The organism is Streptomyces sp. NPDC127098 (genome assembly GCF_042722465.1).
Lineage (GTDB): Bacteria > Actinomycetota > Actinomycetes > Streptomycetales > Streptomycetaceae > Streptomyces > Streptomyces millisiae.
The window spans coordinates 83,689-133,114 of sequence record NZ_JBHXFJ010000014.1 but is presented as its reverse complement, the minus strand read 5'-3'; the positions used below and the strand labels follow the sequence as shown (position 1 = coordinate 133,114).

Annotated in this window: 45 protein-coding genes and 2 pseudogenes; 10 read left to right on the top strand and 37 right to left on the bottom strand. The window is 68.9% G+C overall.

Annotated elements, in window-relative coordinates; genetic code table 11:
• The coding region (locus ACFWI8_RS12305; RefSeq protein WP_387089189.1) for a transposase at positions 1-348 on the top strand (348 nt) is incomplete at its 5' end.
• A gap of 325 nt (positions 349-673) precedes the next feature.
• Here the strand turns inward: ACFWI8_RS12305 and ACFWI8_RS12300 are convergent.
• The 22 genes from ACFWI8_RS12300 to ACFWI8_RS12195 all read right to left on the bottom strand — a co-directional run bounded on the left by ACFWI8_RS12300 (position 674) and on the right by ACFWI8_RS12195 (position 21,979).
• Positions 674-1,048 carry a hypothetical protein gene (locus ACFWI8_RS12300; RefSeq protein WP_387089186.1) on the bottom strand — a complete coding sequence of 125 codons (375 nt, stop codon included), beginning with the start codon at positions 1,046-1,048 and terminating at the stop codon, positions 674-676.
• Positions 1,045-1,569, bottom strand: a complete 525-nt coding sequence (locus ACFWI8_RS12295) for a hypothetical protein (RefSeq protein WP_387089183.1) — start codon at positions 1,567-1,569, stop codon at positions 1,045-1,047. Before ACFWI8_RS12295 ends, ACFWI8_RS12300 begins: the two co-directional genes overlap by 4 nt.
• A gap of 141 nt (positions 1,570-1,710) precedes the next feature.
• Positions 1,711-1,884: a hypothetical protein gene (locus ACFWI8_RS12290; protein ID WP_387089181.1), complete on the bottom strand. Its 174-nt coding sequence runs from the start codon at positions 1,882-1,884 to the stop codon at positions 1,711-1,713.
• Positions 1,885-1,958: 74 nt separating this feature from the next.
• A complete protein-coding gene (locus ACFWI8_RS12285; protein ID WP_311597247.1) occupies positions 1,959-2,183 on the bottom strand; it encodes a hypothetical protein in 225 nt (74 codons plus the stop codon).
• 226 nt (positions 2,184-2,409) lie between these two features.
• Complete coding sequence (locus ACFWI8_RS12280; protein WP_311597246.1) at positions 2,410-3,000, bottom strand: hypothetical protein; 591 nt, start codon at positions 2,998-3,000, stop codon at positions 2,410-2,412.
• A gap of 349 nt (positions 3,001-3,349) precedes the next feature.
• Complete coding sequence (locus ACFWI8_RS12275) at positions 3,350-4,084, bottom strand: hypothetical protein (protein ID WP_387089177.1); 735 nt, start codon at positions 4,082-4,084, stop codon at positions 3,350-3,352.
• Between the two features lie 736 nt (positions 4,085-4,820).
• On the bottom strand, positions 4,821-7,727 hold the full coding sequence (locus ACFWI8_RS12270; RefSeq protein ID WP_387089175.1) for a hypothetical protein: 2,907 nt from the start codon (positions 7,725-7,727) through the stop codon (positions 4,821-4,823).
• A gap of 15 nt (positions 7,728-7,742) precedes the next feature.
• Complete coding sequence (locus ACFWI8_RS12265; RefSeq protein WP_387089172.1) at positions 7,743-8,186, bottom strand: hypothetical protein; 444 nt, start codon at positions 8,184-8,186, stop codon at positions 7,743-7,745.
• Positions 8,183-8,659: a TadE/TadG family type IV pilus assembly protein gene (locus tag ACFWI8_RS12260; protein WP_387089169.1), complete on the bottom strand. Its 477-nt coding sequence runs from the start codon at positions 8,657-8,659 to the stop codon at positions 8,183-8,185. Before ACFWI8_RS12260 ends, ACFWI8_RS12265 begins: the two co-directional genes overlap by 4 nt.
• 23 nt (positions 8,660-8,682) lie before the next feature.
• On the bottom strand, positions 8,683-9,084 hold the full coding sequence (locus tag ACFWI8_RS12255; protein ID WP_387089166.1) for a pilus assembly protein: 402 nt from the start codon (positions 9,082-9,084) through the stop codon (positions 8,683-8,685).
• Between the two features lie 22 nt (positions 9,085-9,106).
• Positions 9,107-9,304 (bottom strand): hypothetical protein, encoded by a 198-nt coding sequence (locus ACFWI8_RS12250; RefSeq protein WP_387089163.1) that lies wholly within the window; start codon positions 9,302-9,304, stop codon positions 9,107-9,109.
• Between the two features lie 32 nt (positions 9,305-9,336).
• Positions 9,337-10,251 carry a type II secretion system F family protein gene (locus ACFWI8_RS12245; protein WP_387089160.1) on the bottom strand — a complete coding sequence of 305 codons (915 nt, stop codon included), beginning with the start codon at positions 10,249-10,251 and terminating at the stop codon, positions 9,337-9,339.
• On the bottom strand, positions 10,251-11,132 hold the full coding sequence (locus ACFWI8_RS12240; RefSeq protein ID WP_387089157.1) for a type II secretion system F family protein: 882 nt from the start codon (positions 11,130-11,132) through the stop codon (positions 10,251-10,253). Before ACFWI8_RS12240 ends, ACFWI8_RS12245 begins: the two co-directional genes overlap by 1 nt.
• Positions 11,129-12,244: a CpaF family protein gene (locus ACFWI8_RS12235; RefSeq protein ID WP_387089154.1), complete on the bottom strand. Its 1,116-nt coding sequence runs from the start codon at positions 12,242-12,244 to the stop codon at positions 11,129-11,131. Before ACFWI8_RS12235 ends, ACFWI8_RS12240 begins: the two co-directional genes overlap by 4 nt.
• A 350-nt stretch (positions 12,245-12,594) precedes the next feature.
• Entirely contained in the window at positions 12,595-13,452 is an 858-nt protein-coding gene (locus tag ACFWI8_RS12230; protein WP_387089151.1) for a MinD/ParA family protein, read from the bottom strand.
• A gap of 2 nt (positions 13,453-13,454) precedes the next feature.
• Entirely contained in the window at positions 13,455-14,117 is a 663-nt protein-coding gene (locus tag ACFWI8_RS12225) for a hypothetical protein (protein WP_387089148.1), read from the bottom strand.
• Positions 14,118-14,142: 25 nt separating this feature from the next.
• Complete coding sequence (locus tag ACFWI8_RS12220; protein ID WP_387089145.1) at positions 14,143-15,150, bottom strand: hypothetical protein; 1,008 nt, start codon at positions 15,148-15,150, stop codon at positions 14,143-14,145.
• Positions 15,144-15,584 (bottom strand): hypothetical protein, encoded by a 441-nt coding sequence (locus ACFWI8_RS12215; RefSeq protein ID WP_387089142.1) that lies wholly within the window; start codon positions 15,582-15,584, stop codon positions 15,144-15,146. Before ACFWI8_RS12215 ends, ACFWI8_RS12220 begins: the two co-directional genes overlap by 7 nt.
• A 1,080-nt stretch (positions 15,585-16,664) precedes the next feature.
• Complete coding sequence (locus ACFWI8_RS12210) at positions 16,665-17,966, bottom strand: competence protein CoiA family protein (protein WP_387089139.1); 1,302 nt, start codon at positions 17,964-17,966, stop codon at positions 16,665-16,667.
• Between the two features lie 80 nt (positions 17,967-18,046).
• Entirely contained in the window at positions 18,047-19,495 is a 1,449-nt protein-coding gene (locus ACFWI8_RS12205; protein WP_387089136.1) for a hypothetical protein, read from the bottom strand.
• Positions 19,496-19,686: 191 nt separating this feature from the next.
• Entirely contained in the window at positions 19,687-20,517 is an 831-nt protein-coding gene (locus ACFWI8_RS12200; RefSeq protein ID WP_387089133.1) for an endonuclease domain-containing protein, read from the bottom strand.
• 64 nt (positions 20,518-20,581) lie between these two features.
• Positions 20,582-21,979 (bottom strand): hypothetical protein, encoded by a 1,398-nt coding sequence (locus ACFWI8_RS12195; protein WP_387089131.1) that lies wholly within the window; start codon positions 21,977-21,979, stop codon positions 20,582-20,584.
• Positions 21,980-22,171: 192 nt separating this feature from the next.
• Between ACFWI8_RS12195 and ACFWI8_RS12190 the strand changes: the two genes are divergently transcribed.
• A complete protein-coding gene (locus ACFWI8_RS12190) occupies positions 22,172-23,368 on the top strand; it encodes a hypothetical protein (RefSeq protein ID WP_387089128.1) in 1,197 nt (398 codons plus the stop codon).
• Between the two features lie 174 nt (positions 23,369-23,542).
• On the opposite strand, the gene ACFWI8_RS12185 is transcribed toward ACFWI8_RS12190, so the two are convergent.
• From ACFWI8_RS12185 to ACFWI8_RS12170, 4 genes are all read right to left on the bottom strand, one after another.
• Positions 23,543-25,459, bottom strand: coding sequence for a tetratricopeptide repeat protein (locus ACFWI8_RS12185; RefSeq protein ID WP_387089126.1), 1,917 nt, complete (start codon positions 25,457-25,459; stop codon positions 23,543-23,545).
• A gap of 329 nt (positions 25,460-25,788) precedes the next feature.
• The gene (locus ACFWI8_RS12180) at positions 25,789-26,250 is read right to left on the bottom strand and encodes a hypothetical protein (RefSeq protein ID WP_387089123.1); all 462 of its coding nucleotides are present in this window, start codon (positions 26,248-26,250) and stop codon (positions 25,789-25,791) included.
• A gap of 213 nt (positions 26,251-26,463) precedes the next feature.
• The gene (locus ACFWI8_RS12175) at positions 26,464-26,847 is read right to left on the bottom strand and encodes a hypothetical protein (protein ID WP_387089121.1); all 384 of its coding nucleotides are present in this window, start codon (positions 26,845-26,847) and stop codon (positions 26,464-26,466) included.
• Between the two features lie 745 nt (positions 26,848-27,592).
• On the bottom strand, positions 27,593-28,171 hold the full coding sequence (locus ACFWI8_RS12170) for a hypothetical protein (RefSeq protein WP_387089118.1): 579 nt from the start codon (positions 28,169-28,171) through the stop codon (positions 27,593-27,595).
• 362 nt (positions 28,172-28,533) lie between these two features.
• Between ACFWI8_RS12170 and ACFWI8_RS12165 the strand changes: the two genes are divergently transcribed.
• Both ACFWI8_RS12165 and ACFWI8_RS12160 read left to right on the top strand, forming a co-directional pair.
• Entirely contained in the window at positions 28,534-29,202 is a 669-nt protein-coding gene (locus tag ACFWI8_RS12165) for an HNH endonuclease family protein (protein ID WP_387089115.1), read from the top strand.
• 56 nt (positions 29,203-29,258) lie between these two features.
• Positions 29,259-29,681: a hypothetical protein gene (locus ACFWI8_RS12160; protein WP_387089112.1), complete on the top strand. Its 423-nt coding sequence runs from the start codon at positions 29,259-29,261 to the stop codon at positions 29,679-29,681.
• 168 nt (positions 29,682-29,849) lie between these two features.
• On the opposite strand, the gene ACFWI8_RS12155 is transcribed toward ACFWI8_RS12160, so the two are convergent.
• On the bottom strand, positions 29,850-31,721 hold the full coding sequence (locus ACFWI8_RS12155) for a SpoIIE family protein phosphatase (RefSeq protein ID WP_387089203.1): 1,872 nt from the start codon (positions 31,719-31,721) through the stop codon (positions 29,850-29,852).
• Positions 31,722-32,754: 1,033 nt separating this feature from the next.
• Between ACFWI8_RS12155 and ACFWI8_RS12150 the strand changes: the two genes are divergently transcribed.
• On the top strand, positions 32,755-32,955 hold the full coding sequence (locus ACFWI8_RS12150; protein WP_387089109.1) for a hypothetical protein: 201 nt from the start codon (positions 32,755-32,757) through the stop codon (positions 32,953-32,955).
• Between the two features lie 132 nt (positions 32,956-33,087).
• Here ACFWI8_RS12150 and ACFWI8_RS12145 read toward each other — a convergent pair whose 3' ends face one another.
• A complete protein-coding gene (locus ACFWI8_RS12145; protein WP_387089106.1) occupies positions 33,088-33,657 on the bottom strand; it encodes a hypothetical protein in 570 nt (189 codons plus the stop codon).
• On the bottom strand, positions 33,569-33,991 hold the full coding sequence (locus ACFWI8_RS12140; RefSeq protein ID WP_387089200.1) for a thioesterase domain-containing protein: 423 nt from the start codon (positions 33,989-33,991) through the stop codon (positions 33,569-33,571). The genes ACFWI8_RS12145 and ACFWI8_RS12140 overlap by 89 nt, the downstream gene beginning before the upstream one ends.
• A gap of 1,478 nt (positions 33,992-35,469) precedes the next feature.
• On the opposite strand from ACFWI8_RS12140, the gene ACFWI8_RS12135 reads away from it, so the two are divergent.
• Both ACFWI8_RS12135 and ACFWI8_RS12130 read left to right on the top strand, forming a co-directional pair.
• On the top strand, positions 35,470-35,649 hold the full coding sequence (locus ACFWI8_RS12135) for a hypothetical protein (RefSeq protein ID WP_387089103.1): 180 nt from the start codon (positions 35,470-35,472) through the stop codon (positions 35,647-35,649).
• A gap of 154 nt (positions 35,650-35,803) precedes the next feature.
• The gene (locus ACFWI8_RS12130) at positions 35,804-35,992 is read left to right on the top strand and encodes a hypothetical protein (RefSeq protein ID WP_387089100.1); all 189 of its coding nucleotides are present in this window, start codon (positions 35,804-35,806) and stop codon (positions 35,990-35,992) included.
• 70 nt (positions 35,993-36,062) lie between these two features.
• On the opposite strand, the gene ACFWI8_RS12125 is transcribed toward ACFWI8_RS12130, so the two are convergent.
• From ACFWI8_RS12125 to ACFWI8_RS12115, 3 genes and pseudogenes are all read right to left on the bottom strand, one after another.
• Positions 36,063-36,503: a peptidoglycan-binding protein gene (locus ACFWI8_RS12125; protein ID WP_387089197.1), complete on the bottom strand. Its 441-nt coding sequence runs from the start codon at positions 36,501-36,503 to the stop codon at positions 36,063-36,065.
• A 908-nt stretch (positions 36,504-37,411) separates the two neighbouring features.
• Positions 37,412-37,525, bottom strand: a pseudogene (locus ACFWI8_RS12120) (superoxide dismutase); the annotation flags it as partial.
• A 780-nt stretch (positions 37,526-38,305) separates the two neighbouring features.
• The gene (locus ACFWI8_RS12115; protein WP_387089097.1) at positions 38,306-39,637 is read right to left on the bottom strand and encodes a helix-turn-helix domain-containing protein; all 1,332 of its coding nucleotides are present in this window, start codon (positions 39,635-39,637) and stop codon (positions 38,306-38,308) included.
• Between the two features lie 349 nt (positions 39,638-39,986).
• On the opposite strand from ACFWI8_RS12115, the gene ACFWI8_RS12110 reads away from it, so the two are divergent.
• A complete protein-coding gene (locus tag ACFWI8_RS12110) occupies positions 39,987-40,967 on the top strand; it encodes a hypothetical protein (protein ID WP_387089095.1) in 981 nt (326 codons plus the stop codon).
• A 4-nt stretch (positions 40,968-40,971) separates the two neighbouring features.
• On the opposite strand, the gene ACFWI8_RS12105 is transcribed toward ACFWI8_RS12110, so the two are convergent.
• Together ACFWI8_RS12105 and ACFWI8_RS12100 are read right to left on the bottom strand one after the other, a co-directional pair.
• The gene (locus tag ACFWI8_RS12105) at positions 40,972-41,475 is read right to left on the bottom strand and encodes a hypothetical protein (protein WP_387089206.1); all 504 of its coding nucleotides are present in this window, start codon (positions 41,473-41,475) and stop codon (positions 40,972-40,974) included.
• A gap of 114 nt (positions 41,476-41,589) precedes the next feature.
• Positions 41,590-41,811, bottom strand: a pseudogene (locus ACFWI8_RS12100) (helix-turn-helix domain-containing protein); the annotation flags it as partial.
• 435 nt (positions 41,812-42,246) lie between these two features.
• Here ACFWI8_RS12100 and ACFWI8_RS12095 point away from each other — a divergent pair.
• Both ACFWI8_RS12095 and ACFWI8_RS12090 read left to right on the top strand, forming a co-directional pair.
• Positions 42,247-43,113 (top strand): DUF5753 domain-containing protein, encoded by an 867-nt coding sequence (locus ACFWI8_RS12095; RefSeq protein WP_387089092.1) that lies wholly within the window; start codon positions 42,247-42,249, stop codon positions 43,111-43,113.
• A complete protein-coding gene (locus tag ACFWI8_RS12090) occupies positions 43,110-43,904 on the top strand; it encodes an SAM-dependent methyltransferase (RefSeq protein WP_387089090.1) in 795 nt (264 codons plus the stop codon). Before ACFWI8_RS12095 ends, ACFWI8_RS12090 begins: the two co-directional genes overlap by 4 nt.
• A 14-nt stretch (positions 43,905-43,918) precedes the next feature.
• On the opposite strand, the gene ACFWI8_RS12085 is transcribed toward ACFWI8_RS12090, so the two are convergent.
• From ACFWI8_RS12085 to ACFWI8_RS12075, 3 genes are read right to left on the bottom strand one after another with little or no spacing between them, the layout of a single operon-like run.
• Positions 43,919-44,938 carry a thiopeptide-type bacteriocin biosynthesis protein gene (locus ACFWI8_RS12085; protein WP_387089087.1) on the bottom strand — a complete coding sequence of 340 codons (1,020 nt, stop codon included), beginning with the start codon at positions 44,936-44,938 and terminating at the stop codon, positions 43,919-43,921.
• A complete protein-coding gene (locus ACFWI8_RS12080) occupies positions 44,920-46,149 on the bottom strand; it encodes a lanthionine synthetase C family protein (RefSeq protein WP_387089085.1) in 1,230 nt (409 codons plus the stop codon). Before ACFWI8_RS12080 ends, ACFWI8_RS12085 begins: the two co-directional genes overlap by 19 nt.
• Positions 46,146-49,220 (bottom strand): lantibiotic dehydratase, encoded by a 3,075-nt coding sequence (locus ACFWI8_RS12075; protein WP_387089082.1) that lies wholly within the window; start codon positions 49,218-49,220, stop codon positions 46,146-46,148. Before ACFWI8_RS12075 ends, ACFWI8_RS12080 begins: the two co-directional genes overlap by 4 nt.
• Positions 49,221-49,426: the final 206 nt, after the last annotated feature.

The following is a 49,426-nucleotide window of genomic DNA, read 5'->3' as shown; positions in this document are numbered from 1 at the left end:
ATCGAGGTCCTCAAACAGCTCAAGGCGTTCTACCGCGAGGAGCGGGTCGTGCTGGTCTGGGACGGACTGTCCGCCCACTGGAGCCGGGCCATGCGTGCCTGGGCCGCCGATCAGGACTGGCTCACCCTCGAGCGGTTACCCGCCTACGCGCCCGAGCTCAATCCGGTGGAACTGCTGTGGTCATCACTCAAGAAACGCGAACTCGCCAACCTCGCCGGCGACCACCTCGCCGATGTCGCCGACGCCACCGAACAAGGCATCCACCGCATCAACCAGAACCACCAGCTGCCATGGTCCTTCCTCACCCACACCGGGTTGACCATCCATCCACCAGCCCCACAGAACTAACGAAAAGATCAGTAGTGAAGGCCCGTCATGCCACCGTGACCGCAGCACCGCCAGTCCGGGAGACCAGTCCTCGGCAGCTGGGGCACGGGCGATACCGGACAACGCTCTCAAGGAGGCGGACGTACGGGATCCCTCGCCCGGAGCCCTTCGATGTGCGGCGAGACGTCCTGTAAGAGGAAGCCAGCGGCCCTGAGGAAATGGGCCGCTGGATACTCCGGCAGGTCAGCGCCAACCGAACATCGGCACCTCGCACGCATCGGACGGCCCGAGGCACACCCTTGACCACCGTCGAGCCGTCCGCTCTGCGTATGACGGCAGCCGTGCCTCAGGCGAACTGCCGATCGGCGAGCTCACATGTCGCGGCTGTCGAATCGACGTGCTCGCACCAGATGCCGATGTCGGGGCCCTCCGGTGTGCGGAAATTCCACCCGACGTCTCCCCGGTGCAGGTAGGACCGGACATCGCCGTCGGCGATGTCCGATAGCGCGGTTTCAACGTCGTCGGCGACCTCGCACCAAGGGCAAGGGGCGCCCTGCCCGTCCGGGCGGCACCCCTGACACTGCTGGGAGAAGTCGTCCCTCTGGGAGCACAGTTCCGCTCGCAGATGCTCCAGCGCGCGGTCGATATCGTCGAAGCACGCCGGGGCGACGGTCGGCAGATATCCGGGAGTGTTGCTGCTCACGTGCAGGTGCGTGATCACTCGCCTGCCTCCACGATCGCTCCGTCATCGAGCGGACGGTCGGGATGATCGCCCAGGAACTCTTGTGTGGCGTCCTGCCCTCCCTCGATGACGTCGATGCTGTAGCCGTAAGTGGACAACACGCCACACGCCGCGTCCTCGCGGCCGAGGCGCTCGACGTCGCCTTGCACGGCAGCCCGCAGTTCCTCAGCGGCCTCCTCGTAGGTATCGCTCACAGCGACCAGGTCGCCGTTCTCACGCCACACGCGGAACTCGCGCTGGTGAGCGCTGGGGTCCGCGTTCTGCGACGAGAGAGTCACCTTCGTCTGGAAGTGGGTCAGCTTCTCCTCCAGCACCTCAGCCCCATCCGGGCACATCTCCCGGGGGTCGGGCAGGGGGTCGGTGCTGTAGCCGTAGGCGTAATCGGTCTCCGAGCCGACCACCTCACCGTCACCATCGACGACGTCGCGACCGAAGATGATCGCTCCGAACCACAGCGCCTCCTGAGGTGCGGCCCTCCAGGTGTTGCTGGTCTCGCTCATGTCCGTAATCCCTCCCAAGGTGGTCGGACATGGCCAGGGGCCCGGGATCCCAACCCGAGCCCCTGGCGGTTGCTCATTCCTAGTGGCCGTGGGAGCTGCGGCCGCCGCGCCATGCCTGCACTCGCGGCAGAGTCGACAAGATCACTGATGGCCGCCGGCGGTGACGATCGTGATCTGCCGGTCGCGTCCGGCGTAGAAATGCCGCACATCGTTCTCAGTGGCCTCGGGCGCAAGCGGCAGCGGCAGCCACTCCTCCAACTGTTCGCTCCAGGTCACCCATTGCCCGTCAATGCGGGCAACCTCCAACGGCTGCATCGGTCTTCCCTTCCACAACCCGGACCGCGGGCGGCCGGCGCCCGGGGTCAGCCCGGGGGCCGGCCGCAGCGATCTCACACCGGGAACGAGCCTGGCCCGCCCATCGCCCCCATCACCGTGGCGGCGATCGCGAGCTGGATGCGGATCGCCTCGAACTCCTCCGGGCTCACCGTCACGGTGAGGGTGCCGTCGGGGTTCTCAGTCGCCTCGACGATGGCCATCCCCGGGGGAACGGCGGCGCCCGGCTCCTCGGGCGACGACGACCCCCCGCTGCTGCCGTCCAGCAAGTCCCCCGCCATCGAGCACATGTCACACATGGGATTCCTCCCTCACGGAATCCGACTGTCCACTCTGAACAGCCGTGGGTACGCCCCGCCGACGCTCAGGCGCACGACATGGCAGTTCACAGTGGAGCGAGCACTTCCCTGGTCAGCCGATGGAGGGGCACCAGCCGACCAGGGACAGGAGCCCTGCCCGAACCCGAGGAGGGGCGCGGAAGCCGGGCAGGGAGCAGGCGGCGGCCGCTCAGCGACCGCTGTAGGCGAGGTCCGGCGCGTCTAGCAGGGACACCGGGCCCTCGAACACCATCGGTTCGGGGGGCGCGATCTCCGCCTGCCGCAGCTCGCGCTCGATGCGCGCCAGCACGTCATCGGAGCCCTCTGCTGCCAAGGGCCGAGGGTCACACTCGTCCGGCACCCGTAGGAATGGCGGACCCTCCGCACCGCATCCCTCAGCCACGCACAGCGCGGCCATGGAAACCGGATACGCGACCGAACCAACGACGCGGTAGCGGGTGGCGGGGTAGTCCCGCTCGAATCCCGACTGACCCCGGTAGGTCGCCAGCGCGGTCCGCGCGGTCGCGTCGGGGTTCGCGACGAACATCTGCCACAGCACATCTCGGTACGCGTGCCAGCACGCGTACGGCCCGTGTCGACCCGACGCCGCCGTGCGCGCACCAGGCCCACGACTGTTCACCACGCGCAACCGCGCGTTGAACGAGCTGCGCCGCGACCAACGTGCTTCCGGCGCAACGATCACATTTCCCTCGTACGCTCGACGCGACACATCATTCGTGACCGCGTAGAAGTCATCCAGGGAAACGCCACGTATATTCATGTTCCTCCCTCGTATGGCTCGGGAACAACTGACACGCGACGCTGCATCGATGAAAGCGGCTCTGCTTCAATACGGTGCCAGCAACCGCCCAACCGTCCGGGCGAGAACCAGAAAACCAAGTTCCCTCCGCACACGGACAGCGGCACACTCCACCGCTAACGACCAACGGCCGCAAAGCGAAACACGCCAACAGGTCTCAACCCGCCAGCGCATCAACGCCTTCACCTAAATACGGCGCCAGCAACCGCCCAACCGTCCGGGCAGCGCGGATTGGCTCGCTGCGCTTTCGTCATGACTGTGCCCCCGGGCGACCACGCCCGGGGGCACCATCGGCGGAGTGTTGATCGCTCTAGCGCTTCTCGGCGCTCTGGTAGATCAGTTCCTCACGAACGTGATCTAGTCCCGCTTTCAGGTCACGCCATTCCCGGCGGGCATCGTCGCGAGTGCGGCGAACGGGACGACGTGAGCCAGGCTGACCACCGTGGAGGGACTGAGCGGCTTTCATCAGAACGCCACCACGCCCCAGATCGTCTACGGCGTTCGCAGCGTCCAGAACCGCCGTGAGTGTCGGGTAGTCGCGTCCGTCGCCCCATGCGGAACGAAAGATCTCCCCGCTGTACCCTGCCAGGTAGGGGGTCATTGCCAGTGCGGGCAGGGTGTCAGCGTGCGGGACTCCCCGCATGATCTGAGCACCGGGGATGGTGTCGATTTCCTCGGGCTTGACGTCCAGTCGGTACCCGTTTCGCGCGGCAGCGTCTCGAACGGCCCACTTTTGGAGCGTCTTACGGGTGACGATGATCACCCGTTCGTCCTTTCGGATGTACTGCCACGCGTAGGGCTCACGCGTCGCTACCAGCAAGGCAGCAACCTCGCACTTGTCGATGATGTCCCCGAGCCGCTTTGCGAAGATCATCACGGAGTCCTGCGTGACATCGTCGCTGACGTCGTCCGTCCCGTACGGCGCGTGCCCTTCTTTGACGATGGTTGCGCTCCCGTTCGCACGCTTACGAGAGCGGGACGCGTCCACTACTCGGCAGTAGCGCCGTGCCAGCTCCCCGAGTTCCGCGTAATCCTCCGGGGTCACGCGCGCTATGTCCTCTCGGGTGACATCCCCCCGTGTTTCCCCTTCGCCCCGCTTCTCAGAAGTCCGATTTTTCACGATCGTTCTCCGATTCGCTGTGGCGCGCGCCCGATGCGCTACGCCTACAGCTCCATTCTGCCCAAAATCACGGCGAATTCAACCCGGCGCACCGAATTTCCGGCAATTCTTTACGCGCCTAACACTCGATACCGCAAAAGCAGGACACCAACAGGGAGGGGTAAAGCTTGAAGCCAGCAAAAGGGATTCAGGCAACAAAGAAAGAGCGGCACAATAGCGGCACAATAAATGCATACCAGCAAGAAGTCGGCGAATCTCTCCCAATAGCCATTGCCCTAGACCCATACCAGGCCATCACCCAGGCCCCGCGTCCTACTGTTCAGCCGCCTTCCGGCTCTTGAGTCCGGGCATGTGCGGGTAGAGGACAAGGCGGGTTGACCTGCAACAAGGCCCGGCTGGAGGGTTACCCGTCTAGTGGGCAAGAGGAGAAGCGACCAGGGCACGAGGCTGGCTGGAGTATGAATCACGCTGGCCAGCGTCTCGGCCCATGGCGGCCCGAAATTCCTTCGCATTCTCGACGGGCCGGCTTCCGCGGTTTCCAGGTGGCACCCGCCTGCGTGACCCAAAGGGCGCCGAGGAGCCAGAGCACTGGGGCGGGAATATTTGCGCTTTCGCGCGGCTCCCGGTTCTCCGACAGGCCTAGCAAATGAGACTCTATCACTTAGCGCCGGCTCCGGCTGTCCGGACTTTTGATCCGCTGGAGGGAGTCAAGAAACGCGATGGTCTCTTGTGCGGGCTCTTCGTCGATTTCGGCTAATGCGGCGGTGAGGAGGGAGAGGGTGCGGGGGATCGCGTCGTGCTGGCCGAGGAGTGCTTGCATGCGGGCGATGCCGCGGTAGATGGACTCGTTATAGGGGTCGATCTCGCGTGCCTGCTCGAGCAATGCCAGGGCTTGTTCGGAGTCGGAGTCTCGTAGTTCGCGGATGAGCGCGCTGTGGGCGTCGAGAACGTCGCGGCGTAGGGCCTCGCGAGGTGTTTCCAACCATAGGCCGGTGAGGTCGGAGGCGAGGTCGCCGCGGTAGAGGTCGCCGATTCGGCGGAGCGCGGATGACCGTGCCGAGGTGGTACTGGCGCGGTGTTGTGCGGCCAGTGCCTCTCGGAGTTGCGTGAGATCGATGGTGACGCGGGTGTCGTCGAGTGAGTAGTGCCCGTTGTCGTGGCGGATGATGTCGCCCAGTGCGTCGTGGGTGGTGCGGAGGACACGGCGTAGTTGGCTCAGGGTGGCGTGGAAGGCGTTGTGCGGGCGGCCGGCGTCGGGCCACAGTGCGGCGCTGAGGATGTCGCGGTGCGCGCCTTTGGGGTGGAGGGTGAGGAAGGCGAGCAGTTCGCGGTGGCGGGGCGCGAGCGAGCTTGTGATGTCGACGGGAGTCGATGTGCCTGCCTGGTGGAGTGTCAGGTTGATGCGGCCGAGGACGGCGATGTGCAGGACCACGTCGCGGCTGGGCTGCGGTGGCGGTGCGGCGGCCGGGCCGTTGTCGGGGGTCGGTGGGTCGCGTGGTGCTGAGGCGCTGCTGGGGTCTGGATTGGTGGATGAGTGGGTGGGTTCGGTGGGCGCCTCGTTGACGGCGCGGTTGGCGGGGTCGTGTGGCCGCCTGCTGCGGTGATCGGGTTCGTCAGGGTGCGAGGCGGGGCGGGGAGGTGTGGTGGCGCTGTTGGCCGCGGGACGGTGGTGGGCGGGCTTCGGGGGGTGTGAGGTGGGGGTGGCTTCCCGTAGAAGGTCGTTGAGGGCCTGGGCGTCGTCGCTGGGGAGGGTGAATAGGCGCATGCCGGCGTGTAGGGGGTGGGGGGCGGTGGGGTTGGTGGCAGCGATGGTGCCGTCTTCTCGGACGCGGATGGTGCTTCCGGGGTGCCAGGGGGCAAGAAGTACGCCCATCAGCCCGAGGGTCGAGCCGTTGTCGAGGATGGCTTGCAGCCGTCCGGCGGTCTCCGGGCGTGGGGTGGCGATAAGCACGAGTTCACGGACGGACTCGGCCTTGTGCGGGCTGCCGGTGGTGGCGCGGGTTCGCGTGAGCAGTTCGCTCTCCAGAACGTTCAGGGCCTCGTCGAGATCGGCAACGACGTGCAGATGCGGCGGGTGTGGTGGGCGGCTGGCACCGGGCCCGAGCAGCAGATCGGCGTCGGCGGCGGGAACGAGGACATCGGCCGGCTGGGCGTCGGGGCGGTGGAGGTCGGCGAGCAGCCTGACAAGCAGGGCTCGAGCCGCGGCGCGGGTGCCGGGGCCGGACAGTCCAAGGCCGCGGGTGCGGGCGAGGTCGAGTGCGACGGCCCGGCCGGCGTCGATGCCGACGGGGTGGTTGCTGCTGGCGGCGGCGGTGCGGGCTCGTTCGCGTAGCGCGGCTTCGGGCACGGCGCGGGGGGACGGGTGCGGTAGGTGTTCGAGTTCGACGAGCGTGGTGTCGTCCGTCGGCTGGTGCGCGTGGTCGTGTGCGGTGCGCAGGGCACGGACGATGGGTGCCATCTCGGGCTCGTCGTTGCGTGGCGTGCCGGGGCGGTAGCGGGTGCGGCGGCGTAGGAGAACGGTGCACCAGGCGGCTGTGATCAGTGCGGCTAGTCCGAGGCCGACGAACGCGCCGCTGGGGGTCAGCAGGGCTCCCCCGTCGTCGTCGGCGGCCTCGGGGGTGTCGGGGTCAGCGGTCTCGGGCGGGGGTGACTCGTCGTGGGGTGGTGAAGCCTCTTCAGGTGACGGGAAGGGTGTGGGCTGGCTTGGTTCCGGGCTGGGCGAGGACTCGGTGGATTCGCCGGGCCGCGTGGGTTCGTTCGGCTGTTCGTCCTCGGTTTCGTCGTCTTGGTTGTCGGGTTCGGGCGGCATGGTGGGCTCGGGGAGGTGGAGGATCCAGCCGGGGCGGATGAGGTCGGGGTGGGTCAGGGCAGTGCCGTCGGTCTGGGGGCGGCCTTCGTTCAGTGTGAAGACTTCCGGCCAGCGGGCGCCGTCGCCCAGGGTGCGTTCGGCGATGCGCCACAGACTGTCGTAGACGCCGTCGCGGGGTGGCAGGACAGTGACGGCTCCGGAAGCATCCTCGGCCTCATTCGAGGACGGCGGCGCCGAGTTGAAGGCCATGGTGGCAGGCTGCTCATGTTCCTGGCCGGGGTGGGGTTGGTGGAGGACGAGCGGAGTGGCCGTCGGGGTGATGCGGGGCACGGGGGTGAAGGGGCCGAGGGTGAGCATGCCGACGAGAGCCGCGGCCAGCGCGTGCGTGGGGCTGCGGGGGCGCAGGGGTGTTCGGGGCAGCGCGGGCGAGGCGTCGTGCAGGGATCGGGCGACGTCGACAGCGAACAGGAGCCAGGCTGTCCAGAGGACGCAGGCGAGGATGGTCAGGGTGTCGCGGGTGGTGAGCTGGGTGGAAAGGGCGGTGGTGATGTCGTCGTGGCTGGGGATGCGGGTGGGCAGCGGCCAGCCTATGTAGTGGACCAGGCCCCAGGGGATCCCGACCAACAGCACTAGGAGCAAGGCCGCGGCTATGGCGGCGCGAATCAGGCGGCCGGCCATGATCACCGGGCGCAGCAGCGGGGAGGCACGACTGGCTCGGCTCCGGGAGGGCGGGCTGGTGCGGGCTCGGCGTGCGGGCATGGCCGTGGATGCTCTCTACGGATCGGGGGTGGTGGCGCCGGGCTGGGGCTGGGCGGTGCCGGAGGCGGTGACGGTGAGCTCGTCGACGCCGAGGAGTTGGAGGAGTTGGGTGGGCTGGTGTGCGGTGACCGTCACGGTGACGGTGTCCTCGGTGACCGTGATCGTGCCATCGGCGTCGGCCTGCCGAAGGTAGGTCTGGGCGAGTTGGTGGGCCTGTTCAGCATCGAGGCGAAGGGAGCCGTCGGCGCGGTAGGCGGCCAGGTCAATGGCTTGGGCGCCGGCGCGGGCTGCTTCCTGTGCCTGGCCGATGGCGCGGATCTTCGCGGCGATGGCCATGCCAGGGTCCAGGGCCAGGCCGGCGAACATCACCAGCGCTGCGAACATCGTGACTACGAAGGGGGTGAGTTGCCCCTGGTCATCGAATCTCAGCATCCGCCACTGGGCGAACCAGACCTTCATGGTGTTCTGCTTCCTTCGCCCGCCGATGCTGTCGCTGCTGCGCGATATCGATCGACGACGGCGGCGAAGTCCGCCTCCAGCACCGTGGTGCCGGGCAGCGGCAGCATCGAGAGGTCTTCCAGGCCGACGGAGCAGGCGATGTCGACGGTCACCGTGGAACCCGGTTGCAGGCTCCCGACCATCTCCACGGTGAAAGTCCGGCAGCTGATGCCCGCCCGGGCCAGCGCCGCTGTGGCGGTTGATTCGGCGTCGGCGATGGCGGCTGCGGGGGTGCGGGCCTGGCTGGCGGCTCGGGCGGCCTGGTGGGCGGCGTCGTCGAGGCGCATCCTGCTCTCGGGCCCTCGTTCGCTGTAGACGATGAGGTACAGCACCAGGAGCAGCGCTGGGATGAGCAGGACGAGCTCGGCGGCTGCCGATCCGCGGTCTGTGAGCAGCCCGACCAGGCGTCCACCGCGCGCTGGTGCGCCTGGCACGGTCGGTCTGGTGGAGGGCGTGGTCATGGGGTGCTCGGGCTGGTTGGGGCGGGTTCGAATTCTTCGGTGGGGCCGGCGGCTTCGGCGTGGACGGGGAGGTGCAGGAAAGGCAGCACCGGCATGGTGGTGCCCTCGATGCGGACTTCTGCGCGGTCGCTGTCGCGGGTGATCTGCACGGTGATGTCGCGCAGTGGGCCGGGGCCGAGCTGGTCGAGGACGAAGGTGGCTTCGGCATGGCCGTCACGTTCGGTGGCGTCCTCGACTCGGGTGGCGGACAAGGCGTGGGAGGCCGTGGCTTGCACGGTGTGGGTGGCGACGGCCCACAGGGCGAGCTGGGCGAGCACCAGCACGACTGTGATCAGCGTGGGGAAGACGACCACGACTTCGGCAATGGAGCCGCGGTCCTCGTGCAGGTGCTGCCGCAACTTGGTCGCCCAGCGTTCGGTTCTAGTCGTGGAAGACGATGTCACGGGCTGCTGCCACGATTTCGTCGCTGAAGATGCTGCCGACCGTGAGACCGATCGCGGTCAGGACCATCGTCATGATGACGGCTTCGGCGCTGTATCCGCGGTCATCTGCGGGGAGTCGGCGCAGCGCGGGTATCAGCTGGGTCCACCACTGCACTATTCGGCGTTTCAGGATCATTTTCATTTCATTTCATTCCGTCGTTCCGGGGGTTACAGGGCTCCGGTGACGTGGTTCATGGCGGCGTAGATGATGAAGAGCACGAATCCCAGGGCCATGAGGGAGCTGGGGAGGGCCATGCGTTCGGTGGCCGCAGTGGCTGCTGCTTCGGCCTCGGCTGAGGTTCGGGCGCGCAGCGCGGTGGCTTTCGCGGCCAGGGAGGCGCGGATGCGGGCGCCTTCCGTGCCGGCCAGGGAGAGGGCGGCGGCGAGTTCCGAGAGTTCCGTGATGTGGAGTTCGCGGCCGAGTTGAGCGAGGGCGTCCCATGGTGAGGTGCGGGTGAGTTCGGCTGTTTCCAGGGTCCGCTCGAGGTGCTGGAAGGCCCAGCCGTCGCCCGCCTGGGCAGCGTCGTGGAGGGCACCGGTGACGCCGGAGCCGCCGGCCAGCAGGATGTGGACTAGGTCGAGGTAGGCGCCGAGCGCGTGGCGGAACGCGGCCCGGCGTCGGGCGGCCTCGTTGCGTAGGGAGATGTCGGGCAGCAGAAACCCCGCCACACACAGGCCTAGGGCGACGCCGGTGGGGATGGCCCAGCCGCCTGTCGCGCCGGCCGAGGCGAGCAGCGCCTGCACCGTCACGGGAAGCAGGAGGCCGGAGACGGCCATGGCTGCCTTCTCCGCCAAGACCGTCGACGCGGACTGGCCGGTGATGGTCAGGTCGCGGAGCATGCCCGCGGTGGGCAGCCCAGCGGCGCGCAGGATCGGAGCGAACGGCCGGCCCAGGTGCTGTGCCCACCCCACCCTCCTGTCACCGGCGACTTCGTCCACCGGCGTGGGGGCGGGTGGCGTGGAGGCGGCGCGTACGGTGGCCACCAGGGTGGCCAGGGGCGGGCGGGACGGGATCAACCAGACCAGGAGGGCCCACAGCCCCACGCCGATGCCGGCCGCCAGCGCCACAAGGAGGTTCACCATCAACCTGCCTCCGGACGTTCTGGTCGCGTGGTGAGGAAGCGTTCGGGCTCCTCCACCCGGGCCAGGCGCATCAGCCACACAAAGGCGGCCGCGAAGATTCCAGCGATGGCCAGAAGTGCTATTTGGCCGGCTGTGTCGTCGTAGGGGGTGAGGAACGGGCGATTGAACAGCACCAGCGAGGAGATGAACACGGCGGTCGTACCGGTCACGATCCGCACGGTGGTACGGATCGTCGCACGTGCGGTCTCGATGCGGCGCCGCATCTCCACTCGGCCCCGCGCGGTGCCCGCCAGCGCCCCTAGGAGCGAGCCGAGTTGGCGAGCCGGCCGCTGGGAGGACAAGGTCAGGGCGATGATGACCAGGTCCGCGGTCACGTCGGCAAGGTCGGCCGCCAACTCCCCCAGCGCGACGTCGAGGTCCTGGCCGTCGTCGAGGCGATCGGCCAGTGCACGGACGTGCTGGCGAATCGCGGCCGGGGCGGTGTCGGCGGTGGCGGTGATGGTCTGCTCGAGCCCGGCGCCGGCAGACAGGGTGTCGCGCAGCATCTCCGTCCAGCCGGCGATCGCGTCGACCTGTTCGATCCGCCGTTCACTTTCCGAGCTTGAGTCCAGTATGTGTGGAAGGCTCCATACCCCGGCTCCGGCCAGCAGCGCAGCGATCGGCCAGCCGGTGAGCGCCGCGCCGGCCGCGCCGGAGACCAAGGCTGCCAGTAGCCAACGCCCGGCGTGCTCCCTCCTGGTGTGGGCTCGCACCGGCCACCACCGTCGGAAGGTTGCTGACCGGCTGTCAGCCTCGCGGCTTCGGGCACCGGGACCTGCCAGTATCCATATGCCGATTCCGATGCCGAGGCCGCACAGGCCCAGCAGCGCGGCTGGTGTCATGCCCGCCGCCGTTCCATCAGCCCCGGTGACCAGCCGGCTGCCCGCAGTTCTTCCATGGTCTCGGTGCGCATCGGAACGCCCGGCTGCGCCCGCCGGTCCGGGCCGGGGCGGTAGATCTCGTTGGAGACCACCTGGGTGCCGTCAGCGCCGACGACTTCGCGGACGGAGGAGACGACACGCTGGTGCTCCGCACCGCGGGCCCGGTCGAGGTGGACCACGAAGTGGATCGCCGAGGCGCTCAACAGGTTGGTCGCTTCCATCGGCAGGCGCTCCGCCGACTGTGCGGCGTAGGCAGCGATCTTGGTGAAGGCTCCCTGGCTGCTGCTGGCGTGCAGCGTGCCCATGGAGCCGTCGTTGCCCTGGCTCATGGCGTTGAGCATCGGCACGATCTCGCCGCCGCGGACTTCGCCGACGATGACCCGGTCGGGGCTCATTCGCAGGGCCCAGCGCACCAGTTCCGCCATGGAGATCTCGCCCTCGCCCTCGATGTTGGGCTCGCGGGCCTGCAGCGCCACGGCGTTGGGGTGGGCCTGGCGGTCGTTCGCTAGGCCGAGTTCGAAGGTGTCCTCTATCGTGATCAGCCGCTCACGCGCGGGAATCTCGGCGGCCAGGGCACGCAGAAGCGTTGTCTTGCCCATCACCGTGCCTCCGGTGATCAGGATGTTCTTCCGAGCCCTCACCAGGACGGCTAGGAACGCTTCGAGCCGTTCATCGATCGTGCCAAGTTGACGAAGCCGAGTGAGCGTCACCCGGCGGTATCGGTGGCGGCGGATGGTCAGTGAGGGCCGGGTGCTGACCGCGATCACGGCGAACGCGCGCTCGCCACCGGCTAGTTGGAAGCCAACTCCCGGGCTGCCCCGGTCCAACCTCCGCTCCTCGACGCCGCTACGGGCGGCCATGTCGCGGACCAGACGGACCAAGTCCTCATCCGAGGCGGCCACGGGCTGAACCTGTAGGCGGCGGCCGTCGGCGTGTCGGACGAAGACGTGATCATGGCCGTTGACGTGGATGTCCTCCACGCTCGGGTCATTCAGCAGCGGCTCAAGTCCTCCCGCGCCGAAGAACTCGTTCATGATCTGCCGGATGGCCGCCGCTTCGACGTCCTCGGTCACCACACGCTGTCCACGGGCGAGTAGTTCGCCGGCGTACTCCTCGGCTGCGTCTTCTAGGAACTCCTCGGCCTGCCGCCGCCGATCCTCAATACTCGGCGCTGAACGTCCGGACCGCTCGTCCGCCCGCATCCTCTCGGACAGCCGAGCAGCCAGCCGCACACGCAGGTGTCGTCTCAGCCCCTCGCCTGTGTCGACCAGCGGAACGCCTGCGCCGGCCATGCTGGCGGCGTCCGGCAGGTGGACTCCGGGTTGGCCTGGTGGTGCGGAAGGGGAGGATGGGCGCACGACTCCGTCGGGGGGCAGCATGGCGGGCTTCTGGGGCTGTGCGGAGTGGGGGTCAATGGGTGGGGTCATTGAAGGATCCGATAGGTCGAAGGAACCGTGAACTCGCTGAAGTCGGTTGGTTGTGCGGCCCGCTCGCCGATGTGAGCAGCTGCGCGCGGCGCTTCTGGATGGCCTCGTGGTCCGTGCGTGACCAGCGCGTCGCGCGCCACGCGGGCCGCCAACTGGGCCGCCGCCTGCCCGAGGCGTGAGCGAGCTGGCGCTGTCCGTGGAGCCGGGTGGCCGCTGAACATGGCAGCGCCTGCCGGGTCGTAGGGCAGTCGACCGGCGATCCCAACTCCAAGCTCAGCCGTTCCCAAGGCCTGGGCGATCTCGTCTGTGGGGTATCCCTCGCCGACGAGCAGGAGCCGCGGTCGGGTTGACCAGGCACGTGCCTGGTGCATCGTGGTAGCCAGGTGTGCCAGCGCGTCATCGCCGGTGCCGGCCACGAGGAGCAGGATGTCGGCGGCGCGGATCAGTGGCAGCGTTGGGGATCCGGGCTCGACCCGGCCGCAGTCCGCCAGGACCACGGTGCCGGGGCGCATAGCGGCTCGCTTCAACGCCGTTTCGGCTTGGACGAGTTCGGCCAGGGAGACGCGGGCCTGGTCAGCTCCCGGGGGGCCGGGAACCACGGGTAGCCCTCCGGGTAGCCGTTGGGTGTGGTGCCAGATCAGCCCTGGATCGGTGCCGTACCGGCGGGTGGCGGCGGCCAGGGTGACCAGCCCCGGGTACAGGTCGAGGCGGTAGCGAGCCAGCAGGTCTCCGCCGGCTGGATCGCATTCGATGACGACGGGGTGGCCTGCCGTCGGCCAGGTGGCCGCCAGTGTCACCGCGGTCGTCGTCACCCCGGGCGACCCTTTGAGGCTGCACAGCGCGATCACGGTCATGGCTACTCCCCCGCCACGACGACGAGGCGGATGGCGTCGGCCGGCCAGTCGGCGAGGTCCTCCGCGCGGTTCCGGGGCAGTTGCAGGGACACGACCGTGAGGCGGGCGTCAGCCTCGTACTCAACGGCCGTGACCACCGCTTCCCAAGCTTCCCGGGGCGGCGCGGTTCCGGCGAGCCCGCCATCCCGTGCCGCGACGACCCGCACGGTGTGTCCGGGCTGCAGGTGGGGCGGAAACTGGCCCGTGTTCAACCCCACCGCGGCCACCGCCTCTCCGGTCGGGGGGAGCAGGGCCTCCCCCAGTACCTGGCGGCTGAGTAACGTGCCGGCCGGCAGGCTGTAAGCGAGCAGTTCCCCCTCCACCTCGTCGATCGCCTCAGCGGAGACCACCTCGAGGCCGGCGTCGATAGCCACACTGACCTCGCGCACGTCGCTCGCACGAAGCCGTTGGCCCACCGTCACCGGCTCGGCCAGCATCAGTACCGGCACACGCTCTCCCATCTGCAGGGCTGCGATCACGCCGCCGGTCGCGCATCCGACCACCAGCAGCACCCCGACCAGTAGGTGCGGCACTCGTCGGCGACGAGTGATGCCGCGGAGCCGACTGCCCACTGCTGCGTTCGCCGGTGCTCGGGTGTGGAGCTCCCTGAAGGACGTCGTGCTCATGCGCCATGCCTCCTTCGCGTTCGGTCTAGTCGGTGGTCAGGGCTTGGCTTTCGAGCACGCGCACTGACAGGGCGGCCTGTGTGGTCAGCCCGGGAAACGCCCCGGACTCGCCGGCGCCGGACCACATCACGCTCCACCGCACCCGTACGGTGATCACGTACTCGTCCGCCGGCCGCGTGTAGGTGTGGCCGCAGTCCGGCGACGGCCGTGCCGGGTCGCTCCCGGCCTCGTAAGGCGTGCCGGGCCCCTCGCAGACCAGCTCGGTGCCATCGCCCATGGCCCACGACACGGACGTGGGGCTGGCGGTAGCCGTCACCGACACGCCCGGAACCGCGGCCGTCGCCGACACCTCGCCCCACTCCGCCAGCCACAGCCACGTCGGGACTCGCACCAGCTGGTCCGCAGCGGGACTCACGGCGATCTGCGGGGCTGGGAGCCGTAGCTGTTCCCTGGCCCGCTGTGCCACCTGCTCTGGGGACGGCCCTTTCTCCTCGCCATCCGGCGGTGGGGCATCGGCGATCCACACGGGCGGCCGGTACAGGGCGTCACGCACCCCGTCTTCAGTGCAGCGGTAGACGTACCAGGCGCCGTCGCCCTCTCCAGGCCCCGGCGCCGGCTCCGGCGCCGCGGCCACGCCGGGCAACCGCTGGGCACGCAGCAACGTCGCCTGGACAACAGAGGGCCCCTGCGCCAGGCGCCCACTGGTTGACGCCGCGGTCGCCTCCGTCGGCGGTGCGTAGTCGCTGCGTTCGTAGGAGCAGTCCGCCAGGTTCAGGTCGGGATTGGCATGCTCGGCCGGCTCCTCCTCATCCTGCCCGCCACCTGAGCCTCCCGGTCCTCCGGGGGAGGGCGGGGCATCGTCCTCGCCGCTGGGGCGGCGATCGGCCTCGCCGCTCTCGGCTCCCAGCTCACATCCCGGCATAGGGTTCTGCTCGCAGTCGACCGATCCCCATCCGTCGTCGGCAGCCGCCGGCCAGGCGTACAACGCCACGCAGAAAAGGAGGGTGACGACCAGAGCCGAGCGCATCAACATGAGCCCACCGCCTCCACCGCGAACCGGGTCACGCGCCATGCCCCGTCCTGCTGCAGCCGCACCTCCGCGTTGATCGCCCGCCGGCCTCCGGGTTCGTCGTCCACCAGTTCGCCGGTCTCCTCGACGTACTTCAGCCAGTCGGTAGAGTCCCCGCAGTCACTGATCAGCACCGTGGTCGGGTCACCCGGAGGATCCACCGAGTCGACCTCGGGATCGTTCACCGGTTCGCCGAGCGTGACCACGCCGTTGTAGTGATCGGCGTACAGGCTCCGGGAGATGACCGACAGCGCCTCCCCCGTCGCGTACTGCGCCAGCGCAGGCGACCGCCAGTCTGAGGTGGTCCCGGCCTCGACCATCGCGCCCCACATGCCCAGATAGGCGTCGATCGCCGCCTCTCCCACAACGTCAGCCGTTGCCGGGGAACTCGACGACACCTCTACCTCGGGCTGGCCCTCGATCTCACTTCCAGGGGGTCCCCCCTGGTCGTTCGAATCGGACGATGCATCCCCGCTGCAGGATGTCAGCACTACGCTGAGAACCACGGCGCCACCCAACGCACCGATGGGTGGCCTAAGCGGTCGACGGCCGCTCTCTCGTTCGAAGTGGTGTCTTTGCTTCACCCCCACAACTCTTGGCATGCTCCCCCCACCCCACCAGAGTTGACCTGGCGCTTAACAGAGAATCTGAGGAAACACGACGCTGGGCCTCAATTCGGCTCAGTCGAGCAGCACGCCAACCTGTGTCGGGACCGTCGCGAAGCAAGAAGCACCTGCGACGGCTGGGTTGGACCACGGAATACTCGGCCTCCCTAGCGGTCGGTCCGCTCGTGGGTGGTCGTCATGGTGCGGCCTCCGAGGGTCTCGAAGGTCATGTCGGTCTCGGCCGCCGGCGGGTACGGCTCGTGGGCGCAGGTAATCCCAGGCCTCATGAGCCGGTGTGGCCCGCAGCCGCCGCTTCGCATCCAGGGCCGGGAGTTCCAGATCGCCGCCTGGGTGGACACCTGCGTGGCCCGCCACGGACATGGCCCCCGCCCTCGGGACCTCCTGTCCGCGCACTTCACGGAGAACCCGCGGTCCACGTGGACTGACTCCACGATGACTGACGCCTTGCAGCAACTCAGCGCCGAGGGCTGGCTGTTCGTCGACAACAACCGCTGGTTCCGCACGCGCCCCGGCCACACCTACCGTCGACGGGTGGCCCGCCAGAAGGAAGCGCGGCCGGATCGACACCGAAGCCGCGCTTCGGCGCCCGGGCCCGCGGCCGTTCCCAAGGCCGCCGCTCCGCCGGCGACTCCCGCCGCCCCCGTGGCTCAGGAACCGGCGAAGGCGGCACCCGCTTGCTCACCTCGACGCCGTCCCCCGCTCTCCCGGCGCATGGCGAGGTCGTGCGAGAACGTCCGCAGCCTCGCCTCCCCACCGACGAGATGCCTGAAGGACTGTGGCTCATCCCTGGCGCGGAAGTGGTTCTCGGTCCTCGTCGCGTTCGGAGATAGACACCGCCGGCCTGACGCTCGCCTACATGCGGTCCAGGCCGAGCATCCGGTGCACCGCCGCCTTGATGGTGATGCCCTGGTCTGGCGGGCTCGGCGGCTCGGCGTCCTGCCGCGCCTCGAGTACCTCGATGCGCTGGCCGGGCTGGGCGTTGGCGATGATGCGGTCTCGTTCCCGTTCGGTGGCCGCGAAGAGGATGAGCCCGGCGAGCCGTTCGCGGACGGCTGGGATCCGGCCGGCGACGGGGCAGATGACCGCGCACGGGGCGTCGCCCAGGTAGACGGGCACGCCCATGGCGAACTCGGGGGTGCCGTGCTCGGCGACCCGCGGGTATCGGCCCATGTGCTGGTAGATGTACTCGACCGCCGGCCTGGTGAGGGCCTTCTGCCGCTGGAGGAGGGCTTCGATGGCGGCCTGGTGGTCGCGGGCGTCGGTCGCCTGCCGGCGGTGGCGGGCCAGGAGGCGATCCACGGCCTGTTCGCGTCGGGCTTGGGCCTGGACCTGTTCCTCCTCGAGCTCGAAGTACCGGCGGGTGATCCACCGCCACTGCTCTTCGTCTTCCTCGGTGCGGAGTTGATGGGGGCGGGTCGCGTCGGTGCAGATGGCTCGGACGAACCGGTCGAGGGGAAAAGGATCGACGGTCTGCCAAGTGCCGTGGCCGCCGCAGGGCAGCGGCCCGTCGACGCCACCGGCGCACGACTCACACTGGCACCCGCCGCAGCTGCCGCGGTCCTCGCACCACTCGGGGACGAAGCGGGCTGGGCCGGCGGTCACCTGGACGGGGCCGTCATCCTCGGGCCGGGCTATCTGGGCGGCGGGCACGTCGCCGAGCCAGGGGATGGTCTTGCGGTCGGTGAACCAGCACACCTCGATGCCGTCCGCGCGGTAGCGGGCGGTGCGCGCCGTGATGTCCGCGACGGAAATCGACGCCATCTGCGCTTCGAGGGCGACGCGGCGGGCGCCGTCCGGGGAGGTGGCCAGCACATCGGCGCGCCAGGCCCCGTCCGCAGCGGGGACCTCGTACTCGGCGGTCCAGCCGGCGGCGCGGGCGTGGTGGGCGAGGTCGAGCTTGAGCAGGTGATGTTGGAGGCCTTCGCCGTCGGTCTTGGTCGCGCAGTGGGGTGCCTTGTTGGCGTGCCGTAGGAACCACAGGTCGTAGGCGGCATGGGTCTTGTGGACGAGGTGGAGCTGCCACCCGCACTCGTAGCAGGTCAGGGGCGCTGGTGGTTTCGTCTTGTGGATGCTGGCGCGGTCCTGGTCGCAGCCGAGGTCGGGGCGGGTGACGTCGATGCGGCCCCAGGCGTCGTGGACTCCGACGAAGACCATCGGTGCGGTTCTCCTCTTCGAGACGGGATTCGGGTGCCCGGGTCCGTCCACGGCCGGGCTGGTCGGGGCCGTCGGACGGGTTACCGGACCTGTACGCGGCGGACCCGTGAGGGGTGACTGCCCGGCACGGTGCAGGGCTCGCCCGCCCCAGCTTTGCAGGTAGGGCAGGGGATTTGGGAGGCGCGCCGGGCCAGGTCCGCCGTCGTGGTTCCGCCTCGTGGTGCTGTCGCCTTGGCCGCTTTCCGATTCTGTTGCCGGACGATCGGCAGGAGCCGTTCGTCGTGGCCGCCGAACCTCCGCAGCGGCTGTCCGCCAGGAACTTTGTCGTAGCACTCCTGGCCAGGCAGCGCCTTGCACGTCGGGCAGCGCCGGGGAAGCCACTTCTTGCGGGCGACCTGGTCCTGAAGAAGACCAAGTTCGCCGGCGGCTTTGACACGGGCCCGGGCCGCTTGGACCTGATCTTTCTCGGCCCTGGACAGCGGTAGATCGGCAGACATCGCGGTGATCACTCGTAGCAGCGCCCGGGCATCGCCGAAGCGTTCCTGGCTCAGGGCGAGTTCGACATCGGCCAGGTGCCTCCGCCGTCGAGCCGGAGCGTGCTTTGCCCCGGATCGGTCTTTCTCGCGCGCCCGCGCTGTCGCCTCGGTGTCCGTCTTCCTGATGATCCCCCCGTCCTGTTCCGCCAGCCACCGCTCGGCCGCGTCGCGTGCCTCCCGCACTGCGGGCGGCGGAGGCGTCCTGCGGCCGAGCAGGCCGTCGCATTCCTTGAGTAGGGCTCGCATACCGAGGACGTCGCGGGAGACACGCGCAGTGGCCATGCGGAGCAGCAGGCGGCGGATCTCTGGAGTGATCCGCGCTGGCTGTTCAGCGGGTTGGGCATGGGGGCGTGTCGGTGGGCGGGCCACGGGCTGGTCGGGCAGGTGTTTCAGCGCCGGGGTGATGAGCCCGGCCGGCCCCAGGGTGCACTCCTCGGGGCCGAACCATTCGGTGCCGCGGCTGGTCTGGGTGCCGATCAGCACGCGGCGGCTGGTTCCGTCGCTTTCACAGCGGATGCGGTGCACGTGGGAAAGGCGCTCAAGGGTCCGCCGGTCGATCGGCACGCCGGCCTCGACGACGACGCGGTGTGCGGCCTGGAGGTTGTCCCAGTCGGGCGGCACGGCCCCGTTCATATGGATGGTCAGCGCGATGTCGTCCCCGAGCCGCAGCTGAACCAGGGAGCCGGCCGGGGCCGCGCCCGGCTCCGAGCAGGCCACCTCGCCGGCCAGGCGGCGGGCGGCCAGCAGTCTCTCGGCCGCGGCCTTCACATACAGGTGGTCGGCGCTGGTCACATCACGGGCCCGGCGGCTACACGGCGCCCGCTTGACGTCGGCCTCGGTGTCGGCGTGGTGCGCGAAGTGACACACGCGATCCACGTACAGCTTCGTCGTCAGCTGCCGGCCGCAGCCGCCCAGCCAGGTCCCGCACCAGAAGGTGTGACCTGCGTACCGCTGGCGGAACGCGTCCAGTTCGATCGCCTCCAGCGGCAGCACCAAGGGCTCCTGGGAGTCCACGGACCCCAACACCGCTGTCTGAATCCGCCGCCGATCCCCGCCCCGTAATCCGCCGCTTCGTGGCACCGCGCCCCCACACCGTCCGCCTCTGCGAGCTCGATGCTCCCACTTCACCCTCCACCGCGACAGACCACGCTGCGGCGGCGTGAGCGCCGTGCCGGCCGTGGCCTTCAGCCGTCGTAGGGGTTGTGTCCGAAGTGGTCGATCTTCCGTTGGTCCTCGCGGCGATCTCTCCATCGGCCTGGATGCAGGATGCGTAGCGGGGCGGCGGGCGGGTTGTTGAGGTAGTCGGCCCAGGGGCAGCCGGCGAGGTGGGGGCACCAGTCGATGTTGTTGTTGCAGTAGCGGCACAGCAGGCCACGAACAAGGCCCGAGAAGTGGTGGTGGTCGACTTCGAGCCCGAGCGCGTTGCCGCAGCCGGCGCACAGCGGGCCGAAGGCGTCGACCAGCTGGGCGCGGATACGTCCCAGCTTCGACTTCGACCCCAGGTAGCGGGGCCAGCGCCCCATGTGGGCGTTGACGGGGCAACGCTCCTGTGGGGCGACGGAGGCCGGGTCGACTTCTTCGTCCTCCAGTCGCACGGTCCAGCGCACCTCGGTGTTCTGGTGGCCCTTCCGGTCGCCGTCGCGGGGTGCGGTCAGCCGGTATCTGGTCCCGTCGGTCCACCAGTGGACCCACCGGTGGTGGGGCACGTCCTCGCGGTCGTCGTCGAGGCGATAGTCGGTGAACGGGCCGGCGTCGCCGCACAGCAGCGTCCGGCCGAGCCGAAGGTGGTAGCGGCCGTCGTTTCCGCCGACCGCCAGGGCGTCGCTCCAGTCGCCGCGGCTGAGGAAGTCCGGTACCCGGCAGGCCGGCCGCCGACTGTCGAGGCGGACGTGCTCGTCGAGGTCGTCGTAGTCGTACAGCCAGGCCCATCGCCACAGCATGACCTCCCGACGATGCTCGGGCAGCTCCTCGAGGGAGCCAGCCGGCACCGGCTCTCCCGCGGTGCCTGTGGTCATCCTTCTCCCTCCCGCAGCAGCCGCTGCCGCTGCTACAGCTGGTTGCTGGCGGCCACCTCGGTGTTCAGGCCGTACCTCGGTTGGCCTCGAAGCGTCGGAACAACTCCGCGAAGAACTGCTGCAGCATCGCGCGGGCCTCGTCTCGGCGGCGGAGCTCGGCGGTGCCGAAGTGGAAGACCTCGTAGCCCCTGAGCTTGAGGTCACGGTCGGCTCGCATGGTCGCCGCGTACGTGGTGCCGTCCGGTCGGCCGTCGGGAGTGGTGAAGTGCTGGGAGCCGTCCACCTCCAGGACGACCCGCTGGCCGTGGGGAAGCAGCAGCAGGAAGTCCATGCGCTGCCTCAGCAGGGCATCGGCGCCACGCTGCTCGACGGTCTTCGGGTCCCAGTGCAGCCACACCTCGGGCAGCAGCACCGGCAGGTTCGGCACGGCCGAGCCGTGGATCTCGTGGTACAGCTCATACAGGTTCCGCTGCTCCGTTGAGTTTGCCGGCAGGCACTGGCGGAGCCTGGCGTAGAGCGAGGTCTTGGCTTCGTCCTCGCCGGCAAGGTGGTGGGTGTCGCGCCACCAGTCCTGCAGGTCTCGCCACCGAAGGCCGCCGGCCGGGATCGGGCGGTCGTAGATCAGGACCTTGTCCGCGTTCTTCACGATCTCGATGTCGTTGTCGAGGGCACCGCTGAGGCGGAGGTCCGGCTTGGCCAGCGAGGCGAAGACCAGGTTCTTCGGCCTGCGCGTGCGCGCCAGGCCGCTGGCGACCACCTGGAACACCGGGTAGCCGCCGTCTTCCCCGGTCTCCCGCAACTCGACCCCAGCAGCCCGCAGATGCTGGTTGATGGCGTCAACGAGGTACCGTTGCCCCGGCTCGTCAGGGATGACGTCCGGTGAGACCAGACCTTCGAGGAACCGTGCGAACCGCGCGTCGCCCGCCTCGAACGCCCCGAGGTTCTCGAACAGTTCCTCGGTGCTCCAGTCGCCGGGATTCCTGAACACGTGCCGGTCGATCTCTCGTCGGAGGCCTTTCGGGGCTGCCCCGAGCAGATCAGCGAACGAGAGCGGGTCATCCAGCACCCACAGCTGGTCGAGGAGATCCCGAAGGCGGCCGGCGCTGTGCACCAGGTCCTGGACATCAAGGGCGCGGGCGATTTCCCGGCGAGCCTTCTTGGGTATCGCCACGGCGCCGCGCAGTGCCCACAGTGCGTCCTGGACGGCGTTGCGGGTCGTCGCGTCGAGCCGCTCGTGGAGGAGGACGCGCTCGGCGACCGTCGGCAGGTCAGCATCCGCCAGCGCGTCAAGGCTGGATCGGACGCGTTCCCGTTTCGAGCCCTCTTCGTGTGGGATGGGGGTCGGCAGTCCCAGGCGCTCGCAGGCGTCCGCGAGAGTCGAGTGAGTGGTGCGGTCACCCAAGTCCCCGAGCACGCCGACCACGAGCTCCCGCAACGCCATCAGGTCACTGTCACCAGTCACCGGCCGATAGTGGCAGACGTCTCTGACAACGCGTCGGGTTGCCCGACGTCCGAGGTGGGCGGGCTGACTGCCACGGCGTCGTGGTGGGGTGCTGCGCGCGGCGGTGGCCGCCGGTAGCCTCCCCAGACAGCGGACAGGGGAGGGTCGTTGAGGGCGATGGTGGAGTTCGGCGTCGACGGGTGGGGGCGCTGAGTGCCGGCGACTGCGTGGGACACCGCCAGCCGGCGGGTGATCTGGCTGGGCGAGGGGGCCTCCGGCCTTCCCGCCGGTCTGGCGGATGGGCGGTACGAGTGCCGCGCTTGCGGCGGGAAGCTGATCCTCAAGGGCGTCGGGCCGGGCAAGAAGGTCTCGCCGTACTTCTCCCACCAGGGCGGCGGATCGTGCGCGGCGCCGGCCGAGGAGACGCGGATCGACGCCGAGACCGAGGTGGTCATCCAACTCCGGGACACCATCCGCGCGATCCCCGGCGTGACCGCGACGACCGAGGTCCCCGACGACTTGCCGGGCAGCACGGGGCAGCTGCCGCCGGTGATCATTGCTCAGTGCGACGACGTGACGGTGGCCATCGAACGGCCCGGCATGGTGTTGCCCGAGCCGGAGGTGCTCGCTCGGCGGGTGCGGGCGGTGCGGGGGCGGCATCCCGGCGCGGTGCACGTGTGGTTCCTCCGGCGGGATCCGGCCCAGTTCGGGCCGGCCGGGGTGCTCGAGGTGTTCTACGGCGGGAAGACCCGCGTGCACCAGACGGTCGCGCCGTCCGAGCAGCAGGAGGCCATCGTCGCCGCCGGCGGTCACGTCTTCTGGCTCAACGGGAAGCAGGTGCTCATCCCCTACGGCGTCCACGACTTCACCCACACGCCGCGGCCCGAGCAGGACTGGACGAACTGGCCCGACTGGAAGCGGGACCCACGGCAGGACTGGCGGATCAGCAAGCCGCGGCCGGCTGCGGGCGCCAGCCGCTGGGGCCTGGTGCCCATCGCGCTCGCCACCATGACCCGCACCCGGACGTTCTTCCGCCCTCAGCAGGCCTACCAGGTGATGGACGAGCTCTACCGCAGCCAGGCCGGCCGGCACGCGTGGCGCCACCGCCACGCCCGAGAGATCTACCAGCAGCGCAACACGCCACCCCAGCCGACGCCCCCGGTCGTCTCCATGGACGCGCCACGCACGGGTCAGGGCCAGGCCCAGGCGGCCGGGGAGCGGACCGCACCGCCGTCCCCCGAGCCTGCCGCGGCGCCGCCCGCGCCGGCGCCGCCGGCGAGCAAGTCGCCGGGGCCGGGCCCCGTCCCACCGCCACCGGCCTATCCACCGCGGCCGGTGTCAGTGGCGCCGGCGCGGCGCCCATGGTGGCGGCGTATGCTCCCCTCCGGACGGCGGCGGTCGAACCGATAGGTATGCCGCCCGGGGCCCGGGCTCAGCTCGGGTCAGGCCCCGGCCAGGCGACGCCTACCGCAGGTCCGCCAGGAGCGGTTCCGTCGGCGGCGGCGTAGATGTCGTCTTGCTGTTCCCGGATGTCTCGGGCGAGGTCGACGAGGGCGGCCGGCGTGGCGACGTCTCGCGGAGCCGTCAGCCGTCAGTCGCGTCGCCTGCCTGGGCTTGCCAGTGGGCGAGGCTGCGGCGAGTGCTCTGCGTGATGGAGTGGTCGGGACCGTGTATCCGGAGTTCGTCTTTCAGGATCTCCGCGTACGTCGCCGCGGCCCCGACGGCGTCTCCCGCTCGGCCTTGCGCTCTGGCAAGTAGAGCCCGGGTGGCGAGAGCGTTGGGGTGATTGGGGCCTAGACCGTCCACCAGTTCGGTAAGGGCGGCTACCGCGCTGGTGGCGTCGCCTGTCTCTCCCTGCCACCAGGCAAGGTTGGCTCGGGCGATGAGCGTGTGGGCGTGGTCTGAGCCCAGCGCCCGAGCCATGTCGATTACCAGTTGATCAAACTCCGCTACCGCGGTGGCAGTGTCGCCCGACTCCCCCCGCCCCCAGGCAAGGTTGTTCCGGGCGGCAAGCGTTTTGGCATGGTCGGGACCGAAGATGCGGACTGCACTTTCCACAACCTCGCTGAGTGTGGATACGGCGCCGGCCAGGTCTCCAGCCGTTGCCCGCAGAAAGGCGTAGTCGTGCCGAGTAGCAAAGGCATCGGGGTGGTCAGGGCCGAGAATTTTGACCGCTCGGTCCAGTACCTCGGCCAGCTCGGCTGCCGCGCTGGCGGCATCCCCTACGAAGCTCTGGGACCGGGCCAGGTAGCGCTGGACCGTGAGGGTGCGGGGGTGGTCGCGACCGAGGTACTCGGCTGTGACGGTGGTGAGGTGGAGGAAGTGCTCGCGCGCAACGGTGATTTCGCTGCCTCTGCCGAGACTTCGGCCAGCATGAGTAACCACCTCGTGCACGTCGGGCCTGTAGAGAGCATCTCTGGCAACGTCGGCTAGGGCAGTGGTGTTGGCGAACCATGCTTGGTCGATGCTGGCATCGGGCCAGGCGTCGAGGACAGCGTCGGCAGCAGTGCGGGCGATGTGGTGATGCTGCTCGGTCGTGAGGGTGTCGCGGACAGCGCGTTGGACGAGCTGGTGCACACGCACCGCTTCGTGGGGCGTTTCTGGGCTGTGCTGGACGAGGCTGAGGCGGTGCAGCGCTCGTATCGCCAGCACAGCCTGCTCGATGGTGACCTCGCCACCACTCTGCTCTCCATGCCGTGAAAGGTGGGTGAGGGCCGGCGGCGACGTGAGGACGACCTCGGGGATGCCGCTGGGGGCCAGGAACGCCGCGAGTTGAAGGAGGAGTCGGGCCAAGCCTCGTGGGCGGAGAGTGTTGGCGTGGTCGATGGAGATGTCCCAGGCAGCGGCGCTGGCATGGGTTTGTCCGTCGGGCAGGACGTCGGGGGCGGCGTCGGCGAGGGCCCGGGTGTGGTCGGCCAGCATGGCGCGGTAGGTGGCGGTGTCGAGGCCGGTGTCGACAAGGTAGGCCACGGCCTGAGACAGCGCCAGCGGGAGATGTCCGAGGGCGGCTGCGAGCGCGGCGAGTTGCTCGAGGGGCTCGGTGCGGTCGTGGGCCGCGAGGGCGTTGGTGAGGTAGGTCAGGGACTGAGTCGGGGTGAACAAGTCGACCTCGATGACGCGTCGACCGCCCCCGGTGAGGGCGGCGTCCTTGCGGCGGGTGGTGACCACCGTCCGACCGTAGGGGTTGGCCGGTGGCCACCAACCCCGCAGGTCGGCGGGGTCCCCGACGTCGTCCAGCACCACCAGCCACCGACACGGACGCTCCTGCTGCCGGGCCGGCTTCGGCTCGAGCCAGGCCAGGAACGCCAGCGCCGCCCCTTCCGGATCGGACGGGTCCACGCCCAGCACTTCCACCCCGGCCTGAGCGAATCCAGCGACGACCGTGGCGGTGCTGCCGGCGGTGACCCACACCAGGACATCGAGCTCGCCGTTCCCCATCGCGGTGCGGGCATAGTGCGCGGCGAGCTGCGACTTCCCGACCCCGCCCATCCCGCTCAGCACCCCGCCAGCGGCGGGTGTCGGCCCTGCAGACTCGATGACGGCGGTCCCACCACCGGAAAGGACCTGCCGAAGCCGGGCGATCTCGTGGCGCTCTTGGAGGCACTCCGCCTGCGGCGGGAGCGTTCCGACCTGGTGCGGCCATGCCGCGGGCTGACGCGGCGCGGCATGGTGGTGCTGGTGGAGCTGTCCGACTGCCCCGGCCGCAACGCCGCCGGCGGCCGCGGCGATTACCTGGCTGACGGCCGCACTGTTGATCGGGACCGCGGCACAGGTGGCTTCGGGGCCAGTTTTCTCGTCCGAGGATAGGGGCGGTGAGCCGCCGGATTCCGTCAGCCCTGCGACGGATCCGGCCCTGGAGGGTTTCCCGGCGCGGGGCCGAGGGTGACATCGCCCATTCGCAGGGCCGCTGCCGAGCCGCTCTCCGCCATGATGTGCACGTCGCCGGCGATAGCCTGTCCGTCACCCGACGCCGACGCCCCGCCGCCAGCTCTGGGCTGCAGCTGGCGCAGCATCCGCTCCAGTTCACTGGCGAAGGCCGGGTCGCGCTCCACGGCCTCCTCCAGGGAGTCGGTCAACCGCCGCCGGGTACGCTCCGACGGCTCGCCGAGCCCTGCTTCGGCCTCCTCCACGGCCCGTTCCAGCGCCGGGTCCGTGCCGAGCTTGCCGGTGACCAGCTCGCCCAGCCGGTCCACGCCGGCGTCCAGGGCCTCCTCAACGCGCGCTTCGGCGCGCCCCGCCACCCTGTTCATCAGCCATGCGAACACGTACCCGACCGCGACTTCCACACCCACGAGCAGCTCCTCCCCCGGCCAGGCTGACAGCACCGACCATCACCGTCCGACCTCGCGCCCACGATAGACGCGGCGCGCCCGGTCGTCCTGCCTCTCTACCCAGCCATTCCCCCCGCAGCCTGGCGCTCTCCGTCCGTTTCATTCCGGCGGCCATGCTGCAGCCGGTCAACGGGCGGGAGGCGGCGCGGCCAGCAGCTTGAGCCACCAGCAGTGCTACCGAACAACACAGATGTCCGGCAGTACGGACCAGTCCAAGCCTTCCCTGGCGAGGATCTGGCGAGCCACCCCGCGGGCCTGGCTCCACCCTTCGTCGCTACGCAGAGCCGCAGTCGTCCACCGGTCCGAGGACCCGTCGCGCGTCATTTCAGCGAAGGACGAGTCGATCAACCGCAGCTGGGGCAGTGTGGCCGGGCTGAGGACACCCTCCTCTACCAGGCGCTCAGCCATGCGGAATGCGTCGTCGAAGTTGAGTGCGATCTCATCCACAACGACGCCGTGCTTCTCCAACCATGCCACCTGAGCAGGCGCATCAGCCGCGACCACGGTCAGAGCATCCATCAGGAAACGGCGACGTGACGCGGGACCAGAAGTCTCCATGTCCCGATCGTCCCATGCCCAGCACGGTGAATACGGCTGCACCCAGCAGCGTGAGTGACGGGTTGGAGCGCTCGTTGCGCGGCCGTGCTGATCACGGCCTCAGCCCGCCGCCCCCGTCTGCGGGGGACCGCACCACCGTCCCGGGCGCCCGCGCTGCTCCGCCCGTGTCTTCGGCCAGTGAGTGGTCCAGGCCGGGCCTCATCCCGCCGCCACCGCCGGGTCTGGGCGGGTAGGGGCGGCGCGGAGGTGGCACAGACACGCGCCTCGACAGTGATCGCATGTCTCGTGGTCACGGTGCCAGCGTTCGTCGCACGGGGCGCCGCACGGGTTGCCGTCTGTACGCTCACGGGCCATGGACACCGTGTGTGGTGGGTAGAGGCCGGCCCCGCCCGAAAGGTAGTAGCCGTTGTCCGTGGCGAACATGCGCACCATGCTGATCCGCAGGGTGCGCCCCTTGTCCGGGCCTTCGAGGACAGTCACCCAATCTCCAGCCTGATGCACAGCACTCCTCCCCCTGCCGCCGATAGCCCGAGGCCGACACCCGAGGCCTCGGCCTGGAGTGTACGGAGTAGCTTCTCCATCGCGCTGGAGAAGCTGGGCGACGCGGTCGACAGCGCTGGGCAGGGCCGCAGTCAAGCTCCGGCCCGACGCAGCTGGATCCACTGCCATGGCGAGCACACCAAGGTGCTGCCGGGATCCGGAGTGGTTGGCGGAGCGTTGTTTCTCGACGGGCTTCGCTGATGGGTCACCACTCAGGGGCGGGAAACCTCCAACCTTCTCCGGGACGGCTCGGGGGCATGGCGCGGCGGACGACGTTGTGGTCGTTGAGCAGCAGGTAGCCGGCGGCGTGCAAGTGGTGCAGGTGCGTCCAGACCTTGTGCTCGGCAAGGACATGTTTCCCTCCGGCGCAGTTCAGCCGGGGGCAGACCTCGGCATGCGGGCCTTCATCGTCGCCGGCAGCCTCGGCAAACACGGCAATGGGAACACGTCTCGCCCCTGCGGTTGGGTCGTCGCTGTCGGCGACCAGGATGGCGCCTTCCTGGATTTGTTCGTCCAGGTACGTGGCCGCCACGGGGACCCGGCCCTTGTAGATCGGCACGAGTAGGGACCTGACCCGCTCGAACCACAGCCGGGTATCGAACGGCGCGGTCGACGTCAAGATGAACGTGCCGGTCACCGGGTCTGGCATCACCCACTCCCGATATCCCTCATACGGCGGATTGCCGTGGAACAAGGGGTTCATCTCCAGCAGGCGCTTCTCTCGGCGCAGCTTGGCGGCCTTAGCCGCACGCTTGTTCTTCGGGTCCCTGGAGTCCTTCGCCACCGATCGTCCTCTCTTCCGCCGCTGGTTGAGGGCCCGCTGGCTTCCGGCACTCTCGTTCCCGGCTGCGCGCCAGCAGTCTCGGGCGCGCTGTCCTCAAGGGAGCGGCTGTTCGTCGCCCGTCGCCGGCTGGCCGCAGGTTCAACGACGCGACGGACAGCGTCGTATGCGTCTGAGCGGGTGCTCGAGGGCCTGGCCGACACTCGCGCCGTGAGCCGGTCACCGGCGTCCCTCCCATGGTCATGGCAAGGTTCACCATTCCGCGGAACGGACCCGGCATCGCACGGTATGACTGATCACTCGGCCGTGTGATGCGCGGCCCGGTCCCGCGCCCCCGGGCGGCGCACGGCGCTATCAAGAGGCGCGTGATCACATCCCTGCTACGTCTCGCGCTGGCCGCCGCCATGGCTACCGGCACGTTCCTTGCAGCTTCCCCCGTCCAGGCCGCCGCGGCTGAGGTGGAGTTGCCATTGTCGGAAGCCGTCGACACCCTGCCCGTCGCGGCCGAGGACCGCACCGGATACTCCCGAGACCTGTTCAAGCACTGGGTGGACGCCGACCGGGACGGCTGCTCGACTCGCGCCGAGGTTCTCCTGGAAGAAGCCGTCGTGGCTCCTGAGGTCACGGGCCGCTGCTCCATCACCCGTGACACGGGCGAGTGGTACTCGCTGTACGACGGCGTCACCGTCACCAACGCCGGCAGCCTGGACATCGACCACATGGTGCCGCTCGCCGAGGCCTGGGACTCCGGCGCCAGTCAGTGGGACGCCCAGCGGCGCCAGGAGTACGCCAACGACCTCGGGGACCCGCGCGCCCTGATCGCCGTCACCGCAAAGTCCAACCGGTCCAAGAGCGACCAAGACCCGGCCGAGTGGCTGGTGTCCGACGAGGAGGCGGTCTGCGAGTACGTGGCCGGCTGGACCGCGATCAAGCACCGGTGGGGCTTGTCGGCGGACGAGGCCGAGGCAGCCGCCCTGGCCGAGGCCGCGGCCGGGTGTGAGGACGTCACCGTCCGCGTGACCCTCGCTTCGTAAACCTCGCCCCGAACGAGCGATGCCCTCGTCGCGAACCGGTGACGGGGGCATCGTTCGTGTTTGCCCGCACGCTGGCGGGCTACCACCGCGAGGTGACGACAACGCCCGCGGCAGCCAGTGGCCACGCCATCCGCACGCTCCAACAGAGGAAGCTTCAGCTCATCCGCCAGCACCGCGCTGAACAGCAACGCCTGGTGCGTGAACTCCAGGCCGGCCTGGCCCAGATCGATCAACTCATGGCCGAGGCGGCCGACGGTAGCCTCGCGCTGCCCTGCCTCGTCTCCCCGGTCACCAGCCCAGGAACCGCCGTGTACCACTCCAAGGACCAGCCGTGCGGCTGGGTCTGGATCCACAGCCTCGACGCCTTCGAGGAATGTCCCGAACACGACGCACTCCAGCGCCACCCGACACGCTGTACGGCCTGCGACTGGAAGACCGCCGCGACCACCTACGCGCACAACAACGCCCAAGGCAGCTGACAGTAGATTGCCGGTAGGCCACCATGGCTGGTTCACTCTGACGCGCCCGTGGCGCTCCCCCGCGAGCAGTACGACGATCCCGAGCGGGCGCCCACCATCTCCAATCCAATCATCTGACAGCACAGCAACAGGGAGGCGGCGTACCAGCGGCGCGCCGCGCCCTGTGTGCTACGGCGTCGGCAGTGCGAGCTCGAACCAGACGAGTTTGCCGGTGGACAGGCGCGTCGCGCCCCACTGACTGGCGAGTCGCTCGACGACGTACAGGCCCCGCCCGCCCTCGTCCGCCGGTCCCGCCTGCCGCAGCCGCGGCAGCTGCGGCACGTCGTCGCCGACCTCGCAGCGCAGCACGTCCATACGCAACAGCCGAACGGTGACCGGGCGTTCGGCGTACCGGACGGCGTTGGTCACTACCTCGCTGACCAGCAGCTCTGCGGTGTCGCACAGATCTGGTAGCTCCCAGGCTTCCAAAGTTTCCCGAGTCAGGCCACGAGCCTCGCGTACAGACTCCGCACGAGGACTGAGGCGGCGAAACACCACGCGTTCAGACGCGATGCCTTCGAGTCTGGCGGCGAGGAGAACGACGTCGTCGTCTCGATCGCCCGGGCCCACGTTGTCGAGGATCTCGTCGCACAGCGGCTCGAGCGGAAGCGCCGCGTCGGGCCGGGTGAGCCCGGAGATCGCCGCCAGCTTCTCGCGCATGCGCTCGATCCCGGTCCACACGTCCCTGGTGCGCGACTCGACCAGGCCGTCGGTGTAGAGCAGCAGGGTGGAGCTGGCCGGCGCGTCGAACTCGACGGTCTCGAAGTCCACGCCGCCGACGCCGATCGGCGCGTTGGGCGGGAGCTCGACCAGCTCCGTCGATCCGTCGACGTGCAGCAGCACGGGCGGCGGATGGCCGGCGTTCGCGGCGGTGATGCGGTGCGCGACCGGGTCGTAGACCGCGTAGAGGCAGGTCGCCATCCGGTCGCTGCCGAGACGTCGCACCTCCTCATCAAGCTGGTGCAGCACCTCCTGCGGCGGCAGATCCAGCCCCGCCAGGGTGCGCAGCGTGGTCCGCAACTGGCCCATGATGGCGGCCGACGTCGTCGAGTGGCCCATCACGTCGCCCACGACCAACGCCACCCTGCTGCCCGGCAGCGGGATGGCGTCGTACCAGTCACCGCCGACGCGGGCGGACTGGGCGGCCGGCATGTAACGGCTCGCGAGCCGCACCCCGGTCGGCGCCGGAAGATCGTCGGGGAGCATGGACCGCTGCAACTCGTCGGCGATGGACGCCTCACGGCCGTACAGCATGGCCTTGTCGACGCCGAGCGCCGAGTGGGTGGCAAGCAGCGCCGCGACCTGCAGGTCCTCCTGCTCGAAGGACTCGCGATCAGGCGGCCTGAGGAAGACCGCGACGCCGATCACCCGGCGCCGGCCGCGCAGCGGGGCGATGATCGCGCGCCGCTCCTCGGGGACGGTCTCGGCGCCGGTCAGCTCGCGCAGCGCCGCCCTCGGCACCTGGGACTCGGTGAACAGCGGCCGCACCCCGCGCATCACCTCGGCCAGCGGCCCGTTGCCCCTGACCTCGAGGGATGAGGGGGCGCCGGCCAGCAGCGGCAGCATCGAGCCGGCAGCGCCGACCGTGTCGAGGGCCGCGGTGTTGACCGGGGCCCGGAGCTCCGGCATGTGGTCGGTGCGGCGGAGCTTGAGCACCCAGGGGAAGACAGGCATCTCATCGCCGACAGGCATGGGGTCGAGCATGTAGACCAGGATGGCGTCGGAGAAGGCCGGGACCGAGGCCCGGCACAGACTGAGCACGATCTCCTCCACGTCGACACCGCGGGCGATCCGGCGGGTGGCCATGCCGATATACCGGGTGCGGTCGGTCTCCCGCATGCCGTGCATTTGCCTGGCGAGCGTGGGGTCATACGGCAGGTCGGAGGAGTTGTTCCCGGTTGTTGCGAACAAATCGGCGCCGCTGGGTGCCGCGGGCCCGGACTGCTGCCAGCCGATCTCTTCGGCCGCGTCTTGGACGGCTTGATGCTCTCGGTCGAGCACATCACTGGCCTTGGCCAGGATCTGGTCGACATCGTCGAGGATCGCGTCCTTGGCTTGCGCGGTCTCCGTGACGTCGGGCAGCAGGGTGTCGGCCGCGCCAAGCGCTTCGGCGTCGTTGGCCGGGTCATCGCTGAGAGAAGCGATCTCCGCTTCCAGGGCCCGGATGCGTCGTGCGGCATGGTCGGCCACCTGCTGAGCGGTATCGCGTTCCTGTTCGGCACGCTGGAGAGCGCGACGCAGATCGCCTTCCTGCTGGACAGCTCGCTCAAGGCGCTGATCGGCCGTGACGCGTTCCAGCGCGGGGACGGGAACGACTCGCAAGGAATCGGCTTCTCGGCGGAGTTCGGCGACTTGGGCTTGAGTGCGCCCCAGCATCCCGAACAGGAAGGTGGCCAGATGAAGTGCCTGAAGGCGCCCCTGCTCGCTGGTGTGGAAGGCGCGACGGTGTCGTTCGATCTCGTGTTGAAGCTGGATGGTGCGGTCCTTCTCGTCCAGCAGCTTCTGGGTGAGGAGCATCAGGTCAGCGCCTGCTGCTGCCGCAGGCTTCTGTGCGACCTCCCACAGCCGCCTCAGCGGGGCGAGGCGATGTTCCGTCGCTGCCTGCGGCTCGTCAGGGAAGCAGATGTCCGCGACGGCCTCGACCAGGCTGAACGGTGTGCCGTCGCCGTTCAGCTGCTGCCGCAGCTTCTTCACGCTCGGGACGACGCCGTCCTGGAAGTGCTCGCCGACCAGCCGCTCGTGGAGCCTGGAAACGTTCATCCCGGACTCATCGAGCCACGTCCGTACGGTCAGCACGACCTGGTTCATCTCCGGGCAGTTACCCCGCGGCGGCGTCCATGGACGCCCCGCCCTCTTCCCTGCCATCCCACCCCCACCGCCCCCGGGTTGTGACGGAACAACCCCGTGTTGTGGTCGGAACAATACCGAGCCGTTTGGATGAACGGCGCCGAAAGAGACAAGGTCAGCGGTGTCAACACACGCACCGCCACGGAACCCGGACCGCCGGAACCCCGGCTAGGAGGAATGACCAGAGATGGATGCCGCCCCGCCCGCCCAGGACGACAATCCCACCCCGCGTTTCGATCGCCTGGCCCGGTGGGTCCCGGCTCTGTCCGGGTTGATCACCTCGGTGACGGTGCTCCTCCTCTTCCTGAGCGGCAACGTCGATGCCATCCCGGCCGTGGCTGCCTTCGGCGCGGCAGTGACCGGCGGCACCGCGGCCAGCCGGCGATGACGCCGGTCTCACCGGGGTTCCGGTGCCTGTCACGGGTTGCGGCGCCCGGCACCGAGGGTCGGTGGACAGGCGTCTCGGCGGCCCCGCCGCCGGCAGTGTCCGGCGGCGGGGGCGACAGGGGCCGGAGGGTGTTTACGGCAGCTGGTCCAAGAGCCAGGTGGAGAGTTCCTCGGTGACCAGAGTGTGCGTTTCGTTCTGGCAGGCGAGTTTGACGGCGTGGAAGGGCGTCTCCTCCAGTTCCTCGTCGCTGATCGGGGTGTGCAGGTCGTCGTGGGTGGCCGGCTCGCGTACCGCGATGGCGCTGACGGCCGGGACGAAGCAGTGATTGCGGATCGGGTTGTCGACGCGGAAGCCCAGCAGGGGAGGAAGCGCGTTCAGGACGTCGGCGAGGATGCCGAAGCTGTCGAGGGTGCCGCCGGGCGCGCCGTCGATGTCGGGCAGTCCGCTCGTGCGAGCCTCGCGCTTGAGGATGGTGAGGACCCGCAGGTTGGCGACGAGTTGGTTCTCCCCCTCAGACTGGGTGCGCAGCTTCGTGCCGAAGACGGTGATGCCTTCTCCGGTGAGGGCGTCGGCCCCGGGAGCGACACCGCTGCCGGCACCGGTGTCCGGACCGTTAGCGAGGGCGACCAGCCGGGTCTGCCTCGACCGGGGGCCAGCTGCCGACCTCTTCCAGCGCGCGCAGGAACGCGAGGCGCTTGTCACTGGTGGCGGGCTTGTCCTCCCAGTGCTCGATGTGCTGCCACAGCAGCTCCTGGGCGGCCGGGCTGTTGATCTGGTCGGAGAAGCGGGGGTCGAGCTTCCTCGTGTAGTGCGCGAACGCCTGGAGCGCAATGGGGATCCAGGGGCCGGTGTGCGGGCTGTCCCAGGAGAAGTACAGCTGCGCCTGGTGCTCGATGCCGGCCGTCTCCAGCTTGGCGAGGGCGTAGCGGGTGACCAGGCCGCCCATGCTGAAGCCACCTACGGTCAGCGGGTGGTCGCCGACGCGACGGTCGATCGCCTCGATGACGGCCGCCATCACCGCCTCGGCGTTCTGCAGGATCGACGCGCTGCGCTCGTGGTAGCCGACCAGGACGACGTCGCCACGCCGGCGGCGGATCTCGCTCAGGAGTGGGAAGGGACCGTGCTCCAGGAGTTCCCAGGTGAGGTTGAGGTCGCTGGGGCCGACGCTGAAGCCGTCCGCGATCAGGACCGGGCGCTTGAGCTGGCCGTTGCCCTCGCCCGTGGTAGACCCAGGCAGTGCCGTACGGGAGGTCCCAGACGTCGTTGGGTGGGGGCGCGATGCGGTCCGTCGTGCCCGGACCGGGCGCCAGGACGATCGGGGGACCGGACTGGAGAGCTTCGGCGGCCTGCTCTTCGGTGGTGCTCATGTCATCGACTTCCGGGGAGTGGGGGGCCTATCGTGCGGTTACCGGACCGTTGTAGACGGCGGATGGGGCGGACGGGCGCCAGACCGGCCGCGGTTCACACGGTCGAGTGGAAGATCCACAGAACGGGCCCAGGCCGGCGGAATCCCCTCCGGCTTCTTGAACAGGACTTCACCATCGAGATCAGCACACCGAGCTCCACCGGCACGGGCTGCTCTTGGCCGGCCGACGACAGAGTCCTTGATAGCCAGGTGCTCGGCGTGGACGCGGGGAACCTTCAGGCGGCCCTCCTACCGGGTCTTCCGCCCTACCGGGTCTTCCGCCAGGGTGTTTGGGCGGACGTGGTGGGGGCCGGGGGTGGGTCGTGCCGGATCGGGAAGGGTGGTGATCCGGCACGGTTTCCCCTTGCCCCACCGGTCGCCGAGTCAGCCAGGGCTCTGCGGCCGGGCCGCACGGACCTCGGAGTGTGACCAAGCTCCACCGGTCGATGCGAGGGCGCGGGAATACCAGGAGTCTGCCCACACGGCGCCAGTGACACAGGATTGGCTGGCAGCGCATCGGCGCGCTGCCCGGCGCGATCACCAACGGCCGCGCCGGGCAGAAACGGCAAGGGCCGGCCGCTTGGCGGGGTGGCCGGCCGGTTCCACAATCTTGACCGTGTCCGAGGCGCCTACACCCCGAGCTCGTCCAAGGCAGCCTACTGCTCCACACTCACAGCCGCCGAGCCGCACGGATGCACCCTCCGGCTGCGCCTGGTCCCCGTCGCTGGCGACGACGTCCTCGAGGGCAAGGACCAGGTACTCGACGTCGCTGCGGGGGCCTTCAGGCGTCCTTCGCGGGCAAGGTGATTGTGGGCGGCTGCCGGGCCGGCTGGTGGTGTCGCGTCCTGGTCGCCGGTAGACTCCTTCCCTCGCGCGTCGCTGGTGGCGCCCGAGGAACTGCTCCGGATTGCCGCAACGCGGCTCCCGCGTGCGGCGCACCACCCGCCAGTGCCAGGCAGACAGGCCGCCGAACAGAACACGGTTCACCGGCTGGGCTGACGGCTCCAGCTGGCCCCTGCACGCCCGGCAGCTCCGGACGTCGGAGCGAGCTCGGATTCTGGCCATGCCGCACCGTAAGACCGACAAGCCTGCCTTCCTGGCTCGGACCGGTGACCACTCTCAACCCCCTCGCCTATGCCACCGACGCCATCAATGCCCTTGCCCCCGGGGCCACGCCCTCCGGCGGCCACCTCCCGGTCGCCGCAAACAGCTTCGTGCTCCTCCTGACCGGCCTGGCCGCCCTGCTCCTCGGCGCCCGAGCCTTCCGCCGCCAACAGGCCTCCACCTGACAACGGCAACCGCGCCCGAGAGGAAGAAGTCTCGACACAGGGCCGTGGAGTGCGAGCGGCGCGTAGCCGTCCATGCTGAGTGCGAGGTTGCCCGCCAGCGGACGTGCAGGGTCCTTCGAGCGGGGCCTGGCCGCCGCCCGCCAGTACCTCGCGCGTGAAGGCCACCTCCGAGTTCCCCGTGGCCATGGCGAGCACCTGGTCCTCGAAGACGCCGTCGACGGCGATGGCCAGGAGCAGCCCAACCGTGGCCGTGAAGCTCGGGGTCTGGCGCAGCAACATGCGCAGCAGGCGGGAGCGGCTCGCGCCCGAGCAGCAGGCCGGGCTCGATGAGGTCGGGTTGTAGAGGCTCGGACACGAGCGGGTGGCTGCCGCCCCCAGGTTAGGGGGTGGCAGCGTCGCCTTCAGCCCCTGAATCAGAAGAAGGTCGTCCTGGCCCACAGCTTGAAGGCGGCCTGGGTTCCAGGCCCGGCGATTCCGTCGATCGGCCCGTCGTAGTCCCACGTCCTCATCCAGCGCTGCAGCGCCATGACTGTCTCAGGCCCCACGATTCCGTCGATCGGCCCGCCGTAACCGTGGGCTGACCGGAGAAAGCGCTGTAGTGCCATCCAGCTCTCTGTGCCGAGCAGCCCGTCGATCGGGCCGGTGTAACCCCAGTCCCTGAGCCAGAGCTGAACCCTCCTGGCCTCTTCTGCGCTGAGGCTGAGGTTGACCACTGCGAGTGGGGCGGCAGCCTCGGAGCTCACCACCGGCGACGCAGCTGGCGCGGCGACAGCGCCTCCCGTCGCGCCAAGACAGCCGACAGCTATCCCAGCGATAACCGAGAGGTTGACGAACTTCCTTGCGTAGGGCTTCATCGCATCGGTCCTCACAATCGCGCGTTTCACGAACGAACAGAGGATGCCGCCCCTCACTTTCACCACGCTTTCATCGGCTCGCGTCCGAACAGCGGGCCGCGCTGGACGAGATCAGGCGTAGGGAGCCGGCCGCGCGGCGGGCGGGATCACCCACGAAGCGGCTGCGCGGCCGTCTCCCGGCCGATCGTTACGGCACGGCGTCATGGTCAACTCGCTGTCGTCGGCGCTCGCGGTAGGCGGCCTCGCCGCACCGGCCCGCGGTCATGCGGCGGCGACTGGCCAACGCCCTCTTCGATTACCTGGAGATCTTCCACAACCGCCAGCGCGGCTTCCCGTACACCGGCAGACATGGCCACCCCGGCGCTCGCCTGGGTACTTCGCGGCGTAACCAGCCGGCCCGTCCGACTCCGCACACAGGCGGCATGACGTCCCCTCGGTGCGGCGGCGGACGCGAGCATCGAACGTTCGCGCGGGTCGCCCTCACCCTTGTGGGTGGCGCTCGCGTGATGTCGCTCCGTGCGGGGCCTCGTTTTCCTACGGTGCGAGTCGCACGGGCCCGTGCTCCCGAACCGCCCGCGCGGGGAGAGGCTGTGGACACCACACCAGAGGCCGGCGCCACCCCGAAAGACGGCGGCGCGACGACACGCTTCGACGTGCGAGCCAGCGACTCGGCCCGCGTCTTCGTGGCCGGGCGCGACCTGAACATCACGCTTCCACCGCCGGCGCAGACCCCGGTGGCGGCGCTGCGCAGCCTGCCGCGGGACATCCCCTCGTTCACCGGCCGCGTGGCCGAGATCGCGCGGGTAGTGGAGGCCGGGCGGCCGGCCGGGGTGGTCGACATCCACACGGTCGACGGCATGGCCGGCGTGGGCAAGACCGCACTCGCCGTGCACCTCGGCCACCTGCTCACCCCGGATTTCGGCGATCGCGTCGGCCAGTTCCCCGAAGCCGTCCTTCTGCAACGGCTCACCGCCGCCGTCTCCGCTCGTGTCGTGCCAGTAGATGGAGTGCAGGATGTGCCCCTCCGGCGCGGAGGGTCTCCCAGGGGCATCCGGGGGGCGCGCTGGCCGGCTTCTCGCCACACGTCGGCGAAGGCCTGCTCCGCGGCGGCATCCAGCAGGTCATCCTTGTCCTGGAAGCCGTACAGGGCAGGAGGCTGCCCCGGGATACGCGGGGCCACACGCGGCGAAATCGCCGCGGTGGCCCCGCGCCGAGGTCCTGGACGACGAGGTAGGTGTGGATCAGCCGGATCGGTGTCCGCCCGCGGCATCGGGACGCGGGCATGCCACGTCCTCCTGCGCGCTGTTCTCGCCCACTTCCCCGTCACCGTCCCGTCGGCCCCGCCGTGAATCCCCACCAGCCGGCCCGGACTCAACCGCGCCGAGCTGTGCGCCTGGGTACACACGGCACGGCTTCGTCGCCGCTCCGCTACGGGACGCCCCCTACCGCATGCTCCGCCTCCCCAGCCCATGACGGTCACGGACCGTCGCCAACGAGTGGAAGGTGGGGCGGCGAACCGGCCGCCGGTGGGGACGGCGAGCGGGGAGTTGCTGGCCCCGGACGGTCACGGAGCACTTCCTCACCGAGTTCACCCGCGTGCGCGGCAGGGCCGGGTAGCTGGGAAGGTCGCCGCGGTCTCCCTCGCCTGCCCGACGGCGCGGTGTGCGAGGCGGTCTGCCCTGCGGCGGCGGGTGCATGGCCAGGCCGGCTTCGCCCGCTCCGCCGCGGTGTCATCCCCTCTGATCATCAGTAGCACCACTATCGATCACGGAACAGAGCTGCTCATGCACAGACCCTCGCTGTCACTCGGAGGCTGGCGGATTCGAGAGAAACCAGGTGGTCAAGCGCTGTATGGCGGCATCCCGACTTTCGGGCGGCTCGTCTTCGAGAACGCACCGGGCGGCGAACGCCCGGAGGAGCTCATGGAGGTGCCAAGTGTTCCGAGCCTTGGCTTCCACCAGATGCACGCCCTCGAGTCGTTCCATCAGCCGCTGGACAGTGGCAAACGGCTGGCCGGCCAACGCTGCGGCAGCTCCCAGGGCGATGTCCGGTCCTGGATGCAGCCCTAACAGTCGGAACATCCTGGCCGCCGGAGGGTCGACCTGCCGGTATGAGGAGGAGATGGCCTCGTGGACGAAGTCGTTTTCGTCCATCGTCAGAACGTCGAGGTTCTTCGTGGCCAGGTCACCGACTAGGTCTGCCACCCGGTACGAGGCGCGGGCGGCCACCTTTTCAGCAGCCACACGCAACGCCAAGGGGAGGTGCGAGCACTGTTCGGCCAGGGCTCGAATGGCTTCCGTCTCGTCCTCAGCTTGCGAGCCGATCGCTGTGGTGAGCACCGCCTGCGACTCCGCAGGCTCCATCGGGCCGATGGTAAGGCGCGCCGCGCCGTCCCGAAGCACCAGTCCGGTCATCCGGCGCCGGCTGGTGATGACCACAGCGCACCCCTGCGCCCCAAGAAGCATGGGCCGCACCTGAAGACCGCTCGCCGCGTTGTCCAGGACCACGAGAAGGCGCTTGCCCGCCGCGGCACTCCTCATCATCGCCGCCCGCTGTTCGATACTCGATGGGATCCCGTCGACGGGGACGCCCAGCGCGGTCAGGAAGCCGTCGATGACACCTCCCGGCTCGGCACGCTTCCCGCGGGCCACGAAGCCGCGCAAGTCAGCGAAGAGGACTCCGTCGGGGAACTCGTGCGCGACGCGATGGGCCCAGCGAATCGCCAGGGCCGTCTTGCCGGCACCTGCCGGCCCGTCGATGGCCACGGTCATCACGGTGCCTGCCGACTTGGCTAACTCCAGGTGCTCATCTAGCAGTTCGAGCTCCCGTGCACGGCCCACGAACATAGCCCCCGCGCCTGCTGGCAGTTGGGCTGGCCGCGGCACCCCCTCTTGTGTGCTGCCGGATAGACGGGCCCGGGCCAGCGCGACGAGCTCACCACCCGCCTCAAGCGCCTCGTCGCAGGCCTGCGCCAGTTCCAGAGTGGGTTCACCGGCACCGGTCTCAACTTTGCTCAGCCAACCAGCACTGTAATGCGTCATATTGGCCAATTTTCTCAGTGTAAGCCCTCTTTCATCCCTCAGTCGACGCAGCGTGGACCCGAAGTCCAACTCACCAGTGCCTGCACCTCTCATCCGAGACTTCCCCGCTTCCGGCGCGAGCAGTGACCATCCGTCCAGGGGGGCCGGCCCCGGTTCAGCCCCGGCGGGAGTCACATCAGCGCGGTCAATCCCATCTTCCGTGGTTCACGACCTATCCCACACGATCACTACTGGGATCACCAGGAGGCGCCGTTTCCGGAAGTGCTACTTCCGGAAGTAAGATTGCAAACGGAAGCCGAATGCACGTGCATTCCCCCGCAGCGTTAAGTGAGTAGACTGACACACAGCGCAGAGACCACGCCCATCGTGCGTTCGCTCCTGGCTTTCGGCCTTAGACGATTCGTGACCCGCACCTCGAGCTTCGTGATCAAGGTGGAATACAATGCCGCGACTGGAGAGTTACCGCGTCCCTGAATTGCCGCATCCTCATCCACTGAAACCGGCCAATCACCATCTGACGGTGGCTGGTATCCATATGTGGGAGTGGTGCACGAGACACGAGTTATTGCGGTCTCCTCGCGTTCGCTCCCGGCTAGAAGTCACACGGCCTGATCTGCTTGCCGCGCTTTACTATCCACATGCCGATGCAGCGCTCCTCTCCGACATAGCCTGCTGGCTCGCTTGGGCCTTTCTCATCGACGACGAATTCGACGAGGGAGAATGGGGAAGAGCCGACACCGAACACCGCATAGAACGGCTGGAGTGGCTTGTCCAGGAGACGCCTTCCGGAACAGCCTCGCATACCAGCGAACCGCTCTTGCGGGCTCTCGTTGAACTCCTACCCCGAATAATGCAGAACCGGACCTTAAACTGGTCTCAACGATTCGCCCGCAACGTTAGGTCCTGGCTTCGCACCTATGCGACTGAAGCCGCGCACCGAGCGGCCGGTTATGAACTACCCCTCGAACTGTATACCCTCCACCGGCGTGATTCCTACGGAGCTCCGTGGCTGCTGGACCTGTGCGAAGTGGAAAATGATTGCGAACTCCCGGACACCCTGGACAGTCTCCCCGAGCTGAAGAAAATCCGCGCTGTCACTGCCGATTGCCTTACGCCAGTGAATGACGTCTACTCCGTTTCAAGGGACGCGGCAACAAACTACCTACACAATGCAGTCTTGCTCACCGCGAGTCAGCATAACTGCACGCTTCAGCAGGCAGCAGCACGCGTCATCCATAGGCTTCGGCTCCACATCGACGCCTTCAGGCATGCCCGCGCCTCGCTCATCACACGCCTAGGCTCCTCGTCCGTCCCCGCCCAGGCCCTCAGGAACGTCGATCAACTGACCGATTCGTACCAGAACATGATCGCGGCGAATCTCGCGTACCACCGTGAAGCCGTGATGCGCTACGAGCTGCCCTAAGCCGCTAAGAAGGCGATGAGCCATCAACCACCATGCGCCACCCAGGGAAGAGATCGAGTCCGAGCAAGAGTGAGTACTGGGCGACAGGCACATCAGGTCGATCAGGCCAGTACACGGCGTGGCGGCGCTTCTCGAACAGCGGCTCACTCGTTTCGCCCCTCTGCATGGCCTTTGGAACGTCCACGGTCTGCGCACGCAGCACCGTCGGGTACCTCTCCATATCCCGTCTGATCTCCAGATAGGCAAGATTGTCCGGGGCATGGCGGGCTGCGATATTGAAAAAGATGAGGGCGGCCAGTAGCCAATCCTCGTACCAGTTAGCAAGTACCCGCGGCGCTAACTCATGAAAGAGGACGAACCGAACCATATTGACCGTGGGATCATTCCCGCTTCCCGTGCACGCCCACCCATAGAGCTCTTCAAATTTCTCATTGTACGCCATGACATTCCATTCCGAATCCATGACGTAGACGACATGAGGAGAGCGCGAGATGGTCTCTTTGATCATTCTTCGGTAGATTGAGAATTCTGGGTCCTCGCCGAGGTTCCCTCTCGCTGCCGGAGGCGGCGTGTTCCCCGAAACTAGCTGATGGAGAAGCCATTCATGACGCTCGTCCAGGTTAAGGATCCTGGTAATAGCCGGGAGTTGCCCAGGAGGTATGGGGACTCGTCCGGCCTCCCAGTCGAAGTAGCTTCGGGCGCTGATGTACAGGCGCCGCGCCACCTGCTCTTGTGACAGTCCGAGCGCCTTTCGATGGCTGCGCAGGAGCTCCCGTAACAGGTCTCGGATCTCCTTTTGAAGCAGACCTGCTACAGGCTCCTTCTCTCGTGCCGCCCTCTCCACTGCTCCTCCCCTACGAGTGAATGGATGGCCTATGATGGGGATAGGCACCCCTGCGGCGAGAACCTCCCCAATTCTTCGCCGCTTCTTCAGTTCTTAAGATCGACCACTCGGCTATGAGGGATTCTCAGTGGCCGAGGCAGGCGTCATCGATCTCCGCAGCGTCTCCCCGCGAGGTGCTCGTGCGTCGTTGGCAGCACGTGTGACATCGGCGTCATCAGGATGCTCCACATGCCATCCGAGGCGCTCATGTCGCAGAGAAGGGCTGGGGGGACCGAACCGCCTTGGCAGACACACCACTTGAGGCATGGCGCCAAGTGTTCATCCACCACTATCACGCCCTCAGCCCCACTCTGCAAGGTGACAGAGTTGTCTCGTACAGATCTTGCTCAGCCTCGTCGTACAGGGAGACCATGTCGATAGCGGTAAGGGAGGGACATGTCAGCACCGCGTTCTGGGCCAACGTTGGCGCTGCGTCTGGTCGCCGCCGACCTTCGGGCGCGCCGCGAAGCAGCAGGCATGACCATGGCGGCTGCCGCTGGCATCCTCACCGCACACGAGATCACGATCAGTCGCATGGAACGTGCGATCACGTCGCTCAAGCCGAGGGCCGTCGAGCGCCTGCTACGGGCCTACGGTACGGAGGAGCGAGAGATCGACGAGATGCTCGCCAAGCTGGCCGCGGCGAACCGCCCTGGCTGGTGGCATGACTACCGGGACCTGCTGTCCGGCGACTTGGCAGGTGTGATCGATCTCGAATCAGGAGCAGAGATCATTCGCGCCTACGAGCCAGGGCTGGTACCCGACCTCCTGCAGACCCCAGACTACGCTCACGCTCTGCTCCGTACCAGGTTCCCGCATGAGGCAAAGAGTCAGGTCGAGCGCCGCCTGGAACTACTTGCTGCCCGTCAGCGTGCGGCCTTCGAGCGCCCATCGCCGCTGCGGTTCTGGGTGCTCATCGAAGAAGCCGCACTTCATCGCCGAGTTGGCACCACGAAGGTGATGGAGAAACAGGTCGAGTACCTGAACGGGTTCGTCGCTGACAGGTCTTCCAGGATCGCTGTCCAGGTCATGCCGCTGACGGTTCCCCCTCATCCGCTCCTGACCAGCGGCCCCGCCGAGGTGCTGCGCTTCACCCACGTCCATCTCGCCGACCGGCTGGTCGTTCGAGGGCTGTATCGGGAGGCGGTCACCGTAACCGACGACATCAACGCGATCCGTACGTACATGAAAGCCTTCGACGACTCGTGTCTGTCGGCACCATTACCCACCACCCCCATCGCTATGAGGAGTATCCCGGCATGACCCAACACACTGAACAGCCCGCACAGATCGACACCTCACGCCCACACTCAGCAAGGTTCTGGAACTACCTACTCGATGGCAAGGACCACTACCTCCCCGACCAGGAGCTGGGCGACTACATCAAAGAGCACCACCCCGTCGTCGTCGACGCGGCCCGCGCCAGTCGCCGCTTCCTGGCCCGCTCAGTGCGCCACCTGGTCGAGGAAGCCGGCATCCGACAGTTCCTGGACATCGGGACTGGCCTGCCAACTGCCAACAACACCCACGAGGTCGCCCAGCGTCACGCCCCCGAGAGCCGCATCGTCTACGTCGACAACGATCCCGTAGTGCTTCTTCACGCCCAGGCCCTACTCACCAGCACCCCCGAGGGCGCCACGGCATACGTCCAAGCCGACGTGGCCGCGCCCGACCTCGTCCTGGAGAAGGCAGCGGAGACCCTCGACTTCGACCAGCCAGTCGCGCTGATGCTCCTCTCGATGCTCGGACACGTGGCCGACCCCGACGAAGCCGCCGGACTGGTTCAGCACTACATGAGCCGGCTTTCGTCTGGCAGCCATCTCGTGGTGTGCGACAGCATCGACTCACCCGAGATGCTCGCCGCCCAGGAGGAGTACGCGGCCTCGGGAGCCGTGCCCTACATCGTCCGCACGCGAGAGCAGATCGCCGCGACCGCAGCGGGCCTCACCATCTTGCCGCCTGGCGTCGGTCCCATCACCGAATGGCGTCCCGACTCCACAGAGGAATCCCTGCCCAAGGTCGACCAGTACGGCTTCGTCGCTTGTAAGCACTGACCTCTCAGGGCGCGTTACCTTTGCACTTCTCCGCCGGGCGGGTTGAGGATGGTGGTGCTTGCTGCTGCGGCAAGGACGCTTTGTGTGCGTGGCGGCAGACCAATGCGGTTCCAGTGGAAGATCACGTGGTAGGCGAGGATCTGGCGGAGGCCACGGTTCAGCCGGCCTGCGCGTGCTTCCGTTCCCAAGAACTCACCGATGCGGCGGAAGCTGTCCACCCAGTCGGCGGCGAACGCAAGGGGGGCATCCGCGCCAAGCATCGGTCCCTCTGTTGTGGTGTCGGCGAGCAGTACCCGTTTCAGGTCGTCGGCCATGGCGTGGAGGCGTTCAGGGGGTGAGTCAGCGGGAAGGGGGCGCTCGGCTGCGACGCGGTGCCAGACGTCTCCGGCTTCGTACCATTCCAGCCCTGCGGCGCGTATCAGGGTGGTGCACAGCAGGAGGGATAGTTCGCGGCGGCCGAGCGGGCTGGTGTGGTGTGGCAGGCTGAGGATGGCTCGGCTGTCAGCGTGGAAGAGGGCATGCGCGCAGGACATGCTGGTCTCTCCCCCGAAGGCCGCAGTCTCGGGTTCGTAGATGCCGGTCCACCAGCGTTCGATGTGGCCGGCGGTGACCAAGTCGTCCAGCGCGGTGCCGATTCGAGCTTCGCCGTCTGCGCCGGGTCGGATGCAGAGGCGGAGGCGCCAGCAGGGGCGTTTTCTGATGTACCACCAGGCGGTGATATGGCCGGCAGCCTCAGCACGGTTGAGGAGCGGCGCGAGGTGTTGGACGGCTGTTTGCTCGGCGTCGTGCCAGTGGGGGAACTGGAGGTAGAGCTGCCACCAGGTGGGATCCGTGGCCTGTTGGAGGGCGTGGCGGCCGGCCTGCTGGTAGAGGTGGACGGCTGTGGCCAGCTCGGTCGGGGCGAGGTCGGCGCGGCTGGCTGCGGCGTCGAGCGGGGTGCCGGTCAGGACTTCGAGTACGGCCTGTTCGGTGTTCCGCAGCGTGATGCCGTGTTGTTCGTCGGTGCTGTCGGGTGTCAGTCGATCAGCAGGCATGCGTCCCATCCGGAGGTCGGCGCGGCGTTGCAGGCGGCTGTGGTGAGAGCGAGTGCGGTGCCGGCGTCTCCGTCGAGGAAGCCGGTGCCGTTGCCCACGTTGTGGTCGGTGTGGTGGGCGAGAGCGGCGGCCAGGTTCGGTAGGAGCGGGTGCAGGGTCGGGGTGATGGCGTCTTGAACGGCGCGCCAGGTGGTTTGGTAGACGCCGGCCCAGCCGTGGCAGAGGCTCGGGTCGGTGAGTCGGGCGAGTTGGGTGGGGTCGGAGAGGCAGGTGGCGAGGGCCTGTTCGGCTGCTTGTTGTCGGTGGGTGTCCCCGGTGGCCAGGGCGGCGAGTTGGAGGGCGCGGGTGATGCCAGGGGTGCCGTAGCACCAGCTCGGGCGGGTCGGTGCTCTCTGGCTCGACTGGCCGGTGTGCAGGTCGGTGCGGCTGATGGTCTCGGGCCACCACGGGCCGCCGTCGTCGTGCTGCGTCCAGGTGTCGAGCCAGGTGAGGATCGTGGTGATGGCGTCGTGCTGGCCGTCGACGGTGATTCCGCGTCGCGTGGCCGTGCTGAGCAGCATGAGCGGTCCGGTGATGCCGTGGGCGGCGCCGAGGTTCGCGTGCCCGCCTGGGGTCGGGTTGCGGTGGGGGTCGTGGCTGACCCACCAGCCGGGCAGGAACTGGTCGTCGCTCCGTCGTGGCTGGGTGAGCGCGACGAGGTAGGTCAGGACGCGTTCGAGGGCGCTGCCGCCGGGATCTCGGCGCAGAAGGTGGGCGCCGATTCCGGTGAGGCCGAAGAAGATGTCGTATTCGTGGAAGTCGGGGAGTTGGCCCTGCCGGATGCGTTCCTGGGCTGCTTGGGTGCGGCGGTGGGCAAGGTGGTGGACGTGCTTGTCCAGGGTCGCCAGGGCGTCGCGGTACCGGGCGGAGGAGCCGGCGGCGGCGTGGAGGGCGAAGGCGATGGCCGGTGCGCCGAGGAAGAGCCCGGTGGTGTCGGCGGCGCTGATGTCACCAGCTGTCGCGTGCTTGATCCAGGCGTGTGCGGTGCGCCAGCTGCCGGTGTCCGCGCGGGCGTGTTCGATGTGGAGCAGCGCGATGCCGGCAGAGCCGGTGGCGAGCGACTGTGCCTTGCCCGGTTCTTCCCCTGGGTGATGACGAGGGCTGGCTAGGCGGGTCGTGAGCTTCCTGGTGATCGCGGCCAGTTCGGCCGGGGTGATGGGGGGCGCGGTCACCGCGGCCCCCGCGCGGTGTGGCGCAGGGCGCAGGCACGGACGAGCCGGAAGGTGTCCCGCTCGCGGCGTGCGTCGGGCCCGAGTACGCGCTGGTGGTGCAGGTGGAGGAGGTGCTCCAGGACGGTGAGCGGGTCGCGTTGGTCGGCCAGGTGCTTGCGATAGGTCACGAGCGCGAGGGCGCGCCGTTGCCAGGCGGCGGTCATCTCTTCCCCGCCGGGCAGGCTGCGGAGCCTTGCACCTGTGTCGAGGTGGTTGGTGAGGTCGAAGGCTTGGTCGCGGAGCGCCTGGTTCAGCGGTCCGTGGTGCTGGGTCAGGTGCTGCGTCAGCCAGGTGAGGCCGTCGTCGATAGTAGGGGCGAAGTGCGAGGCCACATCGAGCATGCTGGCCGCGGCCAGGGCCTGCGGCCGGATGTCCGTCGACGTGGTGATCTCAATCTGGGTGAGGGCGGCTGCGGAGTCTGCGGCGAACAGTTCGTGTGCGGCGCCCATCGCCGCACTGTGTCCGTACCGGCCTGGCAGGGGATCGTGAGCGGAGAGCGTCAGCCCCGCGGCCAGGTGTTCGCTTCGCAGCGTGCTGGCCCAGTGGTGAAGTCGTTCGGCGGTTGGGGTCCACGCGGCAGGCTCGGGAAGGTGCACGGTGAGGGCGAGGTGCTGCTCAGCGTCGGGTCGATGTGTGGAGTCGTGGCGGCTGAACCACCACAGGGGTTGGGTGTCGAAGGTGTTGATCAGGTCTGGCAGGTAGCGGGTGAGGATTTCGTCGTGCCGCTCAGGGTGGGCGTGAACGTGGGCGGTGATGACGGTTGTGTGACCGGTGTGGGTCGCAGTGCCGCGCAGCGTCCTAGACGGCGGCGTGGTGCGGTGGCGCTGCTTGGGTTCGACGAGGGTGAGGGGGATGAGGAGTTCGTGGGCGCGTCCGAGCCAGGCGAGGTCTCCCGGGGCGGGTGCCTCGCGCAGTTCTAGGCGCCGGGCGCCGTCGAGGCGTGCCCGCAGCAGGGACCGGTGGAGGGGGTGGGTGAGATCGAGGGGAAGGCGCTGCTCGTGTTCGACCAGGGTGACGTGCTCGGGCACGTGGAATCGCGTCCGCCACGCTTCGAAGGCGTTGTCCCAGACGGGGTGGTTGGCGCCGGGCCCGGGGAGATCTCTGAGGGTGAGGAGCCAGCGCGCCGGGGCCAGGATGGTGCGCTGATATCGGACGCGGGGCAGGTAGGACAGGTGGTGGGCGGCGGTGAGCTCGAATCCCTGGTAGACGGCGCACCGGGCGGTGGTGATTTCCGCGAGGAACCGGGCGAGGGGCGGGGTCTGCATGCCGGCCTCGAGCGCGTGGGTGACGCGTGGCTCGACGCGGCGGCCGGTGGAGAGCTGGATGAGGACGAAGCCGTCCTCGTCGGCCGTGGCAGCGAGGTCGGCGAGGGGGATCAGGATCTGCTGCGGTGGTCGGTGTTCGGCCAGGGGGATGACGTGCGGCAGGAGCTGGGTGGTGCGGGTGATGTTCTCGTTGCGCCGGCGGCGGGGAGCGAACGACAGCTGGGCTGCGATGGCCTCGGGGTCGGTCGTTCGATAGGTGGCGGCGAGCTGGGCACGCTCGTGTTCGGGGAGGAGGTGGGCGAACCGTCCGGCCATGCTGCTGGCGGGTCGGGGAGCGCCGGTGACGACCAGGCGGAACGCTCCACGTTCCAATGCCTGCGCGGAGTGGGCGTGGATCTCGGCGGACACCTCCACGCGCTCGGGTGGGGTGCTCGCGGCGCCGGCGTCGCCGGCGAGGTCGGTAATGATCGGCTCGGTCAGGACGATCTCGCCCGTGCGATCGAGCATGGCCTGCTGGGCCAGGGCGAGCAGCCGCTCGTCCCGCCGGGTCAGCTCGTGGGGGCCGGTTCGCCGTCGTGCGGAGCCGAGGTAGCCGGCCGGTAAGCCGAGGCCACTGTCTGCCGTCAACTCCAAGACCGGGACGACCGCTTCTGCCCCGTACCGGGTGAGGAAGCGGTCGTGGTAGTCGCGCCAGCGGGGAGAGCCGGTGGGGTGCGGGCTCAGCCGGGCCAGTACTCCGGCCGCCGCTTCGGCTTCGCGCACCACGTGCTCGGGAACGCGGATCTCGCAGTCGAGGATGGTGTCGATAACTAGCGGCACCGGTGCTACGTCGGATAACGCGTTCATCCGCCGCGCGAGATCCTGCCGGATCGGTCGCGGCGCGCACGACGATGGGGCGGGGAGGTCGGCGTGGAGCGCGTGGATCTCGGCGACCAGGTCGGCGATGTCGGGCAGGGTGTGGGCGCGGGCCTGGTCAAGTTCGGTGCACACATGGCCGAGCAGGTCTAGGCAGGTCGCCGGCGGCCACAGGCTGCTGATCAACAGGTGCCGAGCTACCAGTTCCCCGAGCAGCGTGTCAATCCGTGTACCGGCCCGCGGGAACCGGTTTGTCAGTTCAGCGTGCAGCTCGGCGTAGCGGATGGGGGTGCGGGCGAGTTCGAGGGCGGCAGCCACCGGCCGGGTGTGGCGCACGGACAGTTCGACGGGAGCGGCGAGTTCAGCGCGTCCGTCCGCTGGCCATCCCGGAACCACGTACCGGCCGCCGCGCACTTGCCCGGCGTCGACCGCGACGATGGGGAGGCGTTCCACCAGCTCGGCGCAGCGGTGCAGGCGGTTGATGAGGTCGGCGAGCCAGTCGGCGTCCGGCCGCAGCACCGTCCGGTGATCGCCGCCCCACATGACCGATGGTTTGCCCCCGACGCTGGCGGGCGCGATCCCACCGAACAAGCCGAAGGGGGTGGGGCGTCCCTGCCAGCGCAGCAGGTAGGAAGCCAGTGACAGCAGGGCCCGCCGGACCTGGCGGCGTTCGGATCGTCGGCGGGCGATGATGTCGTCGATGCGGTCGCGCAGGGTGGGGCTGGCGGCGGCGATGGCGTCACGCACCTCTTCGCGCCGCCATACCTCGGCCAACCATTCTCGCCCGCGCTCAGCGACCGTGTCACTGGTCAGGTCGAGATCGCGGGGCAGATCCGGCGCGCCGGTGTCGGTGGTCGCGCGGAGCATCGCGCTGCCCTGCCACCGGTAGCTGACCGGTAATCGTGCTACCACGGCATGCTCCTCCCTCGTCTACAACAACTCACGGCAGTGCTGGTGGGGGGGGGGGCCAGCGGGCCCCCCCCCCCCCCCCGCCGCGGGCGGGGGCGGCCCCCGTGCGCCGGCGGGGGGGCGGGTGGGGGCGACGCGGGCGGTGCGGTCACGGACGCGGCGGTTGTCTTGAGCGGTGCCGGGGTGGCGCGGGGGGCGCGGATCAGTGG

Coding starts and splice junctions, on each gene's coding strand:
- ACFWI8_RS12295 (WP_387089183.1), bottom strand. CDS start 1,569: ATGAGCGAGACCAGCAACACCTGGAGGGCCGCACCTCAGGAGGCGCTG.
- ACFWI8_RS12290 (WP_387089181.1), bottom strand. CDS start 1,884: ATGCAGCCGTTGGAGGTTGCCCGCATTGACGGGCAATGGGTGACCTGG.
- ACFWI8_RS12285 (WP_311597247.1), bottom strand. CDS start 2,183: ATGGCGGGGGACTTGCTGGACGGCAGCAGCGGGGGGTCGTCGTCGCCC.
- ACFWI8_RS12280 (WP_311597246.1), bottom strand. CDS start 3,000: ATGAATATACGTGGCGTTTCCCTGGATGACTTCTACGCGGTCACGAAT.
- ACFWI8_RS12270 (WP_387089175.1), bottom strand. CDS start 7,727: ATGCCCGCACGCCGAGCCCGCACCAGCCCGCCCTCCCGGAGCCGAGCC.
- ACFWI8_RS12265 (WP_387089172.1), bottom strand. CDS start 8,186: ATGAAGGTCTGGTTCGCCCAGTGGCGGATGCTGAGATTCGATGACCAG.
- ACFWI8_RS12250 (WP_387089163.1), bottom strand. CDS start 9,304: ATGATCCTGAAACGCCGAATAGTGCAGTGGTGGACCCAGCTGATACCC.
- ACFWI8_RS12245 (WP_387089160.1), bottom strand. CDS start 10,251: ATGGTGAACCTCCTTGTGGCGCTGGCGGCCGGCATCGGCGTGGGGCTG.
- ACFWI8_RS12240 (WP_387089157.1), bottom strand. CDS start 11,132: ATGACACCAGCCGCGCTGCTGGGCCTGTGCGGCCTCGGCATCGGAATC.
- ACFWI8_RS12230 (WP_387089151.1), bottom strand. CDS start 13,452: ATGACCGTGATCGCGCTGTGCAGCCTCAAAGGGTCGCCCGGGGTGACG.
- ACFWI8_RS12225 (WP_387089148.1), bottom strand. CDS start 14,117: ATGAGCACGACGTCCTTCAGGGAGCTCCACACCCGAGCACCGGCGAAC.
- ACFWI8_RS12220 (WP_387089145.1), bottom strand. CDS start 15,150: ATGTTGATGCGCTCGGCTCTGGTCGTCACCCTCCTTTTCTGCGTGGCG.
- ACFWI8_RS12210 (WP_387089139.1), bottom strand. CDS start 17,966: ATGGTCTTCGTCGGAGTCCACGACGCCTGGGGCCGCATCGACGTCACC.
- ACFWI8_RS12200 (WP_387089133.1), bottom strand. CDS start 20,517: ATGACCACAGGCACCGCGGGAGAGCCGGTGCCGGCTGGCTCCCTCGAG.
- ACFWI8_RS12175 (WP_387089121.1), bottom strand. CDS start 26,847: ATGGAGACTTCTGGTCCCGCGTCACGTCGCCGTTTCCTGATGGATGCT.
- ACFWI8_RS12150 (WP_387089109.1), top strand. CDS start 32,755: ATGGATGCCGCCCCGCCCGCCCAGGACGACAATCCCACCCCGCGTTTC.
- ACFWI8_RS12125 (WP_387089197.1), bottom strand. CDS start 36,503: ATGAAGCCCTACGCAAGGAAGTTCGTCAACCTCTCGGTTATCGCTGGG.
- ACFWI8_RS12115 (WP_387089097.1), bottom strand. CDS start 39,637: ATGAGAGGTGCAGGCACTGGTGAGTTGGACTTCGGGTCCACGCTGCGT.
- ACFWI8_RS12110 (WP_387089095.1), top strand. CDS start 39,987: ATGCCGCGACTGGAGAGTTACCGCGTCCCTGAATTGCCGCATCCTCAT.
- ACFWI8_RS12105 (WP_387089206.1), bottom strand. CDS start 41,475: ATGATCAAAGAGACCATCTCGCGCTCTCCTCATGTCGTCTACGTCATG.
- ACFWI8_RS12095 (WP_387089092.1), top strand. CDS start 42,247: ATGTCAGCACCGCGTTCTGGGCCAACGTTGGCGCTGCGTCTGGTCGCC.
- ACFWI8_RS12090 (WP_387089090.1), top strand. CDS start 43,110: ATGACCCAACACACTGAACAGCCCGCACAGATCGACACCTCACGCCCA.
- ACFWI8_RS12085 (WP_387089087.1), bottom strand. CDS start 44,938: ATGCCTGCTGATCGACTGACACCCGACAGCACCGACGAACAACACGGC.